The 47,003-nt window shown below is 66.0% G+C and carries 43 protein-coding genes and 1 pseudogene; 22 read left to right on the top strand and 22 right to left on the bottom strand.

All coding sequences use genetic code 11. The annotated features are described in order from the left end of the window. The 4 genes and pseudogenes from glyA to HMPREF2914_RS07260 all read right to left on the bottom strand — a co-directional run. Positions 1 to 184 (bottom strand): annotated as a pseudogene (gene glyA / locus HMPREF2914_RS07275) (serine hydroxymethyltransferase); the annotation flags it as partial. A 142-nt stretch (positions 185 to 326) separates the two neighbouring features. Beyond that, the gene (gene gcvP / locus HMPREF2914_RS07270) at positions 327 to 3,206 is read right to left on the bottom strand and encodes an aminomethyl-transferring glycine dehydrogenase (protein WP_023091732.1); all 2,880 of its coding nucleotides are present in this window, start codon (positions 3,204 to 3,206) and stop codon (positions 327 to 329) included. Between the two features lie 10 nt (positions 3,207 to 3,216). Then, positions 3,217 to 3,606 carry a glycine cleavage system protein GcvH gene (gene gcvH, locus HMPREF2914_RS07265; RefSeq protein ID WP_023091731.1) on the bottom strand — a complete coding sequence of 130 codons (390 nt, stop codon included), beginning with the start codon at positions 3,604 to 3,606 and terminating at the stop codon, positions 3,217 to 3,219. 258 nt (positions 3,607 to 3,864) lie between these two features. Then, entirely contained in the window at positions 3,865 to 4,788 is a 924-nt protein-coding gene (locus HMPREF2914_RS07260; protein WP_003089722.1) for a LysR family transcriptional regulator, read from the bottom strand. A gap of 122 nt (positions 4,789 to 4,910) precedes the next feature. Here HMPREF2914_RS07260 and HMPREF2914_RS07255 point away from each other — a divergent pair, with 122 nt between their 5' ends. Next, the gene (locus tag HMPREF2914_RS07255; protein ID WP_003089724.1) at positions 4,911 to 6,653 is read left to right on the top strand and encodes an amidohydrolase; all 1,743 of its coding nucleotides are present in this window, start codon (positions 4,911 to 4,913) and stop codon (positions 6,651 to 6,653) included. Positions 6,654 to 6,660: 7 nt separating this feature from the next. Here HMPREF2914_RS07255 and HMPREF2914_RS07250 read toward each other — a convergent pair whose 3' ends face one another. The 3 genes from HMPREF2914_RS07250 to HMPREF2914_RS07240 form a co-directional block, all read right to left on the bottom strand. Continuing rightward, complete coding sequence (locus HMPREF2914_RS07250; RefSeq protein ID WP_009876510.1) at positions 6,661 to 8,196, bottom strand: sigma-54-dependent transcriptional regulator; 1,536 nt, start codon at positions 8,194 to 8,196, stop codon at positions 6,661 to 6,663. Positions 8,197 to 8,277: 81 nt separating this feature from the next. Continuing rightward, positions 8,278 to 9,195 (bottom strand): hypothetical protein, encoded by a 918-nt coding sequence (locus HMPREF2914_RS07245; RefSeq protein ID WP_023091730.1) that lies wholly within the window; start codon positions 9,193 to 9,195, stop codon positions 8,278 to 8,280. A 201-nt stretch (positions 9,196 to 9,396) separates the two neighbouring features. Beyond that, complete coding sequence (locus tag HMPREF2914_RS07240; RefSeq protein WP_023091729.1) at positions 9,397 to 10,977, bottom strand: alpha/beta hydrolase; 1,581 nt, start codon at positions 10,975 to 10,977, stop codon at positions 9,397 to 9,399. Between the two features lie 156 nt (positions 10,978 to 11,133). On the opposite strand from HMPREF2914_RS07240, the gene HMPREF2914_RS07235 reads away from it, so the two are divergent. The 7 genes from HMPREF2914_RS07235 (at position 11,134) to HMPREF2914_RS31280 (ending at position 18,785) form a co-directional block, all read left to right on the top strand. Further along, the gene (locus HMPREF2914_RS07235; RefSeq protein WP_003089729.1) at positions 11,134 to 11,355 is read left to right on the top strand and encodes a YgdI/YgdR family lipoprotein; all 222 of its coding nucleotides are present in this window, start codon (positions 11,134 to 11,136) and stop codon (positions 11,353 to 11,355) included. A 53-nt stretch (positions 11,356 to 11,408) separates the two neighbouring features. Beyond that, positions 11,409 to 12,260 (top strand): class I SAM-dependent methyltransferase, encoded by an 852-nt coding sequence (locus HMPREF2914_RS07230; protein ID WP_003089732.1) that lies wholly within the window; start codon positions 11,409 to 11,411, stop codon positions 12,258 to 12,260. Continuing rightward, positions 12,257 to 12,784 carry a GNAT family N-acetyltransferase gene (locus tag HMPREF2914_RS07225; protein WP_023091728.1) on the top strand — a complete coding sequence of 176 codons (528 nt, stop codon included), beginning with the start codon at positions 12,257 to 12,259 and terminating at the stop codon, positions 12,782 to 12,784. Before HMPREF2914_RS07230 ends, HMPREF2914_RS07225 begins: the two co-directional genes overlap by 4 nt. A 513-nt stretch (positions 12,785 to 13,297) precedes the next feature. Then, complete coding sequence (locus tag HMPREF2914_RS32925; protein WP_371915115.1) at positions 13,298 to 14,428, top strand: DUF6531 domain-containing protein; 1,131 nt, start codon at positions 13,298 to 13,300, stop codon at positions 14,426 to 14,428. Between the two features lie 14 nt (positions 14,429 to 14,442). After that, positions 14,443 to 17,229, top strand: a complete 2,787-nt coding sequence (locus HMPREF2914_RS07210) for an RHS repeat domain-containing protein (RefSeq protein WP_023091725.1) — start codon at positions 14,443 to 14,445, stop codon at positions 17,227 to 17,229. 3 nt (positions 17,230 to 17,232) lie between these two features. Next, a complete protein-coding gene (locus tag HMPREF2914_RS32320) occupies positions 17,233 to 17,748 on the top strand; it encodes a hypothetical protein (protein ID WP_057380423.1) in 516 nt (171 codons plus the stop codon). Between the two features lie 800 nt (positions 17,749 to 18,548). Beyond that, complete coding sequence (locus tag HMPREF2914_RS31280; protein ID WP_052022135.1) at positions 18,549 to 18,785, top strand: DUF7336 domain-containing protein; 237 nt, start codon at positions 18,549 to 18,551, stop codon at positions 18,783 to 18,785. Between the two features lie 136 nt (positions 18,786 to 18,921). Here the strand turns inward: HMPREF2914_RS31280 and HMPREF2914_RS07205 are convergent, their stop codons facing one another. From HMPREF2914_RS07205 to HMPREF2914_RS07180, 6 genes are all read right to left on the bottom strand, one after another. Continuing rightward, positions 18,922 to 19,446 (bottom strand): hypothetical protein, encoded by a 525-nt coding sequence (locus HMPREF2914_RS07205; RefSeq protein ID WP_003089762.1) that lies wholly within the window; start codon positions 19,444 to 19,446, stop codon positions 18,922 to 18,924. A 46-nt stretch (positions 19,447 to 19,492) separates the two neighbouring features. Then, the gene (locus HMPREF2914_RS07200; protein WP_019486300.1) at positions 19,493 to 20,641 is read right to left on the bottom strand and encodes a PepSY-associated TM helix domain-containing protein; all 1,149 of its coding nucleotides are present in this window, start codon (positions 20,639 to 20,641) and stop codon (positions 19,493 to 19,495) included. A 117-nt stretch (positions 20,642 to 20,758) separates the two neighbouring features. Beyond that, positions 20,759 to 23,221, bottom strand: a complete 2,463-nt coding sequence (gene foxA, locus HMPREF2914_RS07195; RefSeq protein ID WP_023091724.1) for a ferrioxamine receptor FoxA — start codon at positions 23,219 to 23,221, stop codon at positions 20,759 to 20,761. A 143-nt stretch (positions 23,222 to 23,364) separates the two neighbouring features. After that, a complete protein-coding gene (foxR, locus tag HMPREF2914_RS07190) occupies positions 23,365 to 24,351 on the bottom strand; it encodes an anti-sigma factor FoxR (RefSeq protein ID WP_021264848.1) in 987 nt (328 codons plus the stop codon). 8 nt (positions 24,352 to 24,359) lie between these two features. Continuing rightward, on the bottom strand, positions 24,360 to 24,878 hold the full coding sequence (locus HMPREF2914_RS07185; protein ID WP_003089775.1) for a sigma-70 family RNA polymerase sigma factor: 519 nt from the start codon (positions 24,876 to 24,878) through the stop codon (positions 24,360 to 24,362). An 88-nt stretch (positions 24,879 to 24,966) separates the two neighbouring features. After that, positions 24,967 to 25,881, bottom strand: a complete 915-nt coding sequence (locus HMPREF2914_RS07180; RefSeq protein WP_003089777.1) for a LysR family transcriptional regulator — start codon at positions 25,879 to 25,881, stop codon at positions 24,967 to 24,969. Between the two features lie 124 nt (positions 25,882 to 26,005). Here HMPREF2914_RS07180 and gtdA point away from each other — a divergent pair, with 124 nt between their 5' ends. From gtdA to HMPREF2914_RS07155, 5 genes are all read left to right on the top strand, one after another. After that, a complete protein-coding gene (gtdA, locus tag HMPREF2914_RS07175) occupies positions 26,006 to 27,067 on the top strand; it encodes a gentisate 1,2-dioxygenase (protein ID WP_003162849.1) in 1,062 nt (353 codons plus the stop codon). A gap of 12 nt (positions 27,068 to 27,079) precedes the next feature. Further along, entirely contained in the window at positions 27,080 to 27,778 is a 699-nt protein-coding gene (locus tag HMPREF2914_RS07170; protein ID WP_023091722.1) for a fumarylacetoacetate hydrolase family protein, read from the top strand. A gap of 77 nt (positions 27,779 to 27,855) precedes the next feature. After that, on the top strand, positions 27,856 to 29,202 hold the full coding sequence (locus HMPREF2914_RS07165) for an MFS transporter (RefSeq protein WP_003139140.1): 1,347 nt from the start codon (positions 27,856 to 27,858) through the stop codon (positions 29,200 to 29,202). 12 nt (positions 29,203 to 29,214) lie between these two features. Further along, entirely contained in the window at positions 29,215 to 29,859 is a 645-nt protein-coding gene (maiA, locus tag HMPREF2914_RS07160; protein WP_003113293.1) for a maleylacetoacetate isomerase, read from the top strand. Positions 29,860 to 29,900: 41 nt separating this feature from the next. Further along, on the top strand, positions 29,901 to 30,812 hold the full coding sequence (locus tag HMPREF2914_RS07155) for a SphA family protein (RefSeq protein ID WP_023091721.1): 912 nt from the start codon (positions 29,901 to 29,903) through the stop codon (positions 30,810 to 30,812). Here HMPREF2914_RS07155 and HMPREF2914_RS07150 read toward each other — a convergent pair. The 4 genes from HMPREF2914_RS07150 to dsbD all read right to left on the bottom strand — a co-directional run bounded on the left by HMPREF2914_RS07150 (position 30,794) and on the right by dsbD (position 35,573). After that, on the bottom strand, positions 30,794 to 32,128 hold the full coding sequence (locus HMPREF2914_RS07150; protein ID WP_003089787.1) for a cytochrome P450: 1,335 nt from the start codon (positions 32,126 to 32,128) through the stop codon (positions 30,794 to 30,796). The two genes, HMPREF2914_RS07155 and HMPREF2914_RS07150, sit on opposite strands and share 19 nt — an antisense overlap. Positions 32,129 to 32,200: 72 nt before the next feature. After that, the gene (gene dsbG / locus HMPREF2914_RS07145) at positions 32,201 to 32,971 is read right to left on the bottom strand and encodes a thiol:disulfide interchange protein DsbG (protein WP_003089790.1); all 771 of its coding nucleotides are present in this window, start codon (positions 32,969 to 32,971) and stop codon (positions 32,201 to 32,203) included. Next, positions 32,968 to 33,804 carry a TlpA family protein disulfide reductase gene (locus HMPREF2914_RS07140; RefSeq protein WP_003089792.1) on the bottom strand — a complete coding sequence of 279 codons (837 nt, stop codon included), beginning with the start codon at positions 33,802 to 33,804 and terminating at the stop codon, positions 32,968 to 32,970. Before HMPREF2914_RS07140 ends, dsbG begins: the two co-directional genes overlap by 4 nt. Beyond that, positions 33,804 to 35,573, bottom strand: coding sequence for a protein-disulfide reductase DsbD (dsbD, locus tag HMPREF2914_RS07135; RefSeq protein WP_023981026.1), 1,770 nt, complete (start codon positions 35,571 to 35,573; stop codon positions 33,804 to 33,806). Before dsbD ends, HMPREF2914_RS07140 begins: the two co-directional genes overlap by 1 nt. A 162-nt stretch (positions 35,574 to 35,735) precedes the next feature. On the opposite strand from dsbD, the gene HMPREF2914_RS07130 reads away from it, so the two are divergent. Beyond that, positions 35,736 to 36,416: a response regulator gene (locus tag HMPREF2914_RS07130; protein WP_003103570.1), complete on the top strand. Its 681-nt coding sequence runs from the start codon at positions 35,736 to 35,738 to the stop codon at positions 36,414 to 36,416. Further along, positions 36,413 to 37,735 carry an ATP-binding protein gene (locus HMPREF2914_RS07125; protein WP_003109557.1) on the top strand — a complete coding sequence of 441 codons (1,323 nt, stop codon included), beginning with the start codon at positions 36,413 to 36,415 and terminating at the stop codon, positions 37,733 to 37,735. The genes HMPREF2914_RS07130 and HMPREF2914_RS07125 overlap by 4 nt, the downstream gene beginning before the upstream one ends. Before the next feature lie 189 nt (positions 37,736 to 37,924). On the opposite strand, the gene HMPREF2914_RS07120 is transcribed toward HMPREF2914_RS07125, so the two are convergent. The 4 genes from HMPREF2914_RS07120 to HMPREF2914_RS07105 form a co-directional block, all read right to left on the bottom strand. Next, complete coding sequence (locus tag HMPREF2914_RS07120) at positions 37,925 to 38,800, bottom strand: c-type cytochrome (RefSeq protein WP_019485208.1); 876 nt, start codon at positions 38,798 to 38,800, stop codon at positions 37,925 to 37,927. Beyond that, a complete protein-coding gene (locus tag HMPREF2914_RS07115; RefSeq protein ID WP_015648902.1) occupies positions 38,797 to 39,450 on the bottom strand; it encodes a c-type cytochrome in 654 nt (217 codons plus the stop codon). The genes HMPREF2914_RS07120 and HMPREF2914_RS07115 overlap by 4 nt, the downstream gene beginning before the upstream one ends. 113 nt (positions 39,451 to 39,563) lie before the next feature. Continuing rightward, a complete protein-coding gene (locus tag HMPREF2914_RS07110; RefSeq protein ID WP_003089806.1) occupies positions 39,564 to 40,565 on the bottom strand; it encodes an LLM class flavin-dependent oxidoreductase in 1,002 nt (333 codons plus the stop codon). 150 nt (positions 40,566 to 40,715) lie between these two features. Further along, on the bottom strand, positions 40,716 to 41,330 hold the full coding sequence (locus HMPREF2914_RS07105) for a TetR/AcrR family transcriptional regulator (RefSeq protein ID WP_003089808.1): 615 nt from the start codon (positions 41,328 to 41,330) through the stop codon (positions 40,716 to 40,718). Between the two features lie 187 nt (positions 41,331 to 41,517). On the opposite strand from HMPREF2914_RS07105, the gene HMPREF2914_RS33075 reads away from it, so the two are divergent. Together HMPREF2914_RS33075 and ptrC are read left to right on the top strand one after the other, a co-directional pair. Beyond that, positions 41,518 to 41,637 (top strand): PA2485 family small membrane protein, encoded by a 120-nt coding sequence (locus HMPREF2914_RS33075; protein WP_003089810.1) that lies wholly within the window; start codon positions 41,518 to 41,520, stop codon positions 41,635 to 41,637. Positions 41,638 to 41,653: 16 nt separating this feature from the next. After that, a complete protein-coding gene (gene ptrC, locus HMPREF2914_RS07100; RefSeq protein ID WP_003089814.1) occupies positions 41,654 to 41,848 on the top strand; it encodes a type III secretion system co-regulatory protein PtrC in 195 nt (64 codons plus the stop codon). Positions 41,849 to 41,873: 25 nt separating this feature from the next. On the opposite strand, the gene HMPREF2914_RS07095 is transcribed toward ptrC, so the two are convergent. Beyond that, positions 41,874 to 42,146 carry a hypothetical protein gene (locus tag HMPREF2914_RS07095; RefSeq protein ID WP_003089816.1) on the bottom strand — a complete coding sequence of 91 codons (273 nt, stop codon included), beginning with the start codon at positions 42,144 to 42,146 and terminating at the stop codon, positions 41,874 to 41,876. A 97-nt stretch (positions 42,147 to 42,243) separates the two neighbouring features. Between HMPREF2914_RS07095 and HMPREF2914_RS07090 the strand changes: the two genes are divergently transcribed. From HMPREF2914_RS07090 to HMPREF2914_RS31265, 5 genes are all read left to right on the top strand, one after another. Further along, complete coding sequence (locus HMPREF2914_RS07090) at positions 42,244 to 43,008, top strand: AraC family transcriptional regulator (RefSeq protein WP_019485209.1); 765 nt, start codon at positions 42,244 to 42,246, stop codon at positions 43,006 to 43,008. Positions 43,009 to 43,034: 26 nt separating this feature from the next. Next, a complete protein-coding gene (locus tag HMPREF2914_RS07085) occupies positions 43,035 to 43,850 on the top strand; it encodes an AraC family transcriptional regulator (protein ID WP_019485210.1) in 816 nt (271 codons plus the stop codon). 80 nt (positions 43,851 to 43,930) lie between these two features. Beyond that, positions 43,931 to 44,305 carry a cupin domain-containing protein gene (locus HMPREF2914_RS07080; protein ID WP_019485211.1) on the top strand — a complete coding sequence of 125 codons (375 nt, stop codon included), beginning with the start codon at positions 43,931 to 43,933 and terminating at the stop codon, positions 44,303 to 44,305. A 377-nt stretch (positions 44,306 to 44,682) separates the two neighbouring features. After that, positions 44,683 to 45,162, top strand: a complete 480-nt coding sequence (locus tag HMPREF2914_RS32315; RefSeq protein ID WP_124075009.1) for a hypothetical protein — start codon at positions 44,683 to 44,685, stop codon at positions 45,160 to 45,162. 426 nt (positions 45,163 to 45,588) lie between these two features. Continuing rightward, positions 45,589 to 46,740, top strand: a complete 1,152-nt coding sequence (locus HMPREF2914_RS31265) for a JmjC domain-containing protein (RefSeq protein ID WP_023091720.1) — start codon at positions 45,589 to 45,591, stop codon at positions 46,738 to 46,740. The last annotated feature ends 263 nt before the right edge of the window (positions 46,741 to 47,003 follow it).

The following is a 47,003-nucleotide window of genomic DNA, read 5'->3' as shown; positions in this document are numbered from 1 at the left end:
TGCCCGGATAGCCCTCGGCATACTTGTTGGTCAGGCCGCTGCCCTGCGCCTGCATGACCCGCTTGCTGGCGTAGTTCTCCGAGGCGATCAGTTCGATGTGGTCTTCCTGCCGCCGGTCTTCGGCGTCCATCGCGGCGAGCAGTTCGTCGTCGTAGCCCTGGAGCTGGTCGTGCTTGCTGAACATGGCGCTGGCCTCTTGTCGTGTCGGTGTCAGGACGCTCGCTGGCGCGAGCGTGGCCGCGGCGCCGCTACGCAAGCGCGGCGCCGGGAAAGGGGTATCGCCGGAAACGCGAGGACGCCGCCGCTGGCGGCGCCCTCCTCGTCCGTCACTCCTCGCTGTACGCCTCGATCGGCGGGCAGGAGCAGGTCAGGTTGCGGTCGCCGTAGACGTTGTCGACGCGGCCCACCGGCGGCCAGTACTTGGCCTCCACCAGGCTGGCCAGCGGATAGGCGGCCTGCTCGCGGCTGTAGGCATGGTTCCATTCGCCGAGCAGTTCGGCGGCGGTGTGCGGCGCGTTCTTCAGCGGGTTGTCTTCCTTGTCCAGCTCGCCGCGTTCCACCGCGCGGATTTCCTCGCGGATGCGGATCATCGCGTCGCAGAAGCGGTCCAGCTCGGCCTTCGACTCGCTCTCGGTGGGCTCGATCATCAGCGTGCCGGCCACCGGGAAGGACATGGTCGGCGCATGGAAGCCGAAGTCCATCAGGCGCTTGGCCACGTCGTCGACGCTGATCCCGCTGCTGTCCTTGAGCGGACGCAGGTCGAGGATGCATTCGTGGGCGACCAGGCCGTTGCCGCCGGCGTAGAGCACCGGGTAGTGCTCCTCCAGGCGGTGGGCGATGTAGTTGGCATTGAGGATGGCCATTTCCGAGGCGCGCTTGAGGCCTTCGCCGCCCATCATGCGGATGTACATCCAGGTGATCGGCAGGATGCTCGCGCTGCCGTACGGCGCCGCGCTCACCGCGCCTTCCTTGCGCTCGCCGCGAGCGTGGCCGGGGAGGAACGGCGCCAGGTGCGCGCGCACGCCGATCGGGCCGACGCCCGGGCCGCCGCCGCCGTGGGGGATGCAGAAGGTCTTGTGCAGGTTCAGGTGGGAAACGTCGCCACCGAACTTGCCCGGGGCGCACAGGCCGACCATGGCGTTCATGTTGGCGCCGTCGATGTACACCTGGCCGCCGCAGTCGTGGACGATGGCGCAGATCTCGCGGATCGCTTCCTCGAACACGCCATGGGTGGACGGATAGGTGATCATCAGCGCGGCCAGGCGTTCCTTGTGCTCGCTGGCCTTGTTGCGCAGGTCCTCGACGTCGACGTTGCCGCGCGCGTCGCAGGCCACCACCACCACGCGCATGCCGACCATGCTGGCGGTAGCCGGGTTGGTACCGTGGGCGGAGGACGGGATCAGACAGATGTCGCGCTGGCTGTCGCCGCGGCTCTGGTGGTAGGCACGGATCGCCAGCAGGCCGGCGTACTCACCCTGGGAGCCGGCGTTGGGCTGCAACGACACGGCGTCGTAGCCGGTGGCGGAACAGAGCATCGCCTCCAGTTCGTCGGTGAGCTGGCGGTAGCCTTCGCTCTGCTCGGCCGGGGCGAACGGGTGCAGGTTGCCGAATTCGGCCCAGGTCACCGGGATCATCTCGCTGGCGGCGTTCAGCTTCATGGTGCAGGAGCCCAGCGGGATCATCGTGCGGTCCAGCGCCAGGTCCTTGTCCGCCAGCTTGCGCAGGTAGCGCATCAGCTCGGTTTCCGAGTGATGGCGGTTGAAGATCGGGTGGCTGAGGATCGCCGACTGGCGCAGCAGCGCGGCCGGCAGGCGGTCCCCGCTGCTGGCGGCAAGGGCGGCGAAGTCCGGGAGCGCCTGGCCCTCTTCGGCCAGCAGGCCCCAGAGGGTCTCCACATCGGCCTGGCGGACGGTCTCGTCGAGCGACAGGCCGAGACGGCCGGCATCGATCTCGCGCAGGTTGATCCCGGCGGCGCGGGCCTTGGCATGGATCGCCGCGGTACGCGCGCCGGTGGCCAGGCTCAGGGTGTCGAAGAAATGCTTCTGCTCGACGGCCACGCCCAGGCGCTCCAGGCCGGCGGCGAGGATCGCGGTCAGCCGGTGGGTGCGCCGGGCGATGCGCAGCAGGCCCTGCGGGCCGTGGTAGACGGCGAACATGCTGGCGATGTTGGCCAGCAGCACCTGGGCGGTGCAGATGTTGCTGGTGGCCTTCTCGCGGCGGATGTGCTGCTCGCGGGTCTGCATGGCCAGGCGGTAGGCCGGCTTGCCGTGGCGGTCGATGGAGACGCCGACCAGGCGTCCCGGCATGTCCCGCTTGAAGGCGTCGCGGGTGGCGAAATAGGCCGCGTGCGGGCCGCCGAAGCCGAGCGGCACGCCGAAGCGCTGGGCGCTGCCGATGGCTACGTCGGCGCCGAACTCGCCCGGCGGGGTCAGCAGGGTCAGCGCCAGCAGGTCGGCGGCCACCGCGACCAGCGCATCGACCGCATGGAAGCGGCTGACCAGTTCGCGATAGTCGACGATCTCGCCGTCGCAGGTGGGGTATTGCAGCAACGCGCCGAAGTAGGCGGAGAAGTCTTCGATGGTGCTCTCGTCGCCGACCACCACCTCGATGCCCAGCGGCTCGGCACGGGTGCGCAGCACGTCGAGGGTCTGCGGGTGGCAATGGCGGGAGGCGAAGAATGCCTGGCTGGTGCGATTCTTCGACAGGCGCTTGCAGAAGGTCATGGCCTCGGCGGCGGCGGTCGCCTCGTCGAGCATCGAGGCGTTGGCGATCGGCAGGCCGGAGAGGTCGCTGACCAGGGTCTGGAAGTTCAGCAGCGCCTCCAGGCGGCCCTGGGAGATTTCCGGCTGGTACGGCGTGTAGGCGGTGTACCAGGCCGGGTTCTCCAGGAGGTTGCGCAGGATCGGTGCCGGGGTGTGGCAGTTGTAGTAGCCCTGGCCGATGAAGGAACGCAACGCGCGATTGCGCGCGGCGATCGCCTTCAGGCTGGCCAGCGCCTCGGCCTCGCCCATGCCGGCCGGCAGGTCGAGCACGCTGCTGCCCTTGATGCTGTCCGGGATCACGTTGCCGATCAGCGCGTCCAGCGAGTCGTAGCCCAGGCGCTGGAGCATGGCCTGGGTGTCGGCGGCGCGCGGGCCGATATGGCGGGCGATGAATTCGTCGTCGGTGCCCAGGTCGATGGCGCCGAGGTTCAGGTTATCGGTCATGACGGGATCCTCAGGCGTCGGCGTTGGCGTTGGCGTTCAGCAGGCGGTCGTAGGCGGCCTGGTCGAGCAGCTTTTCCCAGGCGCCGGCGTCGGCCGGACGGAAGCGGAAGAACCAGGCCTCGCCGAGCGGGTCTTGGTTGACCAGCTCCGGGGCGTCCGGCAGCGCGTCGTTGATCGCCACCACCTCGCCGTCCAGCGGCATCAGGATGTTGCTGGCGGCCTTGACCGACTCCAGCACCGCCACTTCACTGCCGGCGGCGTGTTCGCCGAGTTCCGGCAACTGCACGAATACCACGTCACCGAGGGCGTCCTGGGCGTAGGCGGTGATGCCGACGGTCAGCAGCCCGTCGTCGTCCTGGCGCAGCCATTCGTGGTCGGTGGTAAAGCGCAACTTGCTCATGCTGGATCCTCATTGTCAGCGGGTCGCCCGGTCGGGACGGGACTTTGTTCTGCGGCAGCCCGTAGCAAGCAGGGTGCCAAGCGGCCCCGGCCCTGTCGCCACGGGGCGTGGCCGGGCGCGGGGGAAACCCGGACAGGGCCGCCATGGAACGCTTTCGTTACAGACCCGCCGGACATTTCCCGAACCAGAGCGCAATCGCCTGATAGCAAAGGTTTTTCCTGCAATCGGAACGAATTCGTTCCACTCGTAACCGAAGCGTTACAGCCGATGGCACAGCCCCTGTCGCTGCAAGCTGGCGCGCAGGTGCTCGAGGAACGCGCGGACCTTCCGCGTGTTGCGCCGGTGCCCCGGATAGAGGACATGGATGGAGGGCCCGAACGGCCCCGGGTCGAAGTGGTAGTCGCCGAGCAGGCGCACCAACCGCCCTTCGCCGAGCAGCGGCGCGACACTCCACTGCGGACAGAACTGCAGGCCCAGCCCGGCCAGCAGGTGGGCGAGCAGGAAGTCGTAGTTGTCGCTGGCCAGTCGCGGGCGCGGCTGGTCGATACGCTGGCGGGCGCCGTCGCGTTCCATCCACCAGAAGTTCTGGTTCAGCGAAGGGTGCTGGAAGACCAGCCAGGCGTGCCGCTCGAAGTCCTCCGGGCCTTGCGGCGCGGGTTGCCGCGCCAGGTAGGCGGGGCTGGCGCAAAGCACGATCTGGTTCGGCGCCAGCGGCCGCGCCACCAGCCCCGGCAGGTCGATGGGGCCGTCGCGCAGGCCGAGGTCGTAGCCGCCTTCGCTGAGATCGAGGAAGGTTTCGTCGAGGTCCACCCGCAGGCTGATCCGCGGATGCGCCTCGAGGAAGCTGGCGCAGGCCTGCTGGAGGAACGCCGCGGCGAACGACGGCGGCGCGGCGAGGCGCAGTTCGCCGCGCAACTCCGACTCCAGCAGTTCGATCTCCTGTCCCGCCGTGCGCAGCGTTTCCAGGGACTGACGAGCCGCCTCCAGGTAGATCTGCCCGGCCTCGGTCAGCGCCAGGCTGCGGGTGGTGCGCTCGAACAGGCGGGCGCCGAGTTCCGCTTCCAGGTGGGCGACGGCCTTGGTCAGCGCCGAGGGCGTCTTGCCCAGGCGCTCGGCGCCACGGCTGAAGCTACCGGTTTCGGCAGTGGCGACGAACATCGCCAGGGCATTCAATTTGTCCATCGACTCCTTCCGTTCCGGCACAAGTGTTGTGCGCCGCGCCCGGTTCTGCCGGGCCGGCGCTTTGGCTAGTCTCGCCTTGCCCGGGCCACGCTACACAAGACCAAGAAGCAAAGGAAACCACCATGAAGCAACGGATTCCCACCCTCCTCGCCGGCGCCTGCCTGGCCATCCCCCTGCACGCCCTCGGCGCCGCCGACCTGCTGGTGGTCAACGCCAGGATCTTCACCGCCAATCCGCAGCAACCCTTCGCCGAGGCCCTGGCGGTGGAGGACGGGCGGATCCTCGCGGTCGGCGACGAGGCCGGGCTGCGCGCCCTGGCCGATGGCGACAGCCAGGTCGTCGATCTCGGCGGCAAGCGCCTGATGCCCGGCCTGATCGACACCCATTCGCACGCGGTGTTCGGCGGCCTGGAGCTGGCCGGCGCGGACATGGGCAACGAACAGGTCGGCCTCGACGAACTGGAGCGGCGCCTGCGCGCCTGGCGCGACAACGGCAAGGCGCGACATGGCGACATGCTCAATGTCAGCGGCATGCATACCGCCTACTGGAGCCAGGTCAAGGACTTCCGCGCGCGCTTCGACCACGGCGAATGGGCCGACCAGCCGCTGGCCTTCATCGGCAGCGACCACCACACCGGCTGGGCCAACGCCGCCATGCTGAAACGCGCCGGCATCGACGCCGCGCGGGTCCGCGCCCTGCCCGAGGAACAGCGCAACACCATCGGCCACGACGCCGACGCCACCCCCAACGGCTTCCTCGCCGATGCCGGTCTCGACGCGGTGCTCGCGGTACTGCCGGCGCCGAGCGCGGAACAGATGCTAGAAGCCGGACGCAGCGCGGTGCGCTACAGCAACTCGCTGGGTCTGACCGCATGGATGGACCCGGCCGCCAATGGCTCGCCGGGCGACGCCCTGTTCAGCCTCAGGCCCGACGAGAACACCGTCGGCGTGCTACCGGTCTACCAGCGGCTGGCCAAGGGCGGCGAACTCAGCGCCCACGTCGCCGCCCTCCTGGTCGCCAACCCACGCAGCCGGCCGGCCGACCTCGAGGTGCTGGACAAGGTGCGCCAGCGCTTCCTCGGCAGCCCCAACCTGACCCTGCCGGGAATCAAGGTGTTCGCCGACGGCGTACCGGAATACCCGGCGCAGACCGCCGCGCTCCTCGAGCCCTACCGCAACAGCAGGAAGACGGGCGAACTGCTGATCGACCCGGCGCACTTCGGCGAACTGGTCAGCGCCGCCGACGCCCGCGGCTGGCTGGTCCACGTCCACGCCATCGGCGACCGCGCGGTGCGCGAGGCGCTGAACGGCATGCAGCAGGCGCGGCGCGACCGCGACAGCGGCATCGCCCATTCGATCACCCACCTGCAACTGGTCAATCCCAAGGAATTCGAGCGCTTCAGGCCGCTCGGCGTGATCGCCTCGATGCAGCTGTACTGGGCCGCCGCCGACGAAACCACGGTGGACCTGATGAAGCCCTACATCAGCGCCTTCGCCTACCGCTACCAGTACCCGGCGCACTCCCTGCTGAGCAAGGGCGCGACCATCGCCGGGGCCAGCGACTGGCCGGTGTCCAGCCTGTCGCCGTGGAAGGCCATCCAGCAGGCGGTGACCCGCAAGGGCCCGCAGGGCGTGCTCAACGCCGGCGAACGCCTGGACCGCCAGACCATGTTCTACGCCTACACCCGCAACGCTGCGCGGACCATCGGCCTGGAGCGCCGGATCGGCAGCCTGGAGCCGGGCAAGCAGGCGGACTTCATCGTCCTCGACCGCGACGTGTTCGAGGTGCCGGAGACGCAACTGGGCGAAACCAAGGTGCTGAAGACCTGGTTCGCCGGCAAGCCGGTGTATTCCAGCGAGGGCTGAGCCCGCTTCAGGCGCGCGGGCCGATGCCGTACTTGCGCAGGCGGTGGGCGATGGCGGTGTGCGAGGTCTGCAGGCGCGCCGCCAACTGGCGGGTCGATGGATAGCTGACGTAGAGCTTCTCCAGCAGGGCTTTCTCGAAGCCCTCCACCGCCTCCTCCAGGCTGCCCACCTCGCCGTCGTTCTGCCGCGCCACGGCGGTGCCGGCGATCTCCAGGTCGCCGATATCCACCAGGCTGCTCTCGCAGATCGCAGCGGCGCGGAAGATCACGTTCTGCAACTGGCGCACGTTGCCCGGCCAGCGGTTGTTCAGCAGCGCCGGGTAGGTGCCCGGCGCTAGCCGGCACACCGGGCGCTGGATCTGCGCACAGGCCTGCTGCATGAAGTGCCGCGCCAACAGCAGGATGTCGTGGCCGCGCTCGCGCAACGGCGGGACTTCCAGGCTGAGCACGTTGAGGCGGTAGAACAGGTCCTCGCGGAAGCTGCCCTCGGCGACCATCTTCTCCAGGTTGCGGTGGGTGGCGCTGAGGATCCGCACGTCGACCCTCACCTCGCGGTCGCCGCCGACCCGGCGGAAGCTGCCGTCGCTGAGGAAGCGCAGCAGCTTGGCTTGCAGATAGGGGGACATCTCGCCGATCTCGTCGAGGAACACCGTGCCCTGGTGGGCCAGCTCCAGCAGGCCTGGCTTGCCGCCGCGCTGGGCGCCGGTGAAGGCGCCGGGGGCGTAGCCGAACAGCTCGCTTTCGGCCAGGTTCTCCGGCAACGCCGCGCAGTTCAGCGCCAGGAACGGCGAGTTGTGCCGCGCACTCAGGGCGTGACAGCCGCGCGCCACCAGTTCCTTGCCGGTACCGGTCTCGCCGTGGATCAGCAGCGGCGCGTCGAGCGCCGCCACGCGCTGCGCACGGGTCTTCAGGGTGCGGATCGGCTGGGAATCGCCGAGGAGCATCTCGAACCCCTCGGCATGGTCATGGTGCAAGGCAGCCAGGCGCTCGCCGATGCGGTTCGGTTCGTAGAGGGTCAACAGGCCGCCGGCCAGGTGCCGCTCGCCCTCGCCCGGCCCTTCGGTGATCGGCGTGGCATCGAGCAGCAGGGCCTGGCCCATGAAGGTCACTTCGCGCAGCGGCAGGCGGAAGCCCTGCTCGACCAGCGCATCCTCCAGGGTTTCATCGTCGAACAGGCTGGCCAGCCTCTCGCCGGCCGGGTCGCGTCCGCAGCGCTCGCTGAAGGCCGGGTTGGCCAGCAGCACCAGGCCCTTGCCGTCCACCGCCAGCACCGGATCGGCCATCGCCGCCAGCAACGCATCGAGCTGCAAGCGGCGGCGCTGGCCGGGAAGGATGTCGACCACGGTCATCGCCTGCACGCCACGGATGCCCAGCAGCGCTGCGCGCAGTTCCTCCAGCACTTCGGGACTGAGGGTCGGCGCGTCGATGTAGACGTTCGGCGGCACCATTTCCACCGCGTCCAGGTTCAGGTTGCGCCCGCCCAGCAGCGCCAGCACCTCCTGGGTGATGCCGACACGGTCGATGAAGGAGACGTGGATGCGCATGCGGGAACCTGGACTGCGGCGACGCTCGCCATAAAGCCGTCGATTGTACGGCCTGGCGCCGCCCAGCCCAAGGGGCCGGCGTCAGGGTACGGGGCGCAGCGCCTCGCTGCGGGTGCGGTGGTTCCAGTCGCCCTCGTCGTCCATCACGGTTTCGGTCACCAGCACTCGGCCCGGCTGCTGCGGGTCGGCCTTGTACAGCACCAGCTCGGCCTCGGCATCGTCCCAGGTGGTGGAGATGTCCGGCAGCATCCGCACCCACTGGCCGTCGCGGATTTCCAGCAGCGACGACTTGGTCCAGGTGCTGGTCCACCAGGTACGCAGCAGTTGCAGGCGCTCGCGGCCGCTGTCGTCGAGGTCGCCGAGGACGCTGAGCACCGCGCCGGTGCAACTGCCCAGCGGCTTGGGCGGGACGCGCGCGTCGGCGCTCCAGAGGTCGCAGCGGCAATCCTCGTATTCGTCGCACAAGGCGGCGCTGTTCGGCGCGTGGGCCACTACCCAGGCGAAGTCCGCCTCGGTACCGGCGAAGCGGCCGCGAGCCAGCGGGGTGTACCGCGGGTCGACGGCGTAGCGGGTGATCTCGTCGCTCTCGCCGACGAAGCGCCAGGTATCGCCCGGCCCGGCGCGCTCGGCCAGGAGCAGCCCCGGATAGTTGCGCAGGCGTCCGTCGAGGCGTACCTGCTTGACGAAGCGCACCTCGTAGCGGCCTTCCTGGTCGCCCGGCACGATCTGCGGCGCAGCGACGATGCGCTGCTCGAAGTCGGGATGGCGGGCGAAGAAGGCCTGCTTGGCGGAGAGGGTGCGCTCGCGCGTCTGCGCGCGGCCATAGTAGTCCAGGCGCGGCGCATAGACCCCTTCCAGGGCCTTGCCGCTGCGCTGCCCGTGGGCGGCCTGCCAGCGCTGGAACAGGCCGAGGATTTCGCTTTCTGCGGCAGCCTGGACCAGCGCTGGGTACAGGCAGAAGAGCGCGGCGCAGAATACCGGGCGCAAGAGTCGGCGCATCGAGAACATCCTTGTCGTTCGATTGAGGCGAACGCCGATTGTCCCCTATCCGCCGACGCTGGCAAATGGCCCTGGACGATTTTTTCCGATTCCGCAACGCGGTGGGCATTGCGAATACGCTCCGGACAGCCTTCCCCATCTCCAGGCCGCGGCACGGCGGATAACCGCAAGCGGCTATCCGCCCCACGCCAGCCAGCCGGCTCAATGCGCCGGCAACAAGGCCTGCAACCCTTCGGCAAGCTCCAGGCTCCACGCCGCGTAGTCGTGACCGCCGGGGAACTCGCGGTAGTGCAGCGGGTAGCCCTTGCCTTGCAGCGCCGCGCGCAGGCTGCGGTTGCTGCCGAGAATGCCGTCCGCCTCGGGCTCCTCGAGCAGGCCGGAACTGAGGAAGAACGCCAGCGGCAAACGCTCGCCAGCGGCGAACTGCCGTACCAGCCACTGCGGCTGCTGCTCGTCCGGCCCCCACCAGAACGAGCCGGACAGGCTCAGCACCTTGCCGAAGCGTTCCGGGTAACGGTAGGCGATGCAGCCCGAGGCCAGCCCGCCGTAGCTGGAACCGGAAAGCACGCGATCGGCAGGCTCCTCGCTCAATGCATAGCGCTGCTGCAACCAGGGCAGCAGCTCATGGGCGAGCATGTCGGCGAAGGCCTCGTTGCAGGGTAGCTCGCGGCCCCGGCTGCTGGCATCGACATTGCCGACAATTACCGCCAGGGTCGGGCGGATACGCCCGGCGGCAATCAGGTTGTCGAGGATGGTCGGGGTCGGTACGTCGCGCGCGTAGTGGTCCTCGTCGAACAGCACCAGCAGCGGATAGCGCTGGCCCTCTGGGTCGTAGCCCGGCGGCGTGTAGAGCGTCAGCTGGCGCTGGTTGGCCAGGGCCTGGCTGCTATAGCCGAGGCGCTCCACCTTGCCGCGCGGCACGTCCTTGCGCGGCTGGTCCCAGGTCTCGGCAGGGGCGCCGCCGAGCTGCACCAGCGAGGCCTGCTCGGCCCGCGGCAGCGCGCGGCTGTTGAGCCACGGCGTACGGCTCAGCGGGTCCGGCCGCGCCGCCGCCTGCAACGCCAGGCGCAAGGTGCCGCGATCGGCCTGTTGCAGGTCCGGCAGGTCGGCGCTGAGCTGGTAGGAAACCCGCGCGTCGCGGCGCAGCGGCAGGCTCAGGTAGCGCACGTCGCTGCCGGCCAGGGCCACGAAGCGGCGGGTGTTGACCTCCGGGGTCGGCCACAGCAGGCGCACGTCGCCGGGACGCTGCTGGCGCCAGAGGAAGGTGACCAGCACACGTTCGGCATCCAGCGGCTCCACCAGCGGCGTGCCCTGCTTCGCCACCTGCTTCCAGAACGCCTTCAGCGCGCCGGGGCGCTTTTCCGCAAGCTCCGCCTGCAGGCGTTGCAGGGTCGGGCTCTGCGGCGCCGGCGAATCAAGCGCCGGGGTCTGCGGGGTGAGGCGCTGGGTGGGGGTCAGGGTCAGTGCGGTGTCTTCGTCGGCGCTGAAGGTCAGGCGCAGGCCCTGGCGCTCGCCGGCCTGCAGGCCGAGCGACTGGCGTCCGGCCAGCTCCGTCGCGCGCAACGCCTTGCCGTCGGGCGTGGTGGCGCGCAGGCGGACGCGGCCGCGGTCGACCTCCAGGTCGAGCAACTGCAACTCGCCGGGGGCAAGGTCGAGGTAGCGCTGGCGGCTCTCGCCGGCAGCGATCTCGATGCGGCCATCGGCCAGCGGCACGGGCTGGGCGGCCTGGGCCGGGGTCAGCAGGTTGAGGAAAAGCAACAACGAGGTGGAAACGGCAGACATGGAATCTCCCTTCGAATAGGCGCCGCCATCCGGGCGGCTCACCGGAAGAGACGTACGATCGCAGCGGAAATTTGCCGCTGTGATCCAGGCTAGAGCGGTTGCGCCGCGACTGGAGTAGAATCCGCCGCCTCGAAAACCGTCCGAAGGAAAATTCCGATGACCTCCCGTCTGCTGCCCGCCCTGTTGCTCTCGTCCGCATTCGCCGTCCTGGCCGGCTGCTCCACCCCGACCATCGTCACCCTCAACGATGGCCGCGAGATCCAGGCGGTGGATACCCCGCGCTATGATCGTAGTTCCGGCTTCTACGAACTGGAGCAACTGGACGGCAAGCGCACCCGCGTCAACAAGGACCAGGTGCGCAGCATCAAGGACATGTAATCCCCCGGACCCGCCATCCGCGCGGTGGCGCACTCCAGGGAAGGAGTCGAACCATGCGATCCGACCTGCACGAGGCCAACCGGCTGTCGTGGAACGCCGCCACCCGGGCGCACAACAGCCACAAGGCCGACCAGGCCGCCTTCTTCCGCAACGGCGGTTCCACGCTCTATCCCGAGGAACTGCAACTGCTCGGCCATCTCGACGGCCTGCGCCTGCTGCATCTGCAATGCAACGCCGGACAGGACAGCCTGAGCCTGGCGCGCCTTGGCGCCCGCGTCACCGGGGTCGACATCGCCGACAGCGCCATCGACTTCGCCCGCCAGCTGTCCCGCGACAGCGGCATCGCCGCCGACTTCCAGCGCGACGACATCCTCCGCTGGCTGCCCGTCGCCGCCACCCGTGGCGAACGCTTCGAACGGGTCTTCGCCTCCTACGGCACGCTGGTCTGGCTCTCCGACCTCAAGCGCTGGGCCGACGGCATCGCCCAGGTACTGGTTCCCGGCGGGCGCTTCGTCCTGGTGGAGTTCCATCCTTTCGCCCTGTACTTCGACCCACACTGGCAACCGGCCTACGACTACTTCAGTCGCGAGCCGATCGCCGAGAGCGGCGTCAGCGACTATGTCGCCGAGTCCGGCGCCAGCCTGGCGCCCTCCGGCTACCGCGCCGGCGTCGAGAACTTCAGCAACCCTCATCCCAGCTACGAGTTCCAGTGGGGCCTGGCCGATGTGATCGGCGCCCTGCTCGGCGCCGGCCTGCAACTCGAACGGCTGGAGGAATACCCCTACGCCAACGGCTGGGCCGGCTTCGACGGCATGCGCGACGGCGGCGGCGGACGCATGCTGCCGCCCGCCGATCGTCCGCGCCTGCCACTGATGTACGGCCTCAGCGCAAGGAAACCACGATGACCGAAGAACGCCTGCTGCGCCGCGACGAAATCCCCCTGGTCTGGGAGATCGACCGCAGCGAAGTGATCGAACACCTGTATTCCGTCGAGGCCGGCCAACTGGTGCTGCGCCCCGAGTTCTACGACATGCGCGGCTGGCCGGAGGGCGAGGCCGAGCACTACACGCCGATTCTGCTCGACTGCTTCGACCGCGGCGGCTGGTTCCTCGGCCTGTTCGACCAGGGCCACCTGATCGGCGCGGTAGTCCTCGACCCGCGCCGCCTCGGCCCCGAGCGCGACTGGCTGCAACTGAAGTTCCTCCACCTCAGCCACGCCTACCGCCGCCGCGGCCTCGGCGCCCACCTCTTCCACCTCGCCGCCACCCAGGCCCGCCACCTCGGCGCCAGCGCGCTCTACGTTTCGGCTACGCCGTCGCAGAACACGGTGGATTTTTATACGAGACTCGGATGCCGGCTGTGCATGGAACCGGATGAGGAGTTGTATCGGTTGGAGCCGGAGGATGTTCATCTGGTGTTCAATCTATAGTGATGCTGAGTCTCGTTGATAATCAGCAGTGCAAATAGACTTCAAGGAATGGAAATGTACAAAGCTCTCGCTTTTCTCCTGTTAAATACATTCATCGCCGTAGTGCATGCGGAGGAAGGCTGGGAGCTTTCAGTTTCAGGACCAGCCCCTGGACAACCTGGACACGTGCCATATCCAGATAGGCGACAACCCTCGCTCGAAGCCGCTTGCGCGGCCAGCGACAGGTACTATATAGATAGCAATCTGAAGGGTGGTCACGTAGTTCTAGGGTACATCAGCAGAAAAACACTTATAGATGCCCGATACAATTCATTTTTTTGCAGCATCAGCATATTCAGAAAGTCTCCGCTAGCAGCTACATCCGGCACTGCTACCTACGGAAATCCTAACTGGTGGGGGGCCTCCGGCACGGCTGTAAACGTTACTCAGGCTCCTCCAACTGGCTGCCCATACAACCTTTTCAATGGCCGGTACGAGTGCCCCACTGACGTCTCCGATCGAAAGAACGCGGGAATCCCCAACGAAAACGGATGCCAAGGCCCCTCATCTTTCCAGGGAAACCCTATAAATGCCAGTATCGGCAATAAATTTCAACGTGAAACCGATATAGATCCGTCGCACTCCCCTCTCCAGTTCGAGAGATACTACAACAGCATTACCGGAATGTGGACGAACACCTTCCAGGAAGGCTTAAAAATAGTAGGCGAAAATATTTCCCTATCTCTACCCGATGGTCGCCAGGAACTATTCAGGCTGACTGACGGCGCAATATCGTCCGACGCAACGACGGGTACACTTTCAAAAGACCAGGCAGGCTGGAGGTATGACTACAGGGACGGAACCAGCTCACTTTTCGATGTCCAGGGCCGGCTTATCCAGAGGAAAGTCAGGGGGCAGGTCATCACGATAACCTATCCGAACCTCTCCACCACCAAGGCTAAAGATGGGTTCGGAAACACCCTAACCGTTTCCTGGAACGCAACGAAACAACCCTACCTCGTCGATTACAACGGTTCCCTGAAAGTGGAATATCTATATGACGGGGGCGCCAGGCTGGTTTCGAAGAAAACCACGTCCCAAGGACTCAACCGCACCCGGAAGTATCTCTATGCTGACAGTGGCAATGCCGGGTTAATGGTTGGAATCATCGACGAACAAGGCACGCGTTACGCAACATGGACCTACGACGACCAAGGCCGCGCCATCTCCAGCGAACATGCCAACGGCGCCGAAAAGGTCACCCTCGCCTACAACGATGACGGCTCCACCACCGTCACCAACGAATACGGCAAGCAGGCCACCTACCGCTTCCAGGTGATCCAGGGCATCAAGCGCATCGTCGCCATCGAAGGCGAACCCTCTCCCAACTGCCCCAGCAGCAATTCCACCTTTACCTATGACGAACGCGGCCTGCTCAGCAGCAAACGCGACAACAACGGCAACCTGACCACCTACCAGTACAACGCCCGTGGCCTGGAGACCTCGCGCACCGAGGCCGCCGGCACTGCGCAGGCGCGCACCATCACAACCGACTGGCACCCGACCCTGTTCCTCCCGGTGCAGGTCAGCGAGCCCGGCCGGATCACCCGCTACCAGTACGACGCCGAGGGACGCAAGACCGGCGAGACCGTCACCACCCGCTGACAAGGACGACACCCATGCGCATCCCCCCATACTTTCCCCGCCTCGGCGCCCTCGCCCTGGCCTGCGCCCTGGCCCTGCCCGCGCAGGCGGCCGAGCGCGCCTGGAGCTACAGCTACAACGCCCTCGGCCTGATCGAGCGCGCCGACGGTCCGCGCACCGATGTGCAGGACGTCACCCTCTATGCCTACGACAGTCGCGGCAACCTGACCCAGGTGACCAACGCCCTCGGCCAGGTCACCCGCCTCGGCGACTATGACGAGCGCGGCAAGCCCGGCAGCATCACCGATGCCAACGGCGTCACCAGCAGCCTCGCCTACACCGGCGTCGACGGCTGGCTGGCCTCCGTCAGCACCGCCGGCAGCACCACCCGCTTCGACTACGACGCGGTCGGCCAGATCACCCGCGTCACCCGTGGCGACGGCAGTTGGCTGAGCTACGAATACGACGACGCACGGCGCCTGGTGGCGATCGGCAACAACCTCGGCGAACGCCTCGAATACGACGTCGACACCAAGGGCAATCGCACCGCCCAGCGCATCAAGGACGCCAGCGGCAGCCTGGTGCGCCAGCAGCAATGGGCCTACGACGAGCTTGGCCGGCTGCTCCGTGCGGTCGGCGCCGGCGGCCAGACACGCAGCTTCGCCTACGACCTCAACGACAATCCGGTCGGCGAAACCAACCCGCGCCAGTTCGCCCACAGCCAGGCCTTCGACGCCCTCGACCGGCTGGTCGGCCAGAGCGATCCCCTCGGCGGCAAGACCCAACTCGCCTACGACGCCCAGGACAACCTCACCGAGGTCAAGGACCCGCGCGGCGTCACCACCCGCTACGAATACGACGGCCTCGGCAACCTGACCCGACTGGTCAGCCCGGACAGCGGCACCACCACCTTCGAGCACGACGCCGCCGGCAACGTCATCCGCCGCACCGACGCTCGCGGTGCGGTCACCGAGTATCGCTACGACGCCCTCAATCGCCTGATCGAGCGCCACTCGCCGAGCGACCCGAGCCTCGACGTACAGTACCGCTACGACCTCACCGCCGACGGCAACCAGGGCATCGGCCGCCTGGGCGCCATCGAAGGTGCCCGCGACAGCCTGGTGTACCGCTACGACGAGCGCGGCAACCTGGTCGAGCAGGTACGCAGCATCCGCCTCGACCAGCAGACCCTGCTCGACCGCGTGACCTACCGCTACGACGCGGCCAACCAACTGCTGGAGATCGGCTACCCCTCCGGCCTCGCCATCGGCTACCCGCGCAACGCCGGCGGCCAGGTCGCCAGCGTGACCCTGGCAGTGGGCGACAAGGCGCCGAGCACCCTGGTCGGGCAGATCGCCTACCTGCCCTTCGGCCCGCTGCTGCGCCTGACCTGGGGCAACGGCATCACTCTCAGCCGCGAGTACGACCAGGACTACCAACTGCTGCGGCAGAAGGTCGGCCCCTGGCAGAGCGACTACCAGCACGATGCCAATGGCAATATCCAGCAGCACCGCCACAGCCTCTGGGGCACCCTGGACTACCAGTACGACCCGCTGGACCGCCTGACCGAGGAACGCGGCGTCCAGGGCGGGCGCAGCTACGCCTACGACGCGGTCGGCAACCGCACCCAACGCAGCGACAACCCCGCCTCAGGCGGCACCGCCAGCAGCCAGGACTACCAGTACGCGCCCGACAGCAACCGATTGACCGCCATCGGCGCGCAAGCGGTGACCAGCGACGCCGCCGGCAACCTCACCCAGGACCGCGCCGCACGCAAACTGGCCTACGACGCCCAGGGCCGCCTGCAAAGCGTCAGCCTCGACGGCCAGCAGGTCGCCGAATACCGCTACAACGCCCTCGGCCAGCGCATCGTCAAGCTCACCCCCGAAAGCATCACCACCTACCTCTACGGCCCCGACGGCCAATTGCTCGGAGAAGCCGAACACGACGGCAGCGGCCGGAAACTGCGAGCCCAGTACTACCTGTGGCTGGACAGCCTGCCGCTGGCCACCATCGACGCCGACTACGACGCCCAGGGCAAGGTCGGCAACCCAACCCTGCTCTACCTCCATGGCGACCACCTCGACACCCCGCGCCTGGCCACCGACGCCAGCGGCCAGATCGCCTGGCAGTGGCAGTCCGACGCCTTCGGCCGCGGCGAAGCGCTGAGCCAGGGCAGCACCCAGGTCAACCTGCGCTTCTCCGGGCAGTACTACGATGCGGAGAGCGGGCTGCACTACAACTACTTCCGCGACTATGATCCGGAGACTGGGCGGTATGTGGAGAGTGATCCGATTGGGTTGGAGGGAGGAATCAACACTTATGGTTATGTGAATGCAAATCCGATCAATCAAACAGATTGGCGAGGAACAGTCCCCGATCAAATCTGTTTAGCTGCATGCATTACCGTAGGTACAGTGACGGGTGGTTATGTAGGTACTGTGGTCGGTGGATTAGCAGGGGGGGCAGGAGGTACGCTGGTATTGCCTATAGGTGGGACGATTTCCGGCGGTGTTGCTGGTGCATCCGCAGGTGGTGCAATTGGAGCTATTGGCGGTGGTTTGGCAGGGAATGCTGCAGGAAACGCTTTTTGCCCAGAAGACGAATGTGATCCACCGGCAGGCACACAGTGTTATGAGTACAATACTGGCCACAAACACAAAGGGATGGATCCCCATTACCATATATGGCAAATGAACAAATCCCCTAATGGGTGCTTCTGGAATAAAAAAAGAGGACTGGCAGACACTCACCCCGTACAACCCAGCGGACTTTCGTCCTGCTCATCGTACTCAAGTTGGACTAGTCAAAACGGAGGTTAAGCTATGGAGTTCAAATGCATCGGGTTCGATATTAGGCTCCCCGAAAGTCTTGATAATATTTCAGCCGACGCCACAGCCTGGCCGCAAGACACTCAACTTTATGAGAGGGCACTTAATAGTCTAAAACTTCAAGAAAACGAGTTACAGCTAATCCAGATAGATACGCAAGAACAACTAGCGGAGCTTCAAGGCCTTATCAAGGCAGAAGGGAATGGCTCTGTTCTACTATCAATGGAAGTATACAGCGAAGTAATTGACGCACTAAAGCTCTCTCGATTTCGTGATTTCAACTCAACTCAGGCCAGCATAGCCAGCTGGACCGAACTGGGTCTGGATGTATGCGATATAAACGGATACTTCTCTATACTTAAAATGGAGACTTCAATCTCTCAAGAAATATTAATACCGCCAAAAGAGATTGAGAAAGCTCACGCAATTTGCGAAGCAGCCAACATCCTCATCAAAGAACACGCCCCCTTCGTTACTATAAAGTTGCGACACTATTCAGGCTCTGCATGACTCAAAAAAAATAACGCAACCCTAATTGCAGCTAATCTATATCAGACGACTCTCTTAAGTAGCCGCGACAAATAGAAAAATTAACTACGAGGAAAGAGGGGCAGATTTATTTTTACCACTATAATTTCAGCGACTGCCCACGCTAAACCACTCAAAGCGAATAATTCGCTAAACCACTCGCTCCTGCCTAGGCATCGGAAAGTCCCCTTACGGCATCTGCGCAGGATGCCTCCATGCTCAGAAAGTTTAGAGTAGATAAAATAAATCTGCACTTTTATTCACGAATTCAGAGAAAAAATGTCATTTGAATGCACATTAGAGATAACTGCCAACCCTAGCCTAAAATTTGACCTTTCTTCATTTATCACAAGCCTACCCATCCGACACACATTCAAAAACAAGAAAAATAGCACTATCTCAGTATCCACGGATGACTTCAGCTTCTCTAACTGGTTGGATTTTGAAAATAATGCTTACTCCTTCCTTAAGGGCTTGACCTTCATGACTAATGAGGAAGAAATTAGCAACCTAATCTTTAGAATCGCAATTTACTACAATACAGATGAAACTGTCATATTTCCTTTCCACCTTTCAAAAAAAATGATCAATAAAATCCATGAAATGAAACTTTCCGTAGAAATAAATGGCTACCCAAGCACCAACTAAAGCCAGACACAAAGAACTCCAGAGACAGAGGAAAACTCTATACTATAAAGAGAAAATAAATATATTTATTTTCTCGCCCCTTTGCCTTTCTTGACAGATCAAAATAACTCAATTTTTGGGAAAACGGAGATACGATGAGCAGCGTATTCATACTTCACCACACATACGGAAACTCCGAGAGCGAAAGTTATAAGATTCTAGGAATATTCCGTACAAAGACCAAGGCAAACTCAGAAATTTCCAAATATCTAGAACTTCCAGGATTCAAAGAATCCCCTAACGGTTTTACTGTTACCGAGTATGCTCTTGATGAACCACATTGGTTAAGTGGATTCGAAGGAGCACAGTCTGTTGTTATAGAAGACAGGTAACGCGGGAAGGAAGTAGGGCGAATAACCGCACCGCGGTTATCCGCCAATGTAGCGGGGTATCGGCGGATAACGCCTTTGGCGTTATTCACCCTACGGCAGCGCTGGCCAGGAAAGGGATGGAGGCGCGACGCGCCTCTCACTTCACCGGCAGGTCCTTGCCCCACAGGCGCACCGCCTTGATCCCTTCCGCGCCGCCTTCGAAGACGAAGGTCTGGCGGATGCCGGCCTTGGCCGGGACGGTGACATCGTCGGGGTTGGCGAGGGCGACCAGGGCGTTGGAGTAGCCGTCGTTGTCGATCACCAGCAGCGCGCCGGTCTGGGTCAGGTTGATCAGGCGCACGGTGGCGTCGCCGTCGTTCTTGAAGCCGAGGGTGACGGCCAGTTGCTGGTCGCGCGGCTCGGTCTTGAGCACTTCGACCTGGCCGATCTCGGCGAAGCCGGCGTTGTCGGAGACCACCTTGGCGCCATCAGCGCCTTGGGCCGACTGGCGGCCGCTGGTGATGCCCTCGCTGACCCCGCCGAGGAGGTTCTTGCCGGTCTCGATGGCCGAGGACACCGCGGCCTTGGCCGCGTCCTTGACCGAGCTGCCCTCCTCCGCGGCCACGGCGCTGCCGGCGGCCAGGGGCAGGAGCAGTCCCAATGCGGCGATCCTTGCGTTCATTCGTCCATCCTCTGGTGGTGTGGGAGGCAGCCAGACTAACAGCCGTCTAGCGGCCGTTCCAGTGGCGCGCCCGGCGCTTGCGCCACCAGATGTAGACACCGGTCAGCGACAGCCCGGCGATGGCCAGGCCGAGGGCGGCGATGGCGATGCGTCCCGGCAGGCCGGCGATGCGCCCGCCGTGGATCGGGTACTGCAAGCGGTAGAAACGCTCTCCCCAACTGCCCTGCCCGGCGACTTCCTGGCCGAGCAGGCGGCCGTCGCTGCCGTGGAAGAACAGCCAGGACTTGCCCATGGGGTCGTCGTGGTCGCCGAAGCCGGCGCCGAAGAAGTTGTATTCGAAGCTGTAGTACAGCTCGCCGATCGGCTCGGCGATGCCCAGCCGCGCCGCTTCGGCGCTGGCCAACTGGAAGGTGCGGTCGTAGTCCAGGCGGGTCTCCCCCAGTTGTTCCCTGGGCAGCCGCCCGCGCGCCTCGTAGACGCTCGGTTCGATCGGCGAGAACAGCGATACCAGCGGCTTGAACACCTGGCTCGGCAGGTTCAGGGCGACGCTGCTCAGCGCCACCGGTGCCAGCAGCAGCCAGAGCCAGAGGCCGCCGGCGCGATGCAGGTCGAAGTTGAAGCGGTAGGCGTTGCCGCGCTTGATCTTCCAGGCGGTGGCCCACTTGCTCCAGAACGGCCGGCCGCGCGGCAGGGTCAGCCAGGCGCCGACGAAGCAGTCGAGGAACCAGAACATCGCCACCCCGCCCATCAGGTACAGGCCCCAGTTCCCCGGCAGGGTCAGGTTGTGGTGGAACTCCAGGACCCAGGGAACCAGGTTCGCCGGCTGGAAGCAACAGGCCGCCCAGAGGCGCTTGCCGACTTCCTCGCCGCTGACCGGGTCGAGGTAGAACACGTCGTGCTCGACCTTGGCGCCGGCCTCGCGCGGCACGGTGGCGAGCAACGCCGGATGCCCGCCCGCCTCGGGATACTCCATGTACCACACCAGTTGTCGCGGATAGCGTGACTCGACGCGTTGCACCAGGCTGCCCGGGGAAAGGCGCTCGCCGCCCTCGCCCACGGCGTAGAAGCCGGGGTTCAGCCATTCGTCGATTTCATGATGGAAGGCCAGCAGGCTGCCGGTGAGACCGGCGAGGAAAAGGAACAGCGCGGTAGCCAGACCGACATAGCGGTGCAGCAGGACCAGGACGGGGCGCATGGGGGCTCCAGGTAACCAGGGTACGGCCGGCGACGCCGGCGAATGCCCGGCGCGTACGTTGCGCGCCGGGCTGCTTGGCCGGTACCGCGGCGCTGGCGCCGGGGCCCGGGTGGACGGTCAGAACTGGTAGTTCACCGTCGCGGTCACGTTGCGCTTCTCGCCGAAGTAGCAGAAGTCCAGGCTGTAGCAGGACGCCACGTAGTCCTTGTCCAGCAGGTTGTTGGCATTGAGGCTGACGTCCAGGCCTTTCAGGCCGAGCTTGCCGAGGTCGTAGCCGATCCGCGCGTCGACCAGGGTGTAGTCCGGCACCCGCAAGGTGTTTTCCTTGTCCGCCCAGGTCTCGCCGACGTAGCGCGCGCCGCCGCCGATGCTCAGACCGCTGAGCGGGCCGGCGTCGAAGGCATAGTCGGCCCACAGCGAAGCCATGTGCTTGGGCGCCTGGTTCGGCGTATGGCCCTGGTTGCCGTCCAGCGACTTGGTGTAGGTGATGTCGGTGTAGGTGTAGCTGCCGAGCAGCTTCAGGTTGTCGCTGAGCTGGGTATGGGCCTCCAGTTCGAGCCCCTGGGAGCGCACTTCGCCGACCGAGGTGTAGAAGTTGTCCTGGGGCTCCTTGGAGGCGACGTTTTCCTGGGTGATATGGAACAGCGAGGCGGTGTAGAAGCTGTTGCTGCCCGGCGCCTGGAACTTCAGGCCGAGTTCCCACTGCTTGCCCTCGGTGGGCGCCAGGGGCGTGCCGGAGGCGTCTGAATAGGCGTTCGGGTTGAACGACTCGGAGTAGCTGACGTAGGGCGCCAGGCCGTTGTCGAACAGGTACAGCGCGCCGATCCGCCCGGTGAATTTCTCCCAGTCGTCGTCGGCCTTGCTGCCGGTGCTGCGGTTCTTGTCGGTGACGCTGACCCAGTCCTGGCGCAGGCCGAGCGAGAAGCGCCACTGGTCGATGTCGATCAGGTCCTGGAGGTAGACGCCGGTCTGCTCCAGGCGGCGGGTGTGGTTGTCGTCCGGGAAATAGCTGATGGCGTCGTCGCCGTAGATCGGGTTGAACGCGTCCAGCGCCGAGGCCGAGCCGGAACGCCAGTCGACCACAGTGCGCCGGCGCTGATAGTCGAGGCCGGTGAGCAGGGTGTGGCGCGCCGCGCCGGTGGCGAATTCGGCCTGCAGCATGTTGTCGACGATATACGCCTGCAGGTGCTCGCGGGCGCCGCTGAAGTAGCGGTTCAGCTTGTTCGGCTCGCTGGCGCTCCAGCCGTAGGCGTAGACCTGCGACAGGTCGACGTCGGAGTCCAGGTAGCGGAAGTTCTGCCGCGCCGACCAGACGTCGTCGATGCGGTGCTCCAGCTGGTAGCCGAACATCCGCTGGGTGCGGTCGAAGTCGTCCTTGCTCGGCTCGCCATCGAAGAACTCGCGGGAGATGTGCCGGCCGTTGTGGTGCGACAGGGTGCCGTCGGCCGGTACGCCGCCGTGGTAGCCCCCGTTGGGATCGTGTTGCAGGTAGCCTTGCAGGGTCAGGGTGGTGTCATCGCTGAAGTCGATGGCCAGGGTCGGGGCGATGGCGTAGCGCTCCTCCTTGACGTGATCGAACTGGGTGTCCGAGCCCTTGCCGAGACCGACCAGGCGGTAGGCGATGCGCTTCTCCTCGTCGAGCGGCCCGCTGAAATCGAAGCCCATCTCCTTCTGGCCCATGTTGCCGATGCTGCCGGTGATCTGGCGGTAGTCCTCGTACAACGGCTTCTTGCTGGTCAGCGCCACCAGGCCGCCCGGCAGGCTACGGCCGTAGAGCACCGAGGACGGGCCCTTGAGCACATCGATGCGTTCGAGGAAGTACGGGTCGACCTGCATCGAGCTGAAGGTACCGCTGTCGCCCATGGCCTTGAGGCCGTCGAGGTAGATGTTGTCCACGCTGTTGTCGGCGAAGCCGCGCATCACCACGTAGTCGTAGCGGTTGGAGGCGCCGACCTGGCCGGTGAAGATGCCGGGGGTATAGCGCATCGCCTGCTGCACGGTCTTGGAGGCGGTGTCGTCGATCTGCTCGCGGGTGATCACCGAGACGGTCTGGCTGGTTTCCAGCAGCGGCTTGCTGGTCTTGGTGGCGATCTGGCTATGGGTGGCCAGGTAGCCATCGGTGCTGCCCAGGTTGTTGCCGAGGGCGAAGACTTCCACCGCCTGCATGTTCAGCACGTCGCCGTCCTTTGCCGGCGCCTCGCGCAAGACGAAGCTGCCGTCGCCCTGGTCTTCCGCTTCCAGCGGGGTGTCGGCGAGCAGCCGGGCCAGGCCCTGCTGCACGGTGAAACTGCCGCGCAACCCCTGGGAGCTGTAGCCACCGGTCTGCGCCGGAGTGGCCGAGAGGGTGATGCCGGCTTCGCGGGCGAAGCGGTTGAGCACGTCACCCAACTGTCCGGCGGGGATCGCATAGGGCCGCGCCTGTTCCGCCGCCGCTTCGGCGGCCGAGGCGCAGAGCGGCGCCGCGCCGGCCGCCATGGCCAGCGACAGCAGGGCCGCGCGCACCGAACGGCTCAGGCGCGAGGCGCGGGGGAAATCGAGGGACGACGGGGCATTGCGGAGGACGACGGCGGTGGCGGTCATGAACGGGATCCGTTGGAGTCGTTGAAGGGTGTTCAATCGATAAAGCCGGACCAGTCGCGGAAAGCCGACAAAAATAATGAAAATAATTTTCAGTGCGTTTCGCTCCGGGCGGAAGCAAGCGTCCACGCGGCCGCCGGCGCGACTCAGGCGGCGACCACCCTCACCCACCAGCGGGTATGCCGCTGCAGGCGCACCGGCAGGGTCCGCGCGAGCACCTGCAACAGCTTGTCGGTGTCGTCCAGGCGGTAGACCCCGGACAGGCGCAGGTCGGCGACCTCCGCGGCGCAGCCGAGGTAGCCGTTGCGGTAGCGGCTGACCTCGGCGAGGAAGTCGGCCAGGCGCATGTCGCGGGTGACGATCAGGCCATCGGCCCAGGCCACGGCGTCCATCTGCGGCCGTTCGAGGCGCCGCACGCCGTCGGCGGCGATCCGATAGCTCTGCCCCGCCTCGGCCACCGGAGCCTGCAGCGGACGCGCGCCGAAGGCATCGATGCGCACCGAACCCTCGCTGACGCTGAGACAGGTGGCGGCATCTTGCAGGCGTACGTTGAAACGGGTGCCGAGGGCCTCGAACAGCCCTTGCGCGGTACGTACCCGCAGCGGCCTGTGCGTGGGCGATTGCGTATCGGCGCCGCTGGCGAGGAAGATCTCGCCGCGGGCGAGGAGGATCAGGCGCTGGCCGGCGTCGTAGCGCACGTCGACCGCGCTGTCGGTGTTCAGTTGCAGGCGGGTGCCGTCGACCAGCTCGATACTGCGTCGCTCGCCGGTGGCGGTGCTGTAGTCGGCGCTCAGGCGCTGCCAGGGCAGGCTGTCGCGACCGACCCAGGCCACAGCGCCGCCAGCCACCAGCAGCGACAGCAGTTTCAGCGCCTGGCGCCGCTGCAGGCGCTGCGCGCTGCTGTCCAGGGTGCCGTAGGCGACCCCGCCGGGCAGCGCCTTGAAGCGTCCGTGCAGTTCTTCGTTGAGCGCGCTGACCTGCTGCCAGGCCCGCTCGTGCTCGCCGTGCTCCGCGCGCCAGGCCGCGCAGGCGCGCTGCAGGCGATCGTCGGCCGGCTGCGAGCGCAGGCGGACCAGCCAGTGGATGGCCTGCCTGACCACCGCTTCGTCGACCCTACCGCGCGTCCCGTCCACGGCTCCGCTCATTCGCCGTAGCGCAGCAGGTAGCAGTGGTACAGCGCCTCGGCCACGTAGCGCTCGACGCTACGCTGGGAAACCCCCATGCGTTCGGCGATCTGCCGGTGGCTGAGGTCTTCGCACTGGGCCAGGAGGAAGGCGGTGCGGACCTTCGGCTTGAGCCCGTCGAGCATCCGCGAGATTTCCTCCAGCAGTTCCAGCACCAGTTCCCGCGCCTCGGGCGACGGCGCCTGTGCCTCGGGCAGGTGGGCGATGCTTTCGAGGTAGGCGCGCTGCAGTTCCTCGCGACGCCAGTGGTCGATCACCAGGCCGCGGGCGATGGTCCGCAGGAACGCGCGCGGCATGCCGATCTCGCGCAGTTCGCGCTTGAGCAGGATGCGCAGGAAGGTGTCCTGGGCCAGGTCCGCCGCGTCCGCCGCGCAGCCCAGCTTGCCGCGCAACCAGTTCTGCAACCAGCCATGGTGCTCGCTGTACAGCGCATGCATGGCGCGATGGTGGGCGCTGAGAAGGATCGGGGCGGACATGGGAAAGTCGGGGCGACACATGAATGATAATGAATCGCATTGTCGAGAAGCCGCGGCCTTTTTGCAATAGCACCCGCCGGCCGGCGCCCTACTCGGCCGCCGCGCCTTCGCGCAGGCAGGCCAGCAGGTCTTCGCTGGCGCGGTCGCGATGCGGTTCGTCGCGCCAGCACATGCCCACCGCGCCCTCGCCGGGAATCTCCAGCGCCAGCCTGGCCACCAGGCCGAGCCCGGCGAGGTGCTCGACCACCCGCGCCGAGCCGATGGATAGCATGTCGCTGCCACGCAACAATTCGATGTTGGCCAGCATCGACGATGACTCCAGGCGGTAGGCCGGCGGCTGCCGGCCGCCCTGGGTCAGGGCCATGTCGAGCTTGCTGCGGATCGGCGAGCCGGGCGGCCAGACGATCCAGTCGTAGCGCCGCACGTCTTCCCAGTCCAGCGCGGCGGCCTGGGCCAGGGGGTGACCGGGGCGCGCCATCACCACGATCGCCTCGCTGTAGAGCACCTCGCAGCGCAGGCTGGCGCGCGGCGCATAGTTGTCCAGGCGCCCCACCACCACATCGAGCTGGCGTTTCTCCAGCCGCTCGAGAAGGCCGTTCATGGTGCCTTCGAGCAGTTCCACCTGGGCCCCGGGGTAGCGTCCGAGGAACGCCCGCAATGCGCGCGGCACCAGGCTCGGCGCGGAGGCCGGCGACGTGCCGAGGAGTACCCGGCTGCCGCTGCCGCTGCGCATCGCCTCGAGGTTCTGCCGCGCCCGCTCCATCTCGGTGAGCACGCGCTGGGCGTGGTTGAACAGGGTCATGCCGTAGGGCGTCGGGCGCAGGCCACGGGCGTGACGCTCGAACAGCGGCGCGCCGACGTCCTCCTCCAGTTCCTTGAGCCACTTCGACAGGCCCGGTTGGGTGGTGTGTGCGGCCCGGGCGGTGCCGCTGAGGTTGCCGGTCTCCATCAGGCTGACCAGCAGTTGCAGGTGTTGCAGGCGCAGGCGGCGGGTCCAGTCCATCGCAAGCCATCCTCGAATACGTATAGGTCGATGTCTAAATATCATTATTCGGTTATGCCTTCACCTCGAATAATGACTACCAGACCGAGGCGGCCCCGCCTCCTCCCGCCGGAGATTCATCGGTATGCATAACGACAATTCCACCGAGAAGCGCGCCGACTTCTATCGACGCATCCGCCAGCAGCACCTCACCCCGCTCTGGGAAGCCCTGCACAGCCTGGTCCCGGCGCAACCCGCCGGCGGCTGCCAGGCGGCGCTGTGGCGCTATCGCGAACTGCGCCCGTTCCTGCTCGAGGCAGGCGACCTGATCAGCGCCGAGGAAGCGGTGCGCCGCGTGCTGGTGCTGGAGAACCCGGACCTTCCCGGCCAGTCGGCGATCACCCCGAGCCTCTACGCCGGCCTGCAACTGATCCTGCCGGGCGAGATCGCTCCCAGCCACCGGCACACCCAGTCGGCCCTGCGCTTCGTCGTCGAGGGCTACGGCGCCTACACCTCGGTGGACGGCGAACGCACCCGCATGGAGCCGGGCGACTTCATCATCACTCCGTCCTGGACCTGGCACGACCACGGCAACCGCCCCGCCGCGGAAGGCGGCGAGCCGGTGGTCTGGCTGGACGGCCTGGACATCCCGATGCTGCGTTTCTTCGGCGCCACCTTCGCCGAGAGCTACGGCGAACCGGTGCAGCCGTTGCGACGTGGCGAAGGCGACAGCCTCGCCCGCTACGGCAGCAACATGCTGCCGCTGCGCCACCAGCCGACGACGCCGACCTCGCCGCTGTTCAGCTACCCCTACGCGCGCAGCCGCGAGGCCCTCGAGCGCCTGGCGCGCCTCGAACGGCCCGATCCCTGGGAAGGCCACAAGCTGCGCTACGTCAACCCGGCCACCGGCGGCTGGGCCATGCCGACCATCGCCACCTGCCTGCAACTGCTGCCGGCCGGCTTCCTCGGGCAGCCCGCGCGCAGCACCGACGCCAGCGTCTATTCGGTGGTGGAAGGCAGCGGCGTGGCGCAGATCGGCGGCCGGCGCTTCGCCTTCGAGGCCAAGGATCTGTTCGTCGTGCCCTCCTGGGCCGAGCTGCGCCTGGAAGCCGGCGCCACCGACTGCGTGCTGTTCAGTTTCTCCGACCGCCCTGTGCAGCAGGCGCTCGGCATCCTCCGCGAATCCCGCGAACCCCTCGCCCACTGAAGGACCCGTCCCATGAGCCATCTCTTCGCGCCCGAAGCGCCCGTCAGCCTCACCATCCATGGCAGCGACCAGACCTTCCCGGTGCGGCGGGTCTACTGCGTCGGCCGCAACTACGCCGCCCACGCCCGGGAAATGGGCTTCGATCCCGAGCGCGAGCCGCCGTTCTTCTTCTGCAAGCCGGCCGACGCGGTGGTCCCGGTCGCCGCCGGCAGCACCCTGGAGCTGGCCTACCCGAGCCAGACCGGCAACTACCACTACGAGATCGAACTGGTGGCGGCGATCGGCAAGGGCGGCTGCGACATCCCCCTGGAGCAGGCCGAGGAACACGTCTGGGGCTACGCGGTGGGCCTGGACATGACCCGCCGCGACCTGCAGATACGCATGCGCGAGATGGGCCGGCCCTGGGAGATCGGCAAGGCCTTCGACCGCTCGGCGCCGATCGGCCCGCTCTACCCTGCCAGCCAGGTCGGCCATCCGCGCCACGCCGCCATCAGCCTCCAGGTCGACGGCGAGGATCGCCAGCGCAGCGACATCGACCAGTTGATCTGGTCGGTGGCGGAAACCGTCAGCTACCTGTCGCGCTTCTTCGAGCTGCGCCCCGGCGACCTGGTCTTCACCGGCACCCCGGAAGGCGTCGGCGCGGTCGAGCGCGGCGAGCGGATGCTCGGCGCCATCGACGGCCTCGGCGAACTCAGCGTCCGCGTGGTCTGACCCACCGCCCGCGCACGGCGCGGGCCCACCCTGCCCTTCATCCGGGCCGTCGCCACGGCGACGGCCGAGGAACGCTCATGCCTACGCCCGACAAGAACAACAAGATCGACGTCCAGGCCTTCATCGATGCGCAGGCGGTTTCCGCCTTCCAGTTGCGAGTCCTGTCGCTGTGCTTCCTGATCGTCGCCATGGACGGATTCGACACCGCCGCCATCGGCTTCATCGCCCCGGCCCTGGCCCACGACTGGCAACTGAGCCCGGCGCAACTCAGCCCGATCCTCGGCGCCGCACTGGCCGGCCTGGCCCTCGGCGCCTTCGCCGCCGGCCCGCTGGCCGACCGTTTCGGACGCAAGAGCGTGCTCCTGCTCTCGGTGCTGTTCTTCGGCGGCTGGAGCCTCGCCTCGGCCTACGCCGGTTCGGTGGAAACCCTGGCCCTGCTGCGCTTTTTCACCGGCCTCGGCCTGGGCGGGGCGATGCCCAACGCGATCACCCTGACCTCCGAATACTGCCCGCGCCGGCACCGCGCGCTGATGGTCACCGCGATGTTCTGCGGCTTCACCCTCGGCTCGGCGCTGGGCGGCCTGCTCGCCGCGCGGATGGTCCCGGCGCTGGGCTGGGAGAGCGTGCTGCTGCTCGGCGGCGGCCTGCCCCTGGCGAGCCTGCCGCTGCTCTGGGCATGCCTGCCGGAGTCGGTGCGCTTCCTCGCCCGCCGCGCACCGGACGCGGCGCGCCTGCGGCGCATCCTCGAACGCCTGGGGCGCCTGCCCGACGGCTGGGCCGGACGCCTCGAACTGCCCGCCGACGAGTCCGACGGCACCTCGCCCCTGCGGCAGATCCTCGGCGCCGAGCTGCGCGGCGGCACCCTGCTGCTCTGGGCCACCTTTTTCATGGGCCTGCTGATCATCTACCTGCTGACCAACTGGCTGCCGACGCTGATCGGCGGCACCGGCTTCAGTCTCGGCGAGGCGGCGACGATCAGCGCCATGTTCCAGCTCGGCGGCACCCTCGGCGCACTCCTCCTGGGCAGCGCCATGGATCGCTTCGACGCGCACCGGGTGCTGAGCCTGGCCTACGTCGGCGGCGCCCTGTTCATCCTCGGCATCGCCAGCCTCTACCACAGCTTCGCCCTGCTGGCGCTGTGCGTCGCCGGCGTCGGTTTCTGCATCAGCGGCTCGCAGGTCGGCGCCAACGCCCTGGCCGCCGATTTCTATCCGACCCGCAGCCGCGCCACCGGGGTCAGCTGGGCCCTCGGCCTGGGCCGCATCGGCTCGATCGTCGGCTCCCTCAGCGGCGGCGCCCTGCTCGGCCTGGGCCTGGGCTTCAGCGGCATCCTCGCCCTGCTGGTGATCCCGGCGCTGCTCGCCGCCGTGGCCGTGCATCGCCTGGGCCGGCGCCGGGCCAGGCCTTCTTCCGTCACTCTCTGAACAGGACTTCCCATGCAGCTCTACAGCTTCTTCAACAGCTCCACGTCCTATCGGGTGCGTATCGCATTGGCCCTGAAAGGTCTGGATTACCAGGTAGTGCCGGTCAACCTGCGGCAGGGCGAGCAACTGCGCCCGGCCGACCGCCAGCGCAACCCGATGGGCGCGCTGCCGACCCTGGTCGACGCCGACGGCCGTCGGTTCAGCCAGTCGCTGGCGATCATCGACTACCTCGACGCCGTGCAGCCCGAACCGCGCCTGATCCCTCTCGACCCGCTGCATCGCGCCCAGGCGCTGGAACTGGCCCTGCTGGTGGCCTGCGACATCCATCCGCTGAACAACGTGCGGGTGCTCAAGTACCTGACCCAGGTCCTCGGCATAGACGCCGAGGACCGCCAGCGCTGGTACGCGCACTGGGTCGCCGAGGGCCTGGCGGCGGCGGAGACCCTGCTGAACCGACACCGTCGCGGCGCCTTCTTCGCCGGCGCCGCAGCGGGCATCGTCGAGTGCTGCCTGGTGCCGCAACTGGCCAACGCCCGGCGCATGGGCTGTGACCTGGCGCCCTACCCGGCGTTGCTCGAACTGGAGGGGCGCTGCCTGGCGCTCGAAGCCTTCCAGCGCGCCAGCCCCGAGCGCCAGCCCGACTACCTCCCGGACTGACGCGCTGCCCCGTGGAAAACAACAACAAGAAGGACACGCCCATGATCACCCGCACCCGGGCCAGCCTGCTGGCCCTGCCCCTGCTGCTGCCCTCGTTCCAGGCTATCGCCGCGCTGCCGGGGATGAACCTCGGCCAGACCTCCTTCCTCGACGGCAAGGCCCTGCCCGGCACGCTGTTCCAGCAGTTCGTGAATATCTACGAGGCCGACGACTTCATGGACGCCAACGGTCACCGGCGCCCGCTCGACAATCGCCTGCGCACCCTGCTCGCCACCAGCCACTTCGCCCACATCAGCCAGCACCAGCTGTTCGGCGCCTACTACGGCGCGGAAATCCTCGTCCCGGTGCTGCTCGCCGATCCCGACTTCGAACCCCACGCTGGCAGCGCCAACGGCCTCGGCAACCTGATCGTCAGTCCGTTCATCCTGCAATGGCCGCAGACCGAGCTGTTCGGCCGGCCCTACTGGCAGCGCCTGAACCTCGCCTTCCAGTTACCCACCGGGCGCTACGACAGGCATCGGGCGATCAATCCCGGCAGCAACCACTGGAGCTTCAACCCGCACTACGCGCTGACTTGGGAATTCGCCGAAGGCTGGGAAGCCAGCGCTCGCCTGCAGTACCTGTTGCCGGGCAAGAATCGCGACCCGGCGCCGCCGTTGGCCGACGACTACCTGCAGCCGGGCCAGGCGTTCCACGCCAACTACTCGGTATCGCTGGCGCTGGATGCGCATTGGCGAGTCGGGTTGTCCGGCTACAGCCTGCGACAGATCACCGACGAGCGGGTCGACGGGCACGACCGCCCGGACTCCCGCGAGCGGGTCGATGCCATCGGCCCGGCGCTGATGTTCGGCTGGGGCAAGTCGCGGCTGTTCCTCAACGCCTATCACGAATACGGCGCACGCAACCGCAGCGAGGGCAGCCGGCTGATCCTGCGCTACTCGCAGGTCTTCTGAGCGTCGCCTTCCGGGACGATCGGCAAGCGCTCCAGGGTGCGGAACACCGAGCTGCGCCGCCAGCGCAGGTCCGTCGGTTCCGAGGCCAGGGCGAAACGGCGACGCACCAGGCCGCGCAATGCGCATTGCAATTCGAGCCGGGCCAGGTACGCGCCCAGGCAGTAGTGCGGACCATGGGCGAACGCCACGTGCTGCTTGGCGTTCGCTCGCTGCAATTGCAGACGGTCGGGGGCGGCGAACATCTCCGGGTCGCGGTTCGCCGCGAGGAAGCTCAGCCAGACCTTCTCTCCAGGCGGAATCCGCTGGCCGCCGATCTCCACCTCCTCCAGGGTGCAACGCACGCCGCCGCGCACCGCGCCGTCGAAGCGCAGCAGTTCCTCCACCGCGTTCGCCGCCAGCTCCGGGCACCGCCGCAGCAGATCGAGCTGGTCGGGATGGGTGAGCAGCGCCAGCGTAGCGTTGCCGACCATGCTGATGGTGGTTTCGAACGCGGCCATGAACACCATGGCATAGGCCGCCACCAGGTCCTCGAGGCCCAGTCCGGCCTCCAGCATCGCGGCGCCGTCGAGGATGCTCGGCGCTGCGCCGGGCGGCGGGCGCGAAGAGCCATCGCTCCAGCCGCGCGCCTGGCGTTGCAGGTAGTCGCTGAAGGCGGCCGCGCTGCGGTTGATCTGCCCGGCATCGCCGTGGCTGGCGGCGAGATCGAGCCCGGCGGCCAGGTCGCGGCCCCAGGGCAGCAGTTGCCCGGTGTCTTCGCGGGGAAAGCCGAACAGCTCGGCGGCCACCCGGATCGTCAGCGGTTCGGCGAAGTCCCTGAGCAGATCGGGCTCGCGGCGCTCCAGCAAGCTGTCGAGGAGCTCTTCCACCAGCGCCTCGATGCACGCCTCCCAGCGGCGCACGGCGTCGGGGCCGAAGGCCGGAGCGAACAGCCTGCGCAGGCGGGTGTGCCGCGGCGCGTCGTTGAACAGCATGAAGTTGTCGTAGAAGCGCGCCAGCGGTTGCAATTGCTGGTGGCCGAACCAGCTGGCGCCGCCCTGGCGGACGCCGGCGGCGCCAAGGCGAGCGGGGTCGGCGGAGAAACGGCGGTCGCGCAGGCACGCCGAGACATCGGCATAGCGACTGATCCACCAGATCGAGGCCTGGTCGCGGCAGACCGGCGCACGGGAGCGGATCAGCCGCAACAGCGGATAGGGATCGGCGACGAAGTCGGGATGGTAGGTGTGGATGTCGAAACCGTCGCTCCGCGGAGCGAGCGCCGGACGCTGAGCGTCATGGCGCGGCTGCGCGCTGCCTTCCTCGCTGAATGCGTCGTCCATGGCCCTCGCTCCGCTGGGTTGGCGTAACGCAGGGAGTATAGATGGCCGGCGGCTCGGCGCCGGCCCGGAGGATCAGCGCGGACCGAGGATCTCCGCCAACTGGTCCGGCTGCGGCGCGCCCTGTTGCTGCTGCATGCGCCCCTCGGCATTGAGATAGAAGATCGCCGGGGTCGCCGCGGCGCCCATCGACTCCATCAGTTCCATGTTGCCGGCGAGCTGCTTGCGCACCGCCGCCGGGATCTTCGCCAGCGGCTTCAGGGTGCTGGCCTTGCCCGCCTGCTCATGGTCGTGCAGGGCCTTCTGCGGGTCCTTGCTGGCCAGCAGCGCAGCGGACTTGGCTTCGCTGTCCTCGCGAATGATGCCGACCATGATATGCCGCAACTGCACCTTGCCGGCATCCACCCAGGGTCGCGCCTGCTCCCAGAACATGGTGCAGTACGGGCAGTTCGGGTCGCTGAACAGGTAGACCACGCGCGGCGCGTCGGCACGGCCATCGGCGATCCAGGCGCTCTGCTCCATCTTCTGCCACATTTCCTTGGCCAGCGGCGCATACACCAGGCGCTCCAGCGGTTCGCGGCTGAGGTCCTTGCCCTGGGCGTCGAACAGGTGGCCGGTGAGTACGTGCTTGCCGTCGGGCGTCAGGTACAGCGCCATGCCCTGGTTCTGGTATTCGGCGGCGTAGCCGCGCAGGCCATCCGGGGCGTCGAAGCTGCCGAGGATGCGGGCGCCCTTCTCCTGGACCATGCGGATCGGCGCCGGCAGCTCCTCCGCCGCCGTGGCCAGGCCGGCGTTGAGGAGGGTCAGGCCCAGGCCAAGGGTGATCAGGTTGCGCGGCAGTCTCATTCGGAACTCCTGGTTGCGGGGGCGGCAGCGGCCGGCTCGAAGGCTTCGAGGTAGCGCGCCAGGCTGCCGCGGGACAGTTCGCCGAGATGGCTGCCCAGCAGGCGGCCCTCGGCGGTGTAGAAAACGGTGGTGGGCAAGGCGACCGAGCCGACCTGCTGGCCAAGCTGCCCGCCGTTGTCGAACAGCAGGTTGTCCAGGCGCAGGTTCTCGCCCTGGAGGAAATGGCGCACGGTCTCGGCGCTCTCGCCCTGGTTGGCGAAGAGGAACACTACGTCGGGATTCTCCGCCTGCGCCTGTTGCAGCACCGGCATCTCGCGCCGACACGGCGGGCACCAGCTGGCCCAGAGGTTGATCACCAGCGGGCGGCCCCGGAAATCGGCCAGTTGCACCGACTCGCCGGCGGCGTTGCGCAGGCTCAGTTCGGGCAGGCGCGTACCGCGCTCGTAGATGCCCAGGCCCAGACTGCCAAGCAGCCAGAACGCCAGTCCGAGGCTGGCGCCGACACCCAGCGAGCGACGTAGCGCCGGTCGCCGCCAGGCCCAGAACAGCGCGCCGAGCACAGCGGCGAGCAGGCCTGGCCAGGCGAGGAAACCGCCATCGCGGATATCCAGCATCTGTGCGAAGTCGCCACGGTACTGCGGCCAGTAGCGCACCACGAAGGCCAGGCGCGCCACCAGCAGGCCGAGCAACAACAGGTTGAACAGCACCGGCTCGGCGTTGCGCCCGCCGCCGCGCGCCGCCAGCCAACCACCGAGCAGCGCGGCGCCGAGGGCGAGGAACAGCAGCAGGTGTTGCAGCGAGACCACCAGCGGTCCCAGGGAAAAACTCAGCATCAGCCGCGCTCCCGGGTCGCCTGCCAATGGGCGAGGAAGCCGCCGGCGTCGACTTCGCCGGTCAACCGGCGCGCGCGGCGCTCCTCGCCTTCCGGGCCGATCCAGATCAGGCTCGGCGGGCCGGGTACCTGGTAGCGGCGCAGCAGCTCGCGGCTGGCGGCGTTGTCCGCGGTCACGTCGAGCCGCAGCAGGCGCACGCCCTGCAGGGCGGCGAGCACATCGGGCTTGGCGAACACCTGTTTCTCCATGATCCGGCAGGACACGCACCAGTCAGCGTAGTAGTCGAGCAGCACCCATTGTCCCTCGGCCTTGGCCGCAGCCAACTGACGGTCCAGCTCGGCCGGCTGGCTCACCGTGAGGAACGCCTCGTGGGCACTGGCCGTCGGCGTAGCGCCCCGGTTCGCCGCCGCATACACCTGTAGCGGACGCCAGGGGTCGTCGGCCCCGGCCGCGGCGCCCAGCAGCATCGCCGCGCCCCAGAGACCGAAGATGCAGCCCGCCGCGCCGAACAGCACCGCGTGCCGTGCCAGGCCTCGCGCCGTGTGCAGCGCGGCGTAGGCCAGGACCAGCAGCAGCGCGCCGCCAAGGCCGATCCACAGCGCCTCGCCGAGCAGCGGACGCAGGAGTATCCAGGCGGTGCCGAGGAAAAGGAAGCCGAACACGCCCTTGACCAGGTTCATCCAGGGACCGGGCTTGGGCAGGAAGCGGCTGCCGACCGTCACCAGCAGCAACAGCGGCATGCCGATGCCGAGGCCCAGGCTGAACAGCACCAGGCCGCCATGCAGGGCATTGCCGGTCTGCGCGATATAGAGCAAGGCGCCGGCCAGCGGCGCGGTCATGCACGGCCCCACCAGCAGCCCGGACAACGCGCCGAGCGCAGCCGCGCCGGCCAGGCTGCCGTCCTTGCGGCCACGACTGAGACCGTCGAGGCGGTCGCGCAGGGCCGCCGGCAGTTGCAGTTCGAAGAAGCCGAACATCGGCAGCGCGAGGAACACGAACAGCGCGGCGAAGCTGCCCAGCAGCCACGGCTGTTGCAGCCAGGCCTGCAGGTTGCCGCCAAGCAGCGCCGCGACCACCCCGAGTCCGGCGTAGACCAGCGCCATGCTCAGCACGTAGCTACCGGCCAGCAGCAGGCCGCGACGAGGGCCGGCGCCGCTGCCGACCACCAGCCCGGCGAGGATCGGCAGCATTGGCAGCGAACAGGGAGCGAACGCCAGCAGCAGGCCGAGGCCGAAGAATAGCAACAGGCTCCAGGCCAGGTTGCCGGCCTGCAGGCTGCCAGCCAGGCCCTGGTCCTCGGCGACTTCGCCGCTCGTCCCGGCGACGGCGGCGACAGGGCCGGTACCGCCCAGGTCGAGCGCCTGGCTTTGCGGCGGATAGCACAGGCCGGCGTCGGCGCAGCCCTGCCAGCCCAGGCGCAGTTGTCCGGCGGCGGCCGCCGGCAGGGTCAGTTCCAGGCTCTGGCGATAGATCTGCGACTCGCCGAAGAACTCGTCGCTGTGGCTTTCGCCCGGCGGCAGCTGCGGCTGCAAGGCCGGGTCGAGTCCGTCGAAGCGCAGGCGCTTCTGGTACAGGTAGTAGCCCGGCGCGATCTGCCAGCGCAGTTGCACCTGGCCGTCGTCGAGGCGCTCCCAGGTGAAGCGGAAGGCTTTCTCCACCGGCAGGAAATCCGTCTGCGTCGCGCCGCGCGGCGCGAACAGGTCGTCGCCCGGTTGCGCCTGGGACAGGCCCGGCAGCAGGAGCATCAGGAGCAGGATCAACACACGCATGGATAACGCCTTCTACGATGAACTCGGCGGCAGCATGGCCAGCGACGATTAACAGGCCGTTAACGCGGCCACGGGAAAAACCCGGCGACGCGCCGGGCGGGGCATAATCCTGGCTTAATTCGCCCGCTTCAGACTCCTATCCCTTTAACCAGCGATACCGCCATGCATGTACTGCTCACCGAAGACGACGACCTGATCGCCAGCGGCATCGTCGCCGGCCTCAACGCCCAGGGCCTGACCGTGGACCGGGTGGCCAGCGCCGCCGATACCCAGGCGCTGCTCCAGGTGGCGCGCTTCGACGTGCTGGTCCTCGATCTCGGCCTGCCCGACGAGGACGGCCTGCGCCTGCTGCAACGCCTGCGCCAGCAGGGCGTCGACCTGCCGGTGCTGGTGCTGACCGCGCGCGACGCGGTGACCGACCGGGTCGCCGGGTTGCAGGCCGGCGCCGACGACTACCTGCTCAAGCCCTTCGACCTGCGCGAACTCGGCGCCCGCCTGCATACCTTGCAACGGCGCTCCGCCGGGCGCTGCGTCAACGTCATCGAACACGGTCGCCTCAGCTACGATCCGAGCACCCGCGAAACCTGGCTCGACGGTCGCCCCGTGGAGCTGTCGCGACGCGAACAGGCGCTGTTGCAGGCATTGCTCAACAACCGCGGGCGGATCCTCAGCGGCGAGCAGCTCAAGGACAGCGTCTATGGCTTCGGCGACGAGGTCGAGAGCAACGCCCTCAACGTCCACATCCATCACCTGCGGCGCAAGCTCGGCAACGCCATCGTGCAGACCGTGCGCGGCCTCGGCTACCGCCTCGGGCCGGCGCGCGGCGACGGAGACGACGCATGAGCCTGCGCCTGCGCCTGACCCTGATCCTCGGCTCGGCCTTCATCCTGCTCTGGTCGCTGGCCGCGGCCTGGATGCTCTGCGACCTGCGCGGGCAGATGATGCGCTCCTTCGACCAACGCCTGGCGGCCTCGGCGCGGATGGTCGCCGGCCTGCTCCAGCAGTTGCCGCAGCCGCAGCCGGCGGACGGCCAGACCACGCGCCTGAGCGCGGAGCAACTGGGGATTCCCAACGGCATGGCCTGCCAGGTCAGCTCATTGCGCGGCGAAGTCCTGGCGCAGAGCCATGCCACCCCGGAGCGGGCGCTGGACAGCACCGCCAGCGGCTTCCGCGACCAGGAAATCAACGGCGTGCTGTGGCGCAGCTTCACCGTGCAGGCCGGCGACCTGCGGGTCAGCACCGCCGACCGCCTGGAAGAGCGCGACGTGCTGCAACGCTCGGTGGTGGTGGCCGCCGCGGTGCCGGTGACGGTCGCCCTGCTCGGCAGCCTGGCCCTGCTCTGGCTCGGCGCCGGCCAGGGCCTGGCGCCGCTCAAGCGGATTCGCGACGCCCTCACCCGGCGCGGCGCCGACTCGCTGGAGCCACTGGAGCTGGCGGCCCTGCCGAGCGAACTGAAGCCGCTGGTGGAAACCCAGAACCAGTTGTTCCAGCGCATCGCCCAGGCCATCGAACGCGAGCGACGCCTGACCGGCGATGCCGCCCACGAACTGCGCAGCCCGCTGACCGCGATCAAGACCCACCTGCAGGTCGCGCGCATGACCGAGGGCGCCGCCGCCGAGCAGGCCCTGGCCCACGCCGAGGAAGGCGCCGACCGTCTGCACCGTACGCTGGACCAGTTGTTGCTGCTGGCGCGGGTGGAAGGCAGCCTGTCGTTCGACGACGGCGTGCAGTGCAGCGCCGAGGACGCCGCCCGGGTGGCCATGCACGACGCCGGTCACGGCGATGAGCGGATGTTCGAGCTGAGGCTGGCCGACGGCTTGTCCGAGGCGCCGCTGGAAGTCCCCTCGGTGCTGGCCATCGCCGCGCTGCGCAACCTGCTGGACAACGCCCTGCGCCACACCGCCGCCGGCACCCGGGTGGAGCTGGCGGTGGAAACCGAGCAAGGCTGCGCGCGCTTCCACGTCCGCGACCACGGCCCGGGCATCGCCGAAGCCGACCTGCCGCACCTCACCCGGCGCTTCTGGCGCCACGGCAAGAGCGGCGGCAGCGGGCTCGGCCTGGCCATCGTCCAGGCCATCGTGCAACGCTGCCAATGCCGGCTGGACTTCGACAGCCGCGCGGACGGCCTGCGGGTGACGCTGGAAATGCCGCTGCGCGAGTGATGCGCGGGCACCACGCGCCCCACCCACCCGCCAACCGACTCCGTAGGGCGAATAGCCGCCCCGCGGCTATCCGCCGGACCCAGGCCCAGGCATCGGCGGATAACGCCGCTGGCGTTATCCGCCCTACCCAGGCGCCGACCTGCTTCCGCCGGACCGCGTCTCCGTCCTGCGGACGCCAGGCCACGAGGGTCAGATTCCCTGTCCCAGCAGCACGCCGTTGACCTTCTGCCCATACAGGTTGACGCCGTCGTTGGCATGGAACTTCTGCCGCGTCTTCTCCACCGAACCGTCCACCAGGCGCGGGTCCTGCGGGCGCTCGTGGCTGTTCATGAAGGCGGCGACGTCCCAGGCGTCGCGGTCGCTGAGGGTACCGGGCTTGCCCAACGGCATGTTGTACTTGATGAAGGAAGCCGCGGTGTTGATGCGGTGCATGCCCGCGCCCCAGTTGAACGACTGCGCGCCCCACAGCGGCGGGAACACCGCCTGCCCCAGAGCCATCTGGCCCTGGCCGTCGGCGCCGTGACAGATCGCGCACTGCGCGGCATAGACCTTGGCGCCGCGCTCGATGCTGTAGCCGCCTTCCGGCGGGGCCACGTCCGGATAGCCGCGTCCGGGCAGGCTGACCCCGGTCGGCGCCTGGCTCGCCAGCCAATAGGCGTAGACGGTCAGGGCCTTGATCTCCGGGCTGTCGGCCGCCGGCACCTTGCCGTTCATGCTGAACTGGAAACAGCCCTGCAGGCGCTCGGCGAACGTATTGACCTTGTTGTTCTTGGCGCGGAACGCCGGATAGACCGGGTAGGCCGCCCACTGCGGCGCGGAGTTGGCCCGGCGGCCCTGTTCGAGATGGCAGTTGACGCAGTTGAGCTGGTTGCCGACCAGATGCGGCGCGTTCTTCCGGGTTTCCACGAACAGCGCCTGGCCCTGGCGGACCATTTCGCCGAAGGCGTTGTCCGGGAGGCTGCTTTCCGCCGGCGGCTGGAACGGATCCAAGGGCGCCGTTGCCGCTTGGACGGGAGCGATCAGCAGGCCAACGACGGCCAGGGAAAGGATCGACGGCATGTTCATGGCTGGCCTCCTGCCTGACCGAGGGTGGCGAAGAACTGGCTGACGCTGCGGATCTCCTCTTCGCTGAGGGATTTGGCGATATGTCCCATCAGATCGTTCGGGTCGTTGCGGCGAGTGCCAAGCTGCCAGGCGCGCAACTGGTTGCTCAGGTACATCTCGCCCTGCCCCTGCAACGGCGGGAAGGCCTCCCCCACGCCGCTGCCGGCCGGACCGTGACAGGTCACGCACTCGGGAATGTTGCGCTCCCAGGCGCCACGCACCGCCAGGGTCTCGCCGGGGCTGCGCGGGGTGGCCACGCGCGACAGCGCCACCGGCTTGGGCGCCGGCATTGCCGCGAGGGTAGTGGCGAGCGCCTGGATCTCGTCGTCGCCAAGTGCATCGGCTATGCCCTTCATCACCGGGTGCTCGCGACTGCCGCCCTGCTTGAGGTCGTGCAGTTGCTTGCTCAGGTAGGCGGCGGGAAGGCCCGCCAGGCGCGGAAAGCCGGCGGCGGCCAGGCCCATGCCATCGGCGCCGTGGCAGGTGACGCAGGCCGCGGCGGCCGGGTTGGCGCCGCCCTGGGTGTAGAGTTTCTGGCCATCGACGGCGGCCTGGGCCGTCGCCGCCAGCAAGGCGGTCAATGAAAACAGCAGTCGGTGTGCAACCGGCATGGCAGGGTTCCTCTCTGGCTTATTGTTTTTAGTTCTAAGTTTAGAACCAAAAAACCTATCACCGAAAGACCCTACCGCACGCAGGACTACATCGTTTTCCTACAGGACCCGGATCACGCCCCTTTCAGCCCCGCGACGATTTCGCAAGAGCGTAGCCGATGGGCGTGCTCGTAGAAGTCGCTGGTGAAGATAAGCTCGTCGGCGCCGGTCTGCTCCAGGAGGATCTCCAGGCGCGCGCGAACCTTCTCCGGACCGCCGATCACCGCCAGGCCGAAGAAGCTGCCGACCGCGTCCTGCTCGTGGGGCAGCCACAACGGCGCCATGCTTTCCACCGGGGGCTTCTGTTTCAGGCTCTCGCCGCGGATCAGCGCCAGCACGCGCTGGAAGGCGGTAGTGGCGAGGAACTCGGCCTCTTCGTCGGTAGGTGCGGCGATCAGCGGCACGCCGATCATCGCGTAGGGTTTGTCGAGTACCGCCGAGGGCTGGAAGTTGCTGCGGTAGATGCGCAGCGCCTCGTGCAGGTAACGCGGTGCGAAATGCGAAGCGAAGGCATAGGGCAAGCCTTTCTGCGCCGCCAGGTGAGCGCTGAACAGGCTCGAACCGAGTAGCCAGATCGGCACCTGGGTACCCTCGCCCGGCACCGCCAGCAGGCTCTGCTGGGAACGGCGCGGGCCGAGCAGCATTTCCAGCTCGGCGACCTGCTCGGGGAAGTCGTCGCCGTTGCCCAGGCGGTCGCGACGCAAGGCGCGCATGGTCGCCTGGTCGGCGCCGGGGGCGCGGCCAAGGCCGAGGTCGATGCGGCCCGGGTAGAGCGTCTCCAGGGTGCCGAAGTTTTCCGCCACCACCAACGGCGCATGGTTCGGCAGCATCACCCCACCCGAGCCGACGCGGATCCGCGAGGTACCGCCGGCGATATGGCCGATCAGCAGCGCGGTGGCGGAGCTGGCGATGCCATCCATGTTGTGGTGCTCGGCCAGCCAGAAACGGTTGAAGCCCAGGCGCTCCACATGGCGCGCCAGGTCCAGGGAATTGTGCAGGGCTTCGGCCACGCTGCCGCCGGTGCGCACCGGCACCAGGTCGAGCATGGACAGGGGAATATCAGCAAGCGTTGTCATGAAGGCTCCAATCGGCAGCGGGCGATGGCCAGGGCGCGAGACACGCGCGGAAGGACTTCGCCCGGGGTTTGGATCAATTCTATATCACGCGTTATAGTTTTTGCCCACGGAGAATCCATGGGCTTTTTCCAGTCAAGGGGCGCTGTGGCGTCAGGCGGCCTCGACCGCCAGCAGGGAATCCCAGGCCGCCATCGCGCAGCGGCCGATGGCCAGCAACTGCTGGCGGCTGGCGCCGTCGCGGGCCTGGATCGACAGGCCCTGGAGCACGCTGCTGTAGAAACTGGTGAGCGCGTCGAGATCGGCTCCGGCCGGCACGTCGCCGTCGGCCACGCCTCGTGCGAAACGCTCGCGCAGCAGGCGCGCGGCGCGCCGCCGGTGATCGCGCAGATAGTCTTCGACGCCTTTGTTGGCCGGCGAGAAATTGGTCGTGCTGAGGTCGACCAGGCAACCGCGCGGCTTGCCTTCCGTGGTGTAGCTGACAGCGGCGCTTTCCAGCAGCGCGGCGATCGACTCGCGCGCCGTCGGCAGGGCGAAGGCGCCCTTGGAAAGCTGGCATTCCTGGCTCAGGTAGAGTTCCACCGCCGAACGGAACAGCGCCTCCTTGGAACCATAGGCGGCATACATGCTCGGCGCGCAGATGCCACCCATGGCCTCCTTCAGCGCGGCCATGGTCGCGCCTTCGTAACCGGCCTCCCAGAACACGTCGAGCGCCCGGCGCAATGCCTGTTCACGATCGAAGCCGCAGGGGCGTCCACGCTTGGCCATGGGAATTCCTGAGAAAAAAACACGTCATATGGTAACACCGGCGAACAGTCGCAAGGCTGGAGGGGGTCGCTTGATCCATCACCGCGCTCGATATACACCATGCAGGCTTTTTACTTCTGCCGGTTCTCCCGCTGGGCAAACATGCTCTCCAAGGGCAGACGCCCACCCTTCCTCAGGAGAACCGATCATGTCCAGCTTCAGCGCCCTCGCCAGCTACTTCGCCGCTTCCGCGTTCTACAGCAATGCAGTGACCCCTACTCGCCCGGTTCAGGCCAGCGCGCCCGCGCCGACCAGCGAGAAGAAATGAGCCCAAGGAGGCATCCATGCTCTCAGCCCGCTCCCGCAAGGCCCCGACCTATGGCGTCACCTATGTGAGCCTCGAGGATTGCACCCTGCACTTCGAGACCGAGTACATCATCGAGCGCCGCGACGGCAGCCTCGCGCACATGCCGATGCGCACGCCGGTCAGTGAGCGCGAAGCCCTGCAACGCCTGATCGAAAGCTGCATCGACGACTGATACCTCCAGTGCCCGTGTGCCGCTCTCAGGAGCGGCCAGCGGCGTTTTCCCAATCCGCCACCAGCGTCCGCAGTCGCGCGTCGCGCAGTTCGAAGAGTTCCAGCAGCCCCAGTGCCCGGATCGCCGGCAGCAGGGCGCGCAGGTCTTCTTCAGCCTGCCGCCGTTGCGCCGCGGGCAGTTCCTCCTCAAGCAGCAACCGGGCGTTGGCGATGAACGCGCCGACGCTGCCCTTGCGTATCTCCACGCCGCCCAGGCGGATGCGGTCCTGTCGGTCGGGAAGGATGTCTTCGGCTTTCATGGCGTGCTCCAGGCAAGAATGATGAGCCGCCAGGCTACATCCGCAGTCGAATGGCCTATTATCCATTCCAAGCCAATCATCGTCGTTTTTCCGCCAAATGCTTCCGGACCCCCTGCCCGTCCCGCTCTTCGCCCTGCGCATCGACCGCGCAGCCAGCCGCACGGCCTCCCACCGCCATGCCTGCGGCCAGCTCTACTGCCTGGAGCGCGGCCTTCTGGTGGTCGAGGACGAGCATGGCCGCCAGGCCCTGCCTCCGCGCCAGATCGCCTGGATCCCACCGGGTCACCCACACTCGGCGCACTCCCACGGCAGCCTGGCGGGCTGGAGCGCCTACCTCGCCGCCGAACACTGCCGCGACCTGCCCCGGCACCCCGGCGTGCTCGCCTGCTCGGCTTTCGTGGCGCTGATCGTCGAACGCGCCACCCGCTGGCCGACCGGCTCCGCCTGGAACACCGAACGCGAGAACCTGCTGCGCGTGCTGCTGGACGAACTGCGCCACGCCGTGCCCCAGCGGACCCGCCTGCCCTATCCGGGGGATTCGCGCCTGCGCAGGATCGCCGAGGCATTGCTGGCCACCCCCGGCGATCCGCGGCCGGCGGCCGAATGGGCGCGCTGGGCGGGCCTCAGCAGCCGTAGCCTGAGCCGGCTGTTCGGCGCCGAGACCGGCATGAGCTTCGCGCAATGGCGGCAACTGGCGCGACTGCACGCGGCCGTCGAACGGCTGGCAGCGGGCCAGGCGGTCGGCGAGGTCGCCTGGTCGCTCGGCTACGAAAGCCCGAGCAGCTTCGCCAGTGCCTTCCGCGCAGTATTCGGCGAGACGCCGTCCGGCTATTCCAGTCGCGCCAACGAAGCGCTAGCCTGAACCTTCCGCGCCACGAGCCTTTCCCCATGAGCCACGCCAATACGCCCCGCGACTGGGTTCGACGCGCCCCGCAACACGGTGCGGTGGAACGCATCGAGGCTTACTTCGCCGGCCACGGCTACGATCCGCATCGCCACGACACCTATGCCATCGGCCAGACCCTGGCCGGGGTGCAGAGCTTCCGCTATCGCCGCAGCCAGCGCCACAGCCTGCCGGGCGGCTGCCTGGTGCTGCATCCCGACGAGCTGCACGACGGCGAGGCCGGCAGCCAGGAAGGGTTCCGCTACCGGATGCTCTACGTCGAGCCGGCGCTGATCCAGCAGGCCCTCGGCGGCCGGCCGCTGCCGTTCGTGCGCGGGGGCTTGTCCGACGACCCGCGCCTGATCGCCGCCAGCCGGGCCCTGCTACAGGCCATGGATACCCCGCTGGAGCCGCTGGAAGAACAGGACGCCCTGTTCGAACTGGCCCACGCCCTCGACGCCGTGGCCGGCAACCGGGCGCGCGGCAGGCGCCACTTCGACTTCGTCGCCGCCGAGCGCGCCCGACAGTACATCCACGCGCACCTGGAGCGCCCGCTGAGCCTCGACGAACTGGCGCAGGTCGCCCAGCGCGAACGCTGGAGCCTGTCGCGCGATTTCCGCGCGCTGTTCGGCACCAGCCCCTACCGCTACCTGATCCAGCGCCGGCTGGACATCGCCCGCCGGCTGATGCTCGGCGGCCAGACGCTGGCCGAAGCCGCGCTTGCCGCCGGTTTCGCCGACCAGAGCCACATGACCCGCCATTTCGGCCAGAGCTACGGCCTGCCGCCGGCACGCTGGCTGCGTATGCTCGGCCGCGCCTAGCCAGGTTGCACGATCATCCAAGACCGCCCGCTCCGTAGCCGCCTACCCTGGCGCCAGAGACCAACCACCGGAGCGCACCGATGTCCACCAGCACAACCCAAGCGATCAACTTCGCCGCCAAGCTCGCCCTGTTCGACGACCGCTGGCAACCCAGGGTGATCGCCCAGATGAACGACTACCAGTTCAAGCTGGTGAAGATCGAAGGCGACTTCGTCTGGCACAGCCACGCCGACACCGACGAGACCTTCATCGTCCTCTCCGGTCGCCTGCGCATCGATTTCCGCGACGGCGCGGTGCACCTGGGCCCCGGCGAGATGTATGTGGTGCCGCGCGGCGTGGAGCACAAGCCGTTCGCCGAGGGCGAGGTGCGCATGCTCCTGGTGGAGCCCTGCGGCGTGCGCAACACCGGCGACCAGGGCGGCGAGCGGACGGCCGTCAACGATCTGTGGATCTGAACGAATAAGCAGTGTGCTTTGGCGGCAATGTATATTCGCGCCGCCATAGCGCCTACATATACATGCAAACCTGCCATTGGAGACATCCTCTAAAACACAGCACGCTCAAGAATAAAAACTGCCAAGGCACATAATAAATTTCCAAAACCGCCAGAAACGACACATCTCCACATCCTTCAAAAACCCCTCCCAAGGGCATTTCAAAAGCGCCACCCCCATCTAGACCGTCAAACATGCTTCTGTCTACTCCATGACACCCAAAGCCTCTCACGCAAGAAAAATCCATTAGTTTTCACAGAATTCTCTTACACACATCAAGAACGATATCGTGCTAAAAAACTAACGCCACACCACCCCAACCAGCAGGGAATATAAAATTGTCAGAACACAATTTTAGCAAACTCAAGATAGATAAAATCAGGAGAAGCCCTACACTCATAATTTCCGGCTACGGAGCGGGAATCGCCATACTCTTCTCAATCTTCAATGACCAACTAGGAATGGAGAAAAAATGGCTAGCAACCATTGACGCAACATTATCAATCTGCGCCATAATATTTTACACAGGAATCATTCATCTTATTTCAACAACAAAAGCGCTTAAAGAGCTAAACAAAGAAAAATCTAACCAACCAGAGCCACGAAAACGCATTCAAACACTTAGCGGGCTTCTAATCATGATCTCCACAGGCTTATTCGGCCTCTATCTGATTGGCAATAGCGATATATCACCAGGAGCAAAACTGTCATCATCCACAACCGGCCTAATACTACTTAGCTCTTGCATTATCGCTTTACTAATAACTTTTGAAAAAATCTCAAAGGAGTTATCAGGTGCGCGAACTAAGCATCATTGAGATGGATATTGTGTCAGGAGGAAACAGTCTTGATGCCGCAGCAACAGGAGCGGGTGGAGCTATAGGTGCAGGACTCGGAAAATTTGGCGGAAGTGCGGCCGGAGCTTGGGCAGGTGCAACTGTCGGCGGTGTTCTAGGAGGACCCGTTGGAGCAGTTGTCGGCCTTATCAGTGGCAGAGTTGCCGGCGGTGCTTTTGGTACCGTTGCAGGAGCAGCTGCTGGTTCGTATGCAGGTTCGGCGGCAGCTAGCGCATGGAGCAGAGGCGACAAGGCAGGTACCAACTATGATGGAGAGGGGTGTGACTATCACTAAGAAAATATTTCAAACCCAATAGAACCAACCTCCTCCAATGGTGCTTCCGGAAAAAAGCACCATTATTTTGAGATTAAAATATAGCCTACTCAGAAACACATATGACAGCCTCCATGAACTTCAAAGCAAACATATCTCAGAGCGAATTTCTTAGCCAGTACCAAGAAAATCAACCATTACATATGAAAGGTGCTGTCCTGCCAATAAATTTTTCGTGGAACGATGTAAATCGACTAATTGAACGAAGCGATCCCTCATCACCCGACTTCAAGTTATCCCTAGACAGAATCCTCCCCAAAGAAAAGTATGTCGAAAAATATTTAGACATTGGAACCATTCGCCAACGAATCATAAAGCCAGCTTTATATGATTACCTAAGTCGTGGCGCCACGCTAATCATCAACAAGATAAAGAGCGATCCAAAAATAACGGAAATCACACAACAAATAGGATTATTCACTGAAAGACAGATTGTCAGCAGTGCCTATTTAGCATTTGGCAAGAAAAGCTCCTTTCGTTGCCATTGGGACACAAGAGACGTTTTTGCAATCCAACTAATAGGGAGCAAACGCTGGGTAGTATACGAACCATCCTTTGAGCTCCCTCTTTACACTCAGCAAAGCAAAGATCTTGAGCATATTTACCCGTGCCCTACCAATCCTTACATGGATATCATCTTGGAGCCAGGGGATGTATTCTATCTACCAAAGGGCTGGTGGCATAACCCACTACCAATTGGACAACCGAGTTTCCATTTGGCACTTGGCACTTTCCCGGCATTAGGAATTGACTATCTGCAATGGACTTTATCCCACATGGAAAACTTCCTTGGAGCCAGAAAATCTTTGAGCAAATGGGCCTCAGACCAGGAAAACCTAGCAAATATTGCAAACCACATACATAGACTAATCAACAATCATGAACACTATTTGAACTTCATGAAAAATCACTTGATAGGAACCAGAATAGACTCTCCACTGGCCGTAGAGGCATTTTGCCGAGCAGACACTGAAACCATTCCCCTTCATTCACAACTATGCCTATGCACAAACAACAAATTCGGCATAGAGCAAAACTATTTAATATGCAATGGAACAAAGCTAAACATAGACCCTCACAGCATGCCAATAATTAACCACATCGCAGCAACCCCCGGCACAAGCCTTGAAGATCTCATTCATAATTTTCCCCAGCATGAATCAACTGACATTAAGAATCTCATCACCGCCCTCTGCAAAGAGGACATACTTAGCATCACCTTATAAAGATCGCTCCATCAAGAAAGAACCTGGCACACTTATCAAAAACAACAAAGCTACGCAGAGCAGTCAAACTCAAGTTAGTTACAGGAATCCACCTAAAAATTAATCAATGACACCTCAAAATGATTTTTTCCGCGCGGAAGCCCTTAATAGAAAGATGTACCAAGCTTTAGGAAAAGTAACGCTAACGCGCCCGGTCTCCTTCACTTTTCTCACCCTGCTGGCCGCGGCGATGGCGCTGCTGGTGGTGGGCTTCTTCCTGTTCG

The organism is Pseudomonas sp. HMSC067G02, from assembly GCF_001813485.1.
GTDB lineage: Bacteria > Pseudomonadota > Gammaproteobacteria > Pseudomonadales > Pseudomonadaceae > Pseudomonas > Pseudomonas aeruginosa.
The sequence above is the reverse complement of the archived record's forward strand: the minus strand, read 5'-3'. Positions and strand labels throughout refer to the sequence as shown.

Bases quoted from the DNA above. Each gene is read 5' to 3' on its own strand.
- maiA (WP_003113293.1), top strand. From the start codon at position 29,215: ATGCAGCTCTACAGCTTCTTCAACAGCTCCACGTCCTATCGGGTGCGT.
- gcvH (WP_023091731.1), bottom strand. From the start codon at position 3,606: ATGAGCAAGTTGCGCTTTACCACCGACCACGAATGGCTGCGCCAGGAC.
- HMPREF2914_RS07085 (WP_019485210.1), top strand. From the start codon at position 43,035: ATGAGCCACGCCAATACGCCCCGCGACTGGGTTCGACGCGCCCCGCAA.
- HMPREF2914_RS07115 (WP_015648902.1), bottom strand. From the start codon at position 39,450: ATGCCGGTTGCACACCGACTGCTGTTTTCATTGACCGCCTTGCTGGCG.
- HMPREF2914_RS07210 (WP_023091725.1), top strand. From the start codon at position 14,443: ATGCGCATCCCCCCATACTTTCCCCGCCTCGGCGCCCTCGCCCTGGCC.
- HMPREF2914_RS07230 (WP_003089732.1), top strand. From the start codon at position 11,409: ATGCGATCCGACCTGCACGAGGCCAACCGGCTGTCGTGGAACGCCGCC.
- HMPREF2914_RS07240 (WP_023091729.1), bottom strand. From the start codon at position 10,977: ATGTCTGCCGTTTCCACCTCGTTGTTGCTTTTCCTCAACCTGCTGACC.
- HMPREF2914_RS33075 (WP_003089810.1), top strand. From the start codon at position 41,518: ATGTCCAGCTTCAGCGCCCTCGCCAGCTACTTCGCCGCTTCCGCGTTC.
- HMPREF2914_RS07080 (WP_019485211.1), top strand. From the start codon at position 43,931: ATGTCCACCAGCACAACCCAAGCGATCAACTTCGCCGCCAAGCTCGCC.
- HMPREF2914_RS07150 (WP_003089787.1), bottom strand. From the start codon at position 32,128: ATGGACGACGCATTCAGCGAGGAAGGCAGCGCGCAGCCGCGCCATGAC.
- HMPREF2914_RS07140 (WP_003089792.1), bottom strand. From the start codon at position 33,804: ATGCTGAGTTTTTCCCTGGGACCGCTGGTGGTCTCGCTGCAACACCTG.
- HMPREF2914_RS07185 (WP_003089775.1), bottom strand. From the start codon at position 24,878: ATGTCCGCCCCGATCCTTCTCAGCGCCCACCATCGCGCCATGCATGCG.
- HMPREF2914_RS31265 (WP_023091720.1), top strand. From the start codon at position 45,589: ATGAACTTCAAAGCAAACATATCTCAGAGCGAATTTCTTAGCCAGTAC.
- HMPREF2914_RS31280 (WP_052022135.1), top strand. From the start codon at position 18,549: ATGAGCAGCGTATTCATACTTCACCACACATACGGAAACTCCGAGAGC.
- HMPREF2914_RS32320 (WP_057380423.1), top strand. From the start codon at position 17,233: ATGGAGTTCAAATGCATCGGGTTCGATATTAGGCTCCCCGAAAGTCTT.
- HMPREF2914_RS07105 (WP_003089808.1), bottom strand. From the start codon at position 41,330: ATGGCCAAGCGTGGACGCCCCTGCGGCTTCGATCGTGAACAGGCATTG.
- foxA (WP_023091724.1), bottom strand. From the start codon at position 23,221: ATGACCGCCACCGCCGTCGTCCTCCGCAATGCCCCGTCGTCCCTCGAT.
- HMPREF2914_RS07155 (WP_023091721.1), top strand. From the start codon at position 29,901: ATGATCACCCGCACCCGGGCCAGCCTGCTGGCCCTGCCCCTGCTGCTG.
- dsbG (WP_003089790.1), bottom strand. From the start codon at position 32,971: ATGAGACTGCCGCGCAACCTGATCACCCTTGGCCTGGGCCTGACCCTC.
- HMPREF2914_RS07110 (WP_003089806.1), bottom strand. From the start codon at position 40,565: ATGACAACGCTTGCTGATATTCCCCTGTCCATGCTCGACCTGGTGCCG.
- HMPREF2914_RS07095 (WP_003089816.1), bottom strand. From the start codon at position 42,146: ATGAAAGCCGAAGACATCCTTCCCGACCGACAGGACCGCATCCGCCTG.
- HMPREF2914_RS07235 (WP_003089729.1), top strand. From the start codon at position 11,134: ATGACCTCCCGTCTGCTGCCCGCCCTGTTGCTCTCGTCCGCATTCGCC.
- HMPREF2914_RS07125 (WP_003109557.1), top strand. From the start codon at position 36,413: ATGAGCCTGCGCCTGCGCCTGACCCTGATCCTCGGCTCGGCCTTCATC.
- dsbD (WP_023981026.1), bottom strand. From the start codon at position 35,573: ATGCGTGTGTTGATCCTGCTCCTGATGCTCCTGCTGCCGGGCCTGTCC.
- HMPREF2914_RS07170 (WP_023091722.1), top strand. From the start codon at position 27,080: ATGAGCCATCTCTTCGCGCCCGAAGCGCCCGTCAGCCTCACCATCCAT.
- HMPREF2914_RS07200 (WP_019486300.1), bottom strand. From the start codon at position 20,641: ATGCGCCCCGTCCTGGTCCTGCTGCACCGCTATGTCGGTCTGGCTACC.
- HMPREF2914_RS07245 (WP_023091730.1), bottom strand. From the start codon at position 9,195: ATGCGCCGACTCTTGCGCCCGGTATTCTGCGCCGCGCTCTTCTGCCTG.
- gtdA (WP_003162849.1), top strand. From the start codon at position 26,006: ATGCATAACGACAATTCCACCGAGAAGCGCGCCGACTTCTATCGACGC.
- HMPREF2914_RS07260 (WP_003089722.1), bottom strand. From the start codon at position 4,788: ATGGACAAATTGAATGCCCTGGCGATGTTCGTCGCCACTGCCGAAACC.
- HMPREF2914_RS07205 (WP_003089762.1), bottom strand. From the start codon at position 19,446: ATGAACGCAAGGATCGCCGCATTGGGACTGCTCCTGCCCCTGGCCGCC.
- HMPREF2914_RS07090 (WP_019485209.1), top strand. From the start codon at position 42,244: ATGCTTCCGGACCCCCTGCCCGTCCCGCTCTTCGCCCTGCGCATCGAC.
- HMPREF2914_RS07180 (WP_003089777.1), bottom strand. From the start codon at position 25,881: ATGGACTGGACCCGCCGCCTGCGCCTGCAACACCTGCAACTGCTGGTC.
- ptrC (WP_003089814.1), top strand. From the start codon at position 41,654: ATGCTCTCAGCCCGCTCCCGCAAGGCCCCGACCTATGGCGTCACCTAT.
- HMPREF2914_RS07120 (WP_019485208.1), bottom strand. From the start codon at position 38,800: ATGAACATGCCGTCGATCCTTTCCCTGGCCGTCGTTGGCCTGCTGATC.
- gcvP (WP_023091732.1), bottom strand. From the start codon at position 3,206: ATGACCGATAACCTGAACCTCGGCGCCATCGACCTGGGCACCGACGAC.
- HMPREF2914_RS07255 (WP_003089724.1), top strand. From the start codon at position 4,911: ATGAAGCAACGGATTCCCACCCTCCTCGCCGGCGCCTGCCTGGCCATC.
- HMPREF2914_RS07130 (WP_003103570.1), top strand. From the start codon at position 35,736: ATGCATGTACTGCTCACCGAAGACGACGACCTGATCGCCAGCGGCATC.
- HMPREF2914_RS07165 (WP_003139140.1), top strand. From the start codon at position 27,856: ATGCCTACGCCCGACAAGAACAACAAGATCGACGTCCAGGCCTTCATC.
- HMPREF2914_RS07250 (WP_009876510.1), bottom strand. From the start codon at position 8,196: ATGCGCATCCACGTCTCCTTCATCGACCGTGTCGGCATCACCCAGGAG.
- HMPREF2914_RS07225 (WP_023091728.1), top strand. From the start codon at position 12,257: ATGACCGAAGAACGCCTGCTGCGCCGCGACGAAATCCCCCTGGTCTGG.